The organism is Noviherbaspirillum aerium, assembly GCF_008929045.1.
GTDB lineage: Bacteria > Pseudomonadota > Gammaproteobacteria > Burkholderiales > Burkholderiaceae_D > Noviherbaspirillum > Noviherbaspirillum aerium.
The window spans coordinates 112878-169147 of sequence record NZ_VFAH01000005.1 but is presented as its reverse complement, the minus strand read 5'-3'; the positions used below and the strand labels follow the sequence as shown (position 1 = coordinate 169147).

Below are 56270 nucleotides of genomic sequence, written 5' to 3'. Positions count from 1 at the left end.
CAGTTCGATGGCATCCGAACGCGGCATCATCAGGAAAAATCCGGAGGTCGGGTTCGGCGTGGTGGGCACATAGACGCTGATATAGTCGCCTACCAGATGGTTCCGCACATCGCCGCCGGGCGTGCCGGTGAGGAAGGCGATGGTCCAGGAGCCCTGGCGCGGATACTGCACCAGCATCGCCTTGCGGAAGGCATTGCCGGACGACGAGAACAGCGTGTCCGACACCTGCTTGACGCTCGAATAAATCGAATTGACGACGGGAATGCGGGTCAGCAGCAGTTCCCATGCATACACCAGCTTCTTGCCGATGAAATTACGGGTCAGCAAGCCGGTCAGGAAAATCACCACCAGCGTCAGTATGGTGCCCATGCCGGGAATATGGAAGCCGATCAGCTGCCTTGGCTGCCAGCGTTCCGGCAGCAACAGCAGCGACTGGTCCATCGTGCTGATGATCAGGTTCAGCACCCACAAGGTAATTGCAAGTGGAACAAGGATCAGCAGGCCGGTGACAAAATATTTACGCATGGTTGTTGTTATCCGTGGACGTCGCAGGCGCGTTCTTTCGTCAGGTGGCGGAGGTGGTCGAGGTGGTCGAGCCCGAACCGGTGGAGCTTGATGCAGAGCCGGAATCGGAGCCGGAATTCGAACTCGCAGCAGGCTTGTCCGCTCCGGCGGCAGGTGCGGCGGGAGCGGTCGGCGAGGCCGACGTGCCGCCGCTGCCGTTGCGGAAATCGGTCACGTACCATCCGGTCCCCTTGAGCTGGAAACCGGCCGCGGTCAACTGTTTCTTAAATGTGCTTTTGGCGCAGGACGGGCAATCCGTCAGCGGCGCATCGGACACTTTTTGCAATACGTCTTTAGCGAAACCGCAAGATTCGCAGCGATAAGCATAAATTGGCATGGAACAACCCCGCAAAAATCATCCAAAACCCTGAATTATAAAGGCTTTCGTCCGGACATAGCAGACTGATTTACGCCCGGCATCAGTCTTGCCAGACCGGCCATGAAACGGCAAAGCCGCGGGATATCCCGCGGCTTTGCCGTTTCATGGCGATAGCTGGAGCAAAAAGGCCCCGCGGCGCCAGACCCGCGCCTTCGCTTACCGGGAGACCGCCACCGGCTGCGGCTCGGGCCGTGTCATCAGCGAGCCGACCAGCATGCCGCCGAGGCTGAACAGGAAACCGACCAGCTGCGGCGGCCAGTAACCGTCTTCCCCGCCGACAATCTCCATCAGCACCCAGGAGCCCAGGCCGAGGACGATCGCGGTCAGCGCTCCCTTGCGCGTGGCGCGCTTCCAGTACAGGCCGAAGGCGAGCGGCACGAAGGCGGCAACCAGGGTGACCTTGTAGGCATTCTCGACCATATGGAAGATGCTCGATTCGGTATTCATCGCAAAGGTGGTGACGATGATGGTGAAGATCACCACCACGATGCGCATCGTCAGCAGGAACTGCTTGTCGGTCTGGTTGGGCCGGAACCCCTTCAGGATGTTTTCGGTGAAGGTGACCGAAGGCGCGAGCAGCGTGGCGCTGGCGCAGCTCTTGATGGCCGACAGCAGCGCGCCGAAGAACATCACCTGGGCGAATACCGGCACCTGGGTCATGATCAGCGTCGGCAGGATCAGCTGCGGATCGACATCGATCAGCTCGGCCACCATCTTGGGGTCGATCAGGGTGGCGGAATAGGCGAGGAACATCGGGATGAAGGCGAAGCAGAAATACAGCACGCCGCCCAGCACCGATGCATTGCCGGCGATCTTTTCATTCTTCGACGAAGCAACCCGCTGGAACACGTCCTGCTGCGGAATGGAGCCCAGCATCATGGTGATCCAGGCGGCGATGAACCAGAGGATTTCCCTGCCCGTCGGCTCCGGCCAGAGATCCAGCTTGCCGGCCTCGGCCGCATGCGCGATCACCACGCCGGCGCCGCCGGCCATGCCGGACACTTCCCAGCCGATGTAGAGCATGCCGATCACGATGATGATCATCTGCAGGAAATCGGTGATGGCGACCGACCACATGCCGCCCATGAGCGTATAGAGCAGCACGCTGCCGGCGCCGATGATCATGCCGGCCTCCATCGAGATATAGCCGCCCGACACCACGCTGAAGACCAGGCCAAGGGCCTTGATCTGGGCCGCTACCCAGCCGAGATAGGAAACCACGATGCACAGCGTGATCAGGACTTCCACGGTGCGTCCGTACTTGTTGCGGAAGAAGTCGCCGATGGTCAGGAGGTTCATTCGGTACAGCGGACGGGCGAAGAACAGGCCGACCAGGATCAGGCAGAGCGAGGAGCCGAACGGGTCCGAAATCACGCCGCGCAGCCCTTCCTTGACGAACGTGGAGGAAATGCCAAGTACCGTTTCGGAACCGAACCAGGTGGCAAACACCGTCGCGGTGACGACATACATCGGCAGCGCCCTGCCCGCGACCGCGACCGCGAAATCCTTGGAATTCTTGACGCGGCGGGCAGCATAGATGCCGATGCCGACGGAAATTACCCAGTAGAGGACAACAAACCAGAGCAGAGTGTTCATCGGCGATCCTTGATCAAGAACGGTCGGCAGAAATTGTTTGGCGGCATTATAGCGGCGCGCTCTCCTTGTTGAGCAAAATCCCGACGTTGGCGTCGCCTACTTCCGACGCCAGACCTGCCAGCGCTCCTTCTGCGCGAACACCGGCACGGAGTCCGCGACGGCGGCATCCTCGATCCGCTTGAAATACGGAGCGAGAAGACGATGCAATTCGTCTTCGGCTGCGCCGAAAGGCGGCCCCTTGGGGGTCTTGTCGTAATAGAAAAAACCTGCAAGAAGCGCGCCCGGCGCCAGCAATTCCGACCATCGCTGCACGATCGCAGGCCAGCGTTCCGGCGGCAGCGCGCAGAGGAAGGCCCGCTCGTAGATCAATTGCGGCGGATGCTCGGGCATGAAGGTGAAGAAATCGGCGGTCAGGATGCGGTCCGCCCATTTGCCGGTGGCGGCACGGGCCGCGGCTACCGCCGCCTCGGAAAAATCGATGGCCGTGACATCCCATCCGGCTTCCGCCAGAAAAGCGACTTCATAACCGGTGCCGCAGCCCGGTATCAGCGTCGCAAGCGGCTGCGGCGAGCGCGCCACGAAGTCCTGCAGGGCTTGCGGCACGCCGCCGCGGTCCCAGGGAGTGAACTGCTTCTCGAAGCGTTCCGACCAGAATGCTGCCGCCTGCGGATCGCGGCTGTCGAATTTCATGCTCATTACCAGTGCAGGAAGTGATACCAGCGCATGGCCAGCTGCGCCACCAGGATGCCGCCGGCCAGGCCGCCGCCGAAATACACCGCGAAGCCGAGCAGCAGATTGGTGCGCCTCTGTTCGGCAATCAGCTGCCGCAGCAGTTCGGCATTCTCGCGCGGCTCATCGACCTTGGCGGTCATCAATTGATGCGCCAGGCGCGGCAATTGCGGAATGACCTTGTTGTAATGCGGCGCCTCTTCCTTGAAGCGGGCCAGCATGCCGCGCCAGCCGATCTGCTCCTCCATCCAGCGTTCCAGGTAGGGCTTGGCGGTCTTCCACAAATCGAGGTCGGGATCGAGCTGGCGGCCGAGGCCTTCGATGTTGAGCAGGGTCTTTTGCAGCAGTACCAGCTGCGGCTGCACTTCGACGTTGAAGCGGCGCGAGGTCTGGAACAGGCGCAGCAGCACCTGGCCGAAGGAGATGTCGCGCAGCGGCCGGTCGAAGATGGGTTCGCAGCAGGCCCGCACCGCCGACTCCAGTTCATCGACCCGGGTTTCCTTCGGCGCCCAGCCGGATTCGATGTGGGCTTCGGCCACCCGCTTGTAATCGCGGCGGAAGAAGGCGAGGAAATTCTGCGACAGGTAATCCTTGTCGAAGTCGGTCAGCGTGCCGACGATGCCAAAGTCCAGCGCGATGTAGCGGCCGAAGGTTTCAGGCTCGATCGACACCAGGATGTTCCCCGGATGCATGTCGGCATGGAAGAAGCCGTCGCGGAACACCTGGGTGAAGAAAATTTCCACGCCGTCGCGCGACAGCTTCGTCATGTCGACGCCTTCGGCCACCAGCCTGTCGATCTGCGAGATCGGGATGCCGCGCATGCGCTCCATCACGATCACCGACGTCGAGCAGTAATCCCAGAACATCTCCGGGACCATCAGCAGGTCGGAGCCGATGAAGTTGCGGCGCAGCTGGCTGGCATTGGCGGCCTCGCGCATCAGGTCCAGTTCGTCGTGCAGATACTTGTCGAACTCGGCGACCACCTCGCGCGGCTTGAGGCGGCGGCCGTCGGCCCACAGCTTTTCGACCAGGCCGGCGGCAACCTGCATCAGCGCGATGTCTTCGTCGATGGAGCGCTTCATGCCCGGGCGCAGCACCTTGACCGCGACCTGGGTGCCGTCCTTCAAGGTGGCGAAATGCACCTGGGCGATCGACGCGGATGCCACCGGCACCGGGTCGAAGCTGGCGAACAGGTGGTCGGGATGCGCGCCCAGCGCCTTGCGGATCTGGGCAATCGCCAGCTGGGAATCGAAGGGCGGCACCCGGTCCTGCAGCTTGGCGAGTTCGTCGACGATATCCGGCGGCATCAGGTCGCGCCGTGTCGACAGCACCTGGCCGAACTTGACGAAGATCGGTCCGAGTTCTTCCAGAGCCTGGCGCAGTCTGACGCCGCGCGGAGTGGAGATGTCGCGCCAGAACACCAGTGAATCGAGCAGCCTGGCGATGCGCGGGCTGGTCAGTCCGGACATGGCGATGTTGTCCAGCCCATACTTGAGGGCCACGCGGGTGATTTTTGCAAGCCGCAATACCTTGAAGAACATCAGCGGCTTCCCTTCATGCGCTCAATGCGCTTGGCCAGCCGCTCCACGTCGTCGCGCAGGCGGTTCACCTCGGCGGAAAAGTCGGCAACCGTCCGCGGCCTGACCAGCATGGGATTTTCCTCAAGAAAGTACTCGGCAAGGTTTTCGGCCAGCTTCTGCTGCGTGGCTCTGGCGGCACCGATGGCGGCTTTCACGCCGCCCACTACCCGTACCGCCGGCACATCGCCGATCAGCTTGGCCAGGTCTTCCTCCGCTTCCCACCGCAGCGACTGGGTGAGCTGGGAAATGGTGTTGGCGAAGTCGGCGTCGCCCTCGATCTGCACGTAGGAAAAGGCTTGCTCCCGGTTCTGGGCGATCAGCGGCAGGTCGGACAGGCGGGCGCGAATGGTGACGCTTGGCCCTTCGTCCTGCGCGGCAGCCTGCACCATGCCGTCGGCGGCAATTTTGAGACGCACGGCAATGGCGCCGGCATCGAAGACGGCAACCTTGCCGGCATGCCGTGCCAGCTTGTCGCGCGCCCAGGGCTCGCGGGCGAGCAGATGATTGATTGCCGCAGGAAATGGGGAACGCATTGGTGAAGGAATCATGGTCGCAAAAGAAAACCGCCCGTGACAATTCACGGGCGGTCGAAGTTTACCAGTTTGCGGGTATGCGCTTCGGCAACGTCTTGCAATATGCTTCAGGCAACGTCCGACAGCTGCTGGATGCCGGCCAACACCCAGCCGCCCTGCCCGGACGCCGGCTTGCTCAGGTTCCAGGCCTCGACGAAGGATTCCGCCGGTGCATTCTGGGCTTCGCGGATCATGCCGGAGAAGCGTACCGTTGCGAGATAGTCATCGCCAACCTGTTCCACCTTCAGCAGTTCCGCATCGAGCGATACGACGTCGGTATGGTTGGCCGACGCGCCGCGCTCCTGCAGTTGCAGGCGCAGTTCGGCAAACATTTCCGGCGTGGTGAATTCGCGGATGTCGTCGATGTCGGCGCGGTCCCAGGCCGCCTGCAGGCGGATGAAGTAGGTCTTGGCATGGCGCAGGAAGCCGTCGACGTCGAAGTCTGCCGGAACGCTGGAGACAGCGGCTGCGGCACCGGTGGCCGCCGCCATCGGCTCAGCCTGGAAAGATGCCGGCCGTGCGTGCGGCTCAAGGCGCGATCCGATTTCCGGAGTCCGCATCATCGGTCCGGAAGAACTGCCGGGATTGCTGGCGGACGCGTATGCCGGCTGACGCTGGCCGCCGCCGTTCCTGTTGCGGATCATGCGGATGATGAACATGACGGCAAAGGCCAGCAGGGCGATCATCAGCATGGTGGCGATGGCGCTGGCGAACGCGCCGCCGATGCCGAAATGCGACAGCAGAGCGCCAAGGCCGAGGCCGAGCAATGCGCCGCCGAGAATATTGCGCCACGGGCTGGCCGGCTTGGCCGGAACGCCTTGCGGAGCCGCTGCCGGAGAGGCGGGACGGGCCTGATTGGTAGCCTGGTTCGACTGGTTTGGCGTGGCCGCCGGCGTCTGGCGGCTGATGCCCTGCGACTGGCGGCCGACGGAACTGCCTCCGCCGAGGCGCTTGGCCTCCGCGTCTGCAACCACCATGGTGGTCGAGCTCAGTGCAATCATCAATGCAAGCAGAAACTTCTTCATGGCACTCTCCTACAGTTTGATGCCGGTATGCAATGCAGCGACGCCGGCAGTCAGGTTGAAGTACTCGACACGTTCCAGTCCAGCCGTCTCCATCATGGTCTTCAGTGTTTCCTGATCAGGATGCATGCGGATCGATTCGGCCAGATAGCGATAGCTCTCGGCATCGTTGGCGATCCGCTGGCCCAGCCATGGCAGTACGGAAAACGAATAAAGATCGTACGGCTTTTGCAGGGCGTCATTCACCTTCGAGAATTCCAGAACCAGCAGCTTGCCGCCCGGCTTGAGCACACGGCGCATTTCCGCCAGCGCGGCATCCTTGTGCGTCATGTTGCGCAGGCCGAAGGCCACGCTGACGCGATCGAAATAATTACTCGGGAACGGCAGTTTTTCAGCATCACACAGCAAGGTGGGGGTCATCAACCCCTTGTTCAATAGCCGGTCGCGCCCGACGCGCAGCATCGATTCATTGATGTCGGTCAGCCAGACTTCGCCGGTCGGGCCTGCCTGCCTGGCGAAGGCCTTCGACAGGTCGCCGGTGCCGCCGGCAATGTCGAGCACCTTGAATCCCGGCCGCACGCCGGCCTGGGCGATGGTGAATGCCTTCCATATCCGGTGCAGGCCGCCAGACATCAGGTCGTTCATCACGTCGTATTTTGCTGCGACGGAATGAAAGACTTCGGCGACTTTGTGTACCTTCTCGTCTTCAGAAACGGTCTGATAACCGAAATGGGTGGTATTGGTCATGGCGTCAGGCTGATTGGTCCAGCGCGCATTATACAAGTGCAGACACCTGCCGCCGCCAAGCGTTCCGTGAAGCCCGCAGATGGCGACGGGCCATCAACCGCCGCAGCGCTTAATGATGATGTCCGCAGGCGTGGCCGCCGGCTTCCGGCATCGGCGCATCGCGGCCGCTTTCCCGGGTATGGCCGGCCGCTTCCAGCCGCTGCAGGTAGTCTTCCCAGAGTTCAGGCTGGTTGCTGCCGAGCCAGTACAGGTAATCCCAGGAAAAAATGCCGGAATTGTGGCCGTCCGAGAATTGCGGCTGGACCGCATAGTTGCCGACCGGCTCCATTTCGGTGATGGCGACATTGCGCTTGCCGGTCTGCAGCACTTCCTGGCCGGCTCCGTGTCCGCGCACTTCGGCGGAAGGCGAGTAGACCCGCAGGAATTCGAAAGGCAGGGAAAACTCCTCGCCCGAATCGAAGGCGATTTCCAGCACCCTGGATTGGCTGCGGACGGTCAGTGATGTGGGTGCGGGTGTGGCGGTCTTGGGATTGGCCATGTCTGGATTGATGAACCTGTGAATCGAACTGAAAATCGGATCTTGCCGTTGGGGACGGGCCTGGTTGCGGCGCCGGGCTTACAGCAGCGACTCTTCGAAGCGGTCCTGCAGTGCTTCGCGCAGACGCGCCACCAGCGCCTTGCGCTTGGCGAGTTCGCTGGAAATCGGGGTGCGCTTGACCTCGCCCCAGATCGGATTGGGAAAATGCGCGTCATTCTCGTAGCGCGGAATGACATGCCAGTGCAGGTGCGGAACGACGTTGCCGAGGCTGGCCACATTGATCTTGTGCGGCTGCATGGTTTCGCGGATGGCCTCCTCCACCTGCCAGACGGCGGCGATCAGGATGGCGCGCTCTGCCGTCGCCAAGTCGGTCATCTCGGCAACATGCGCATTCCAGATCACGCGGCAAAAGCCGGGATAGCGCTCGTCATCGACCAGCACGATTCGATAATTGTCATCCCGGTAGATGACTTCGCCACCGGGATGCATGCACAGTTCACACGCTTCTTTAGCCATCATTTTCCTGTCGAGATGTTGAACAAGCCAGGCCAGGCCGGAGGGCGTTCAATTATCGTGAACGCCCTCCGGTCGCAACGCAAACGACTCAAACAAGGACGCGTTCGATACCGCCGCTGTTCGCCCTCGCCACATAGTCGGGCAACCAGTTTTCGCCGAGCAGGTGCCTTGCCATTTCCACCACGATATAGTCCGCGGTGGTGCCCGAATCTTCATTGTAGCGGTTCAGGCCCTGCAGGCACGACGGGCAGGAAGTGAGAATCTTCACATCGCCGCCGAAACCGTCGCCGCGCACCTTGTCCACGCCTTTCTTCATCTCGACTTCCTTGCGGAAGCGAACCTGGGTCGAGATGTCCGGGCGGCTCACGGCAAAGGTGCCGGACTCGCCGCAGCAGCGGTCGTTCTTCTCGACCTTGGCGCCGTCATCGGTGGTGATCAGCGCATTCACCGTCTTCAGCGGATCCTGCTGCTTCATCGGCGTGTGGCAGGGGTCGTGGTACATGTAGCGGGTGCCGGTGACGCCTTCGAGCTTCACATTCTTTTCGAGCAGGTATTCGTGGATGTCGATGATCCGGCAGCCGGGGAATATCTTCTCGAATTCATAGCTCTGCAGCTGGTCGTAGCAGGTGCCGCACGACACTACGACTGTCTTGATGTCGAGGTAGTTCAGCGTGTTGGCCATGCGGTGGAACAGCACGCGGTTGTCGGTGATCATCTTCTCGGCCTTGTCGTACTGGCCGGAGCCGCGCTGCGGATAGCCGCAGCAGAGATAGCCCGGCGGCAGCACGGTCTGCACCCCGACATGCCAGAGCATCGCCTGCGTGGCGAGGCCGACCTGCGAGAACAGGCGCTCCGAGCCGCAGCCCGGGAAGTAGAACACCGCTTCGGTGTCGGCGGTGGTCTTCTTCGGATCGCGGATGATCGGCACGATCTTGTCGTCTTCGATGTCGAGCAGCGCGCGCGCCGTCTTCTTCGGCAGGTTGCCCGGCATCTTCTTGTTGACGAAGTGAATCACCTGCTCCTTGATCGGCGGCTTGCCGTGGGTAGCGGGCGGCGCCTTGGTCTGCTTCTTCGCGAACTTCTTCAGCAGGTCATTGGCGATGCGCTGGGCCTTGTAGCCGAGGCCGGTCATCGCCGCGCGGGTGGCGTTGATGGTGGCCGGATCGGTGGCGTTCAGGAAGAACATCGCGGCCGCGGTGCCGGGGTTGAACGACTTCTTGTCCATCTTGCGCAGCAGGTTGCGCATGTTCATGGAGACGTCGCCGAAGTCGATGTCGACCGGGCAAGGCGTGACGCACTTGTGGCAGACGGTGCAATGGTCGGCCACGTCCTCGAATTCTTCCCAGTGCTTGATCGACACGCCGCGGCGGGTCTGCTCTTCATACAGGAAGGCCTCGACCAGCAGCGAGGTCGCCAGGATCTTGTTGCGCGGCGAGTACAGCAGGTTGGCGCGCGGCACATGCGTCGAGCAGACCGGCTTGCACTTGCCGCAGCGCAGGCAGTCCTTGACGCTGTTGGCGATGGCGCCGATGTCGCTCTGCTGCATGATCAGCGATTCATGGCCCATCAGGCCGAAGGACGGCGTGTAGGCATTGCGCAGGTCGGCCGGCATGGCCGGATCGTTGAGCAGCTTGCCCTTGTTGAAGCGGCCTTCCGGATCGACGCGCAGCTTGTAATCGCGGAAATCCTGGATTTCCTCTTCGGTCAGGAATTCCAGCTTGGTGATGCCAATGCCGTGCTCGCCCGAGATCACGCCGTTGAGCGAACGGGCCAGCACCATGATGCGCTCGACCGCGGCATGGGCGTCCTGCAGCATCTCGTAATGGTCGGAGTTGACCGGGAGGTTGGTGTGGACGTTGCCGTCGCCCGCGTGCATGTGCAGGGCCACGAAGACGCGGCCGCGCAGCACGCGCTTGTGGATCGCGCTGCATTCATCGAGGATGAGCTTGAACGCGCCGCCGTTGAAGATCTGGCGCAGCTGGGCCCGCACTTCGCCCTTCCATGACACGCGGATGGTGCGGTCCTGGACCACATGGAAGACTTTCGCTTGCGGCTGGCGCTGCAGGCGCTCGTCGACCCAGGTCATCGGCACGCCGCGCGCGGCCAGATCGTCGCGCGCTTCCATCAGCGGCTTGTCGAGGTTGGCCAGCAGGTAGCCCCAGCGCGCATCGGTATCGTCGATCAGCTGGCGCGCCTGCGCGACGCGGTCGCCGAGCAGCTCTTCCGGCGGAATGTCGTTGGCTTCCGCATCCTCGCTCTTGCCCAGCGGCAGGTGGCCGGAGGCAAAGAACCTGCCGAGCTGGTCAATCAGCTGCAGCTTGTTGCGGATGGACAGTTCGATGTTGATGCGCTCGATGCCGTCGGTGTACTCGCCCATGCGGTCGAGCGGGATGACGACGTCTTCATTGATCTTGAAGGCATTGGTGTGCTTGGCGATGGCCGCGGTACGGGCACGGTCCAGCCAGAATTTCTTGCGCGCTTCCGGACTGACCGCGACGAAGCCTTCACCGACGCGGGTATTGGCCATGCGGATCACTTCCGAGGCGGCGCGGGCGACGGCTTCCTCGTCGTCGCCGACGATGTCGCCGAACAGCGCCATCTTCGGCAGCACGCCGCGCTTGGACTTGGTGGCGTAGCCGACCGCGCGCAGGTAGCGCTCGTCGAGGTGTTCGAGTCCGGCGAGAATGGCGCCGCCCTTTTTCGCTTCCGCATCGAGGAAGTCCTTGATCTCGACGATGGACGGAATCGCGTCGCGCGCCTGGCCGAAGAATTCGAGACAGACGGTGCGGGCGTGCCTGGGCATCTTGTGCAGGATCCAGCGCGCCGACGTGATCAGGCCGTCGCAGCCCTCCTTTTGCACGCCGGGCAGGCCGGCGAGAAACTTGTCGGTGACGTCCTTGCCCAGTCCTTCCTTGCGGAAGCGGCGGCCTTCGATTTCCAGGTATTCGGTCTTGAACGGGGCGCCGGCCTTGGCGCCGCGCTCGGACGGCTTGGTCCACTCCAGCTTGAACCTGGCCACCGGCGCATCATGGATCTTGCCGAGGTTGTGCCCGATGCGGGTGACTTCCAGCCAGTCGCCGTTGGGATCGACCATGCGCCAGCTGGCGAGGTTGTCGAGCGCGGTGCCCCACAGCACGGCTTTCTTGCCGCCGGCATTCATCGCCACGTTGCCGCCAATGCAGGAGGCTTCGGCGGAAGTCGGATCGACCGCGAACACGAAGCCGGCCTTTTCGGCGGCATCGGAAACGCGCTTGGTGACCACGCCGGCGCCGGAATAGATGGTCGCGTACGGACGGTCGACCTCGGGCAGCATGGTCATTTCGACTTCGCCCAGCTGCTCCAGCTTTTCGGTGTTGATCACGGCCGACATCGGCGTCAGCGGAATGGCGCCGCCGGTATAGCCGGTGCCGCCGCCGCGCGGGATGATGGTCAGGCCGAGTTCGATGCAGGCCTTCACCAGGCCGGCCATCTCGTCCTCGCCGTCCGGCGTCAGCACGACGAACGGATATTCGACCCGCCAGTCGGTCGCATCGGTCACGTGCGAGACGCGCGACAGGCCGTCGAACTTGATGTTGTCCTTGGCGGTGTAGCGGCCCAGCACCCGCGTGGCGCGCTTGCGCAGGTCGTACATGTTGCGGAATTCTTCGCCGAAGTCGGCCACCGCCTTGCGGGCGGCCTTGACCAGCAGTTCGACGTTGGCGCTGCGGTGCCGCGCATGCGGGTCGCCGGCATCGGCCAGGTCGGTGGTCAGGCGGCGCTTCTCGACTTCGCTGAGGCGATGGTTGAGCGCATCGATCAGGTCCTGGCGGCGCTTCGGGTTGGACAGCAGGTCGTCCTGCAGATACGGATTGCGGCGCACCACCCAGATATCGCCGAGCACCTCGTAGAGCATGCGCGCGGAACGGCCGGTCTGGCGTTCGCCGCGCAGCTGGTCGAGCAGCAGCCAGGCTTCGTCGCCGAGCAGGCGCTTGACGATCTCGCGGTCGGAAAACGAGGTGTAGTTGTAGGGAATCTCGCGCAGGCGGTCGGGAATGGCGTCGCCGGGCGTTTCGGAAAGCAGTGCTTGGATTTGAGCTGGGGCGTTCATCAAGAATAGGTAGGACTGAACCCTTAAAGGTGCATTTTAGCTTAATGCAATGCAGCAGTCGGCAACACCCTTACGATCCGTGCGCCTAAAAAGCCGGAAGCCGTGGCCGATTTGTCATCAGTTGGAGGAAACTTGCACCGGGAGCAATGCTTTTCAGAACAAATTGATAAGTCCGCGCCAGAATCCGTCGGGAACGTACAACAGTGCGGCAGTCATGGTGACATAGCGGAGGAATTTGCCGATCGCCATGTAGAACACCGACGGCCAGAACGGCAGTTTTAGCCAGCCCGCCAGCGCGCACAGCGGATCGCCGATCGCAGGCAGCCAGGCCAGCAGCAGGGTCTTGGCGCCGTAGCGCTGCAGCCAGCCGAACCAGCGGCTCTCCCGCTCCTTGGCCAGGGCCATCTTGGCGCCGTAGCCCATCCAGTAGTCGATGATGCCGCCTATCGTATTGCCGGCCGTGGCGACCAGGATCGCCGGCCAGAACAGCCCATGATTCGCCTTGGCCACGGCAAAGACCGCCGGCTCGGACCCGAGCGGCAGCAGCGTCGCCGACAGGACGCTGATCAGGAACACGGAGGTAAGCCCGACATCGGGCACGGAGAGAACGTCTAACAGCCAGCGGACAGCGGATTCGATCATCAAGTCGTCAATAGAGGTCGGCCGATACCCGGTATGCGGCGCAATCCGGGTCCGGCAAGGGGTGTCCATTATAATTGCGGGTTCGCATGCCGCATTGGGGAAGGCATGCCGACGAGCCGAGCCTATGACTACCGACTATCTACAGAAAATCCTGACCGCCCGCGTCTACGATGTTGCCGTTGAATCGCCGCTGGAATTTGCGCCTACGCTGTCCGAGCGCATGGACAACCAGATTTATCTCAAGCGCGAGGATATTCAGAGCGTTTTCAGCTTCAAGCTGCGCGGTGCCTACAACAAGATGGCGCACCTGACACCGGCGCAGCTCAAGCGCGGCGTCATCTGCGCCTCGGCCGGCAATCATGCCCAGGGCGTGGCCCTGTCGGCGGCCAGGCTCGGCTGCCGCGCGGTGATCGTGATGCCGACCACGACGCCGCCGGTCAAGATCGAAGCCGTCAAGGCGCGCGGCGGCGAAGTCGTCCTGTTCGGCGACTCCTATACCGATGCCTACAACCACGCGATCACGCTCGAAAAGAAGGAAAAGCTGACTTTCGTTCACCCCTTCGACGATCCCTATGTCATTGCCGGCCAGGGCACCATCGCCATGGAAATCCTGCGCCAGCATACCGGCCCGATCGATGCGATCTTCGTTGCCATCGGCGGCGGCGGACTGATTTCGGGCGTGGCCTCGTACATCAAGGCGGTGCGGCCGGAGATCAAGATCATCGGCGTGCAGACCGTCGATTCCGACGCCATGGCGCGCAGCATCAAGGCCGGACGCCGGGTCGCATTGCCGGATGTCGGCCTGTTCTCCGACGGCACCGCGGTCAAGCTGGTGGGCGAGGAAACCTTCCGCATCGCCAAGAAGCTGGTCGATGACATCATCATCGTCGATACCGATGCGGTCTGCGCGGCGATCAAGGACGTGTTCCAGGACACCCGCAGCATTCTCGAACCCGCCGGCGCGCTGGCGATCGCCGGTGCCAAGGAGTACATCGAACGGGCGAAGACTTCCAAGAAGCCGGTGCGCGGCCAGACCCTGGTTACCATCGCCTGCGGCGCCAACATGAACTTTGACCGCCTGCGCTTCGTTGCCGAGCGCGCCGAAGTCGGCGAGGCGCGCGAAGCGGTATTCGCCGTGACCATTCCCGAGGAACGCGGCAGCTTCAAGCGCTTCTGCGAGCAGGTCGGCCCGCGCAACGTGACCGAGTTCATCTACCGCATCAGCGATGCCAAAGAGGCGCATGTCTTTGTCGGCATGACGATTTCCAGCCGCGACGAACCCGGCCGCCTCACCAAGAACTTCGAGAAACATGGTTTCAGGACTCTGGATCTTACGCACGACGAACTGGCCAAGCTGCATGTGCGCCACCTGGTCGGCGGCAAGAGCCCGCTCGCGCATGACGAGTTGCTGTACCGCTTCGAATTTCCCGAGCGGCCGGGCGCGCTGATGCGCTTCCTCGACAGCATGGCGCCGAACTGGAACATCAGCCTATTCCATTACCGGAACCAGGGCGGCGACGTGGGCCGCATCCTGGTCGGCATCCAGGTGCCGAAGAAGGAAATGAAAGCGTTCCGCCAGTTCCTTGCCGGGCTCGGTTACCGCTACTGGGACGAAAGCGAGAATCCGGCTTACAAGCTCTTCCTGTGATCTGCTGCATGGCGCTCCGGCCCGCCGCCGGCTTGAACCGGCGGCGGGCCGGATGGTCGAACCGGCTTTTGCCGCGTTCATTTTGCGGCGTCACCCTGCAACCTTTCATTTATCCGGCCGTAGTTGGTAAACACCTGCACCAGCAATTTCGGCGGCCGCCTTATCACCAGCCTTGTTGATCATGACCAGCCCGAACCAGCCCGAAGCATCGCCGCTCGGCAAACCCACCGCCTACCAGACCCAGTACGACCCCTCCCTGCTGTTTCCGATTGCGCGCCAGCAGAAGCGCGATGAAATCGGCGTCACGGGCACCCTGCCCTTTTTCGGCGTCGACATCTGGAACGCCTATGAATTGTCCTGGCTGAACATGCGCGGCAAGCCGCAGGTCGCCCTCGCCACCTTTACGGTGCCGGCGGAGTCGCCCAACATCATCGAGTCGAAGTCGCTGAAGCTTTATCTCAACTCCCTGAATCAGACGCGCATCGCCGGTCCGGAAGCACTGGCCGACATGCTGCGCGCCGACCTGTCCGACGGTTTCGGCGCATCGGTGTCGGTGAAGCTGACCTTGCCGGACGGCTTTTCGAAACTCGAGATGGGAGAACTGGACGGCCTGCTGCTCGACCGGCTCGATATCGAAGTCAGCGATTACCAGCCGGATGCCTCCCTGCTCAAGGCCAACGCCGAGGAAGCGAGCGTGGAGGAAACCCTGGTGTCGCATCTGCTCAAGTCCAACTGCCTGGTGACAGGCCAGCCGGATTGGGGCAGCGTGCAGATACGCTATGTGGGACCGCAGATCGACCAGGAAGGTCTGCTGCAATATCTGATCGGCTTTCGCGAGCACAATGAATTCCACGAACAGTGCGTCGAGCGCATCTTCATGGATATCCTGCGCCAGTGTCATCCGCAGAAACTTGCCGTATACGCGCGCTACACGCGCCGGGGCGGACTGGACATCAACCCGTGGCGCAGCAACTTCACCACTTCGCAGCGTCCGTCGAATCTGCGCAACGCACGCCAGTAATGCCGCCATCTGTAAGAGTGGCGCAAGCCGGCCTGGATAGGATGCATGAACGAGACATGCCGGCATCGCGAATGTCGTGCAAAACCCACGTTTTTCCCCGAAAGAAACTATTGCCGTGTTTTGGGGTCAATTACCGGAGTTCTTCATCGGACAGCCTGGATACTGATGAAAATTGAAAAATTTGCATCGGCATTCTGCTTACAGTCAAGAAGCTTTCCGCCTTCCATCCTATGCTTTGAATTACGTATATCGGAAACAGGCCTATAATGCGTCTCGACAGCTCATTTTGTGCATCGCACCATAAGTTCGCGTAACATGACCAATCTTGCAAAAATCCTGGCATTGAACAATGTCGTTCTTGATCTTGAGGTGTCAAGCAAGAAACGCGCATTCGAACAAGCAGGATTGATATTCGAGAACAACTGCGGCATTGCCCGCTCGATGGTCTCGGACAACCTCTTCGCGCGCGAGCGTCTCGGGTCCACCGGCCTGGGTCATAGCGTTGCCGTTCCCCATGGCAGGATCAAGGGTTTGAAAGCGCCGCTGGCGGCCTTTGTCAGGCTGAAGGAAGCGATTCCCTTCGAATCTCCGGACGGCCAGCCCGTCAAGCTGCTGGTTTTCCTGCTGATTCCGGATCACGTTACCCAGCAGCACCTGGAAATCCTGTCGGAAGTCGCCGAAATGTTTTCAGACGAAAATTTCCGCAATCAGCTGGCGGCTGACCCCGACGCGGCCTCGGTACATGCCCGCATCCTTGCCTGGCAGCCCAGCATTCACGCCTGATTCCCGATTGCCATCCGAATGCCCTCTTCCACGCACCTGACCATCCAGCAGCTGTTTGACGATACCAGGGAGGCGCTGCAACTGGGCTGGTTTGCCGGCTTTCCCGGCGGCGAGCGGCGCATCTCCGGCGATGCCACCTCCGCAGCCGACCAGGTCGGCCACCTGAACCTGATCCACCCCGGACGCCTGCAAGTCTTCGGGCACCAGGAAATCCAGTACTACAACAAGCTATCACCGGCTTCGCGCAAGTACCAGACGGAAGAACTGGTGGCTGGCGAGCCGCCCGCCTTCATCATTGCGCAAGGGCTGGAAACCCCGCCCTATATTCTTGCCATCTGCGACGAGAAAAACATTCCGCTGTTTTCAACGCCGCTTCCCGCCGCGCAAGTCATCGATTACCTGCGCGTCTACCTCTCCAAGGAGCTCGCCCAGCGCATCACCATGCATGGCGTGTTCATGGATGTGCTTGGCGTCGGCGTGCTCATCACCGGGGAATCCGGCCTTGGCAAGAGCGAACTGGGACTGGAACTGGTGTCGCGCAATCATGGCCTGGTGGCGGACGATGCGGTCGAATTCGCCCGCATCGCGCCCAATATGATCGAAGGCCGCTGTCCGCCCCTGCTGCAGAATCTGCTGGAAGTGCGCGGCCTCGGCCTGCTGGATATCAAGACCATCTTCGGCGAGACCGCGGTGCGCCGCAAGATGCGGCTCAAGCTGATCGTGCATCTGGTCCGGCGCAGCACGCTCGAGGAAAACTATGAGCGTCTGCCTCTTCATTCCCAGACCGAGGAAGTGCTCGGACTGCCTATCCGCAAAGTCATCATTCCGGTGGAAGCCGGCCGCAACCTTGCGGTTCTGCTGGAAGCCGCGGTACGCAACACCATCCTTCAATTGCGCGGGATCGATACCCTGAAGGAATTCATGGAACGCCAGCAAAAAGCGATGGGCAACGATTAAGCAATGGCGGTGGTTCGGACGGCTTTGCCGGAACCCCCAACATGCAACAGCCTGTTTTGGCTACAAGGTTTCAATTAAGCACATAAAATCCCGAACGCGCGCTTGCGGTATGATTACCGCCTATGCGCCTAATCCTTATTACGGGCATTTCCGGCTCAGGGAAATCGGTCGGACTCAATGCTCTCGAAGATGCAGGTTACTTCTGCGTCGACAATCTGCCTCCCAAACTGCTGCGCCACCTGGTCGAGACCCGCCAGGAAGAAGGCGGCGACAATCTTGCCGTCGCAGTCGACGCTCGCAGTGCCGCCTCCCTGGCCGGCCTGCCGGCGGACATCCGGGCGCTCAAGGACGAGGGGCACGATGTCAAGGTCCTGTTCCTCACCGCCAAGACGGAATCGCTGATCACCCGCTTCTCGGAAACGCGCCGCAGCCATCCCCTGTCGCACCGCGCGCAGCCGGATACCGGTGTCGGCGAACAGCCGACCCTGACCGAATGCATCTTCCGCGAACGCGAAATGATGTCGACCATCGAGGGCATCGGTCATGTCATCGATACCTCCGGACTGTCGGCCAACAAGCTGCGGGCCTGGATCAAGGATCTGGTCGAAACCGACCGCACGCCGCTGACGCTGCTCTTCGAATCCTTCGCATTCAAGTTCGGCGTGCCGCTGGATGCGGACCTGGTGTTTGATGTCCGGGTACTGCCCAACCCCTATTACGATACGACGCTGCGCCCATTCACCGGCCGCGACGAACCTGTCATCGCCTTTCTCGATACCCAGGCCCATGTCGCCGAGCTGCTCGCCGATATCCGCAACTTCGTCGAAAAGTGGCTGCCGGCTTTCAAGAATGACAACCGCAGCTATCTGACCGTGGCCATCGGCTGCACCGGCGGGCAGCATCGTTCGGTGTACATGGTTGAACAGCTGGCCAAGCATTTCCGCGCGTCGGAGCGCGTGCTGCTGCGCCACCGCGAATTGAATTGAAAGCTTTTGTCCACCATGCCGCCTACTGACGACTGGATTCCGCTGTTTCCGCTAAAGACAGTGCTCTTCCCTGGCGGCGTGCTGCCGCTGAAGGTGTTCGAGACCCGCTACATCGACATGGTGCGCGATTGCATGAAGCGCAATGCGCCGTTCGGCGTGGTCCTGATCAAGTCAGGGCAGGAAGTCGGACAAGCGGCCGAGCCCGAGGCGATCGGCTGCCTGGCGAGCATTACCGACTGGGACATGGAAAACCTCGGGGTGATGATGCTGCGTACCGAGGGCGGGGAACGCTTCCAGATCCTGGAAACGCGGGTGCTCCCGGACCAGCGGCTCGAAGCCCGCATTGCAATGCTGCCGGCCGAAGCCTCTGTCCCTGTCAGCGACATGCATGTCGAATGCGCCAGAGCGCTGAAGTCGATCATCGAGGATGTCGATCAGAAGGGCCGCCAGGAAGACGGTGAAAAATTCATCAGTCCGTTCGCACAGCCCATCCGCCTGGACAGCGTCGGCTGGGTCGCCAACCGCTGGTGCGAAATCCTTCCCATCCCCCTGAAGGCAAAACAGAAACTGCTTGAGATTGACGATGCCCAGATGCGCTTGTCAATCATTCATCAGTATCTGAAGCAGCACCAAATTCTCCAGGCCTGAACCCCAAGGCCTGCCGCGCGGTTTCTCCCCAAGGCACGATTGCGTGGCCCCGAACACGCAATGCGCGGAGTTGAATGCGCGGCCTTGTCCGGTGATGTGCCATTTGCGAAAAGGGCATTTCATGCTGACGCACCAACCTTTCTTTTCTTCCACTCGTTTGTTACTGCGCAAAATCGCGAACTTGCATTCATAGGATAAATGCAGGGTCGCCTCGCCCTTTCGCAATTTTTTCGCAATCTTTTTTAGCAATCCCTTTCGCAACGCCTGCAGCCTGGTCCTGAACTACCTTGAGCGCTAACCCTATGCTTCTGGATGACGCACGCGAACCCATGCGGACAGATTCCATTAATCGCCGCAAGAATATGCCGTCAGTGCGTATTCCACAGATCTCGCCCATCGGCCTGATCTCGCTGCTGTACGCGCTCAGCCTTTACATCTTCTATCGACAGGGATTCATCAGCGGCGCGACATTCATCGGCGTGGCAGGCACGGTGCTGGGATTCGTGGTGCTGTTCTACGGGGTGTTCCGCTTCGGCCTGAATCAGCGCTTCCGCGAACCGAGCCTGATGCTGCCGCAGCTGATGACTTCTCTGCTGATCATGCTGGGAGTGGCCTATGTCGAGCGCGCCACCCAGATGGCGCTGGTGCCCTTCATGCTTATCGCATTCTCTTTCGGGATTTTCCGCCTGTCGACGGCATCGCTGATCGGACTGTCGGTCTCCTGCCTTGCCGCCTATCTGGCCATCATCATCCTGCGCGGCCAGGCGGAAGGCTTTGTTCAGGCATTCCGCGCCGACATCGTGCAATGGTGCGTGCTGGCCTTGACCCTGCCGGGGATGATCCTGGTCGGCAAACAGATCCAGAACATGCGGCAGCTGCTGCGCGCGACCCGCTATCAGCTCCAACACTATGAAGAAAAATCCGCGCGCGACGAACTGACCGGCCTGTATAACCGCCGCCAGCTGCAGACCGAAATGGAACAGGCCAAGCTGCATGCCGACACTTCAGGCACACCATTTGCCATATGCCTGATCGATATCGACCATTTCAAGGAAATCAACGACAGGAACGGCCACCTGACCGGCGACGCCATCCTGAAGGAGTTTTCACGGACAGCGCGGGAAAGCATCCGCGATACCGATATCCTGGGTCGCTACGGTGGCGACGAATTCCTGCAGATCCTGCCCGACACCGGCATCAAGGGCGCGGTGATGCATGCAGAACGCCTGCGGGTGTACGCGCACTTCCTGGATTTTCAGAAGATTCTCGCCCAGAAGAACATCTCCCTGTCGATCGGCGTGGCCGAGTACCGCAGCGGAGAAAAAATCACCGATCTCATCTCCCGCGCCGATTCGGCGCTGTATCAAGCCAAGCAGATGGGGCGCAACCGGGTGGAATGGATCGATAGCGAATAGACCGGATTCCCGGGCTCGGTTCCCGCTTTCATCCCGCTCCGGCACCCGACTTAGGACAGCAGGTCCGGCTCGCCGAATATCGCCAGCAGCAGTTTTTTCACCGGAGCAGGCAATGCCGCATCGGCCAGGCGGTCGACCGGATACCAGACACGGCTGTCCTCTCCCGCAAATTCTCGACGGCTGTCCAACCGTACATGATATGGCCATACATGCAGCTTGTAATGCGTGAACACATGGGTGAAAGGCTGCAGTCTGTCGAAGGACCGGGGCGATCCGTAATGCGCTGCCGCCGGCGCAAGACGCTCTTCCCTCTCTGTCGCGCCCACGTCGTCCGGGTTGAGAACATCGGTTTCGGGAAGCGACAGCAGGCCTCCCCATATGCCGCTGTCAGGACGCCGCTCGAGCAGGACATGAGTGCGGTCGGCGATGACCAGCATCGTGATGCTTTTTTCAGGCACCGCCTTCTTCGGCTTCCGTGTCGGCAGCAGGTGGGTACGCCCGGTCGCTCTCGCCACGCACTGGCCGGCCAGGGGGCAGCGTTCGCAAGCCGGCTTGCCGCGTGTGCAAAGCGTGGCACCGAGATCCATCAATCCCTGCGTATAGGCGCCAATATCCTGCTCCGGCAGCAGGGCCACGGCGCGCAGCCATAGCTGATCCTCCACGGGTTTCGCCCCGGGAAAGCCGTCGATGCCGAACACCCGGCAGAACACCCGCTTGACGTTGCCGTCCAGAATAGCTGCGCGCGTGCCGTAGGCAAACGCGGTGATCGCTGCCGCGGTGGAACGGCCGATTCCCGGCAGTTCGGCGAGCAGTCCAGGATCGCTCGGAAAGACGCCGCCATGGTCGGCAACCACACGCTGGGCGCAGCGGTGCAGATTGCGCGCGCGGGTGTAGTAGCCAAGGCCGCTCCAATGCGCCATCACGTCTTCGGACGGCGCCTCTGCCAGGGCCTGGACATTCGGAAAGCGCTCAAGGAAGCGCCGGTAATAGGGAATGACCGCCGCGACCTGCGTCTGCTGAAGCATGATTTCGGACAGCCAGATACGGTAGGCGTCATGAGTATTTTGCCAGGGCAGAGCATGCCGTCCATGCTGCTTCTGCCAGCGAATGACCGCCTCGGAAAATGCCGGATCGGAGTAATCGACGGCATGGCCCGGGTTCTGGGCCGTGGTTCGGGACCGGGCCCGCTTCGCGCCGGACGCAGACCGGTCCGGCGCTGTGACAACTTGCTTCATTCTGTCCTAAGCCGCAGCTTTCAATACCGCCAGTTCCGCGACGATGGCGCCTCTAAGTTCGGATTCAAGCAGCGAAAGCGTCTTTTTGCGGGTGTCCAGATCGGCCTGCATCTGTTCCAGGGCTTCCACCTTTTCTTCCAGGCTTTCGGTTGCCATGTGAATCCGCTCGATCGATTGCCGACGCTTCTTGAGCTGCGCCTTGTGCTCCCAGATCTGCGCTTCGAGCGGAGCCATCACCACTTTCAGCCAGGCTTCGACATCGCGGTTCGCCTGCAGGAAGCTTTGCCTGACGCGTGACGCGATCGAATCGAAGAACTTGGTCATCAGCACGACCTGCGGGGTCGTCAGGATGGCGGCCGTTCCGAACTGCTTGTGATACACGCCTTCGATCAGCTCGATTTCCTTGAGATACTTGTCGAGCGAAAACGGCATCGGCGCGGACAAGGCCAGACCATGTTCCGTCGAAAACTTGCGGTACATGATCGTCATCATTTCGCTGATTTCCTCGGTCTTGCGGCCCGACGCGAAGATATTGTTGCGAATGCGGGCGAAAAATTCCCGCACCGCCGCACGCAGGCCGGTGGAAAATCTGCTCTTTTCCATGGCTTCGCGGGTGAGCGCAATGTCTTCCTTCAGGATGTCCATGCCGAGGCTGGTGAAGACTTCGGTGGACAGCCGGGTGAAGACGGCGCGCGTGCCCTGCAATTTGAGCAGGCTGCTGTCGAAATCCTTCTTTTCCAGATCGACGCGCTTCATCATGTGTTCGATGATGTTCTGGTTCTTGCCGCGCAGGCTCTTGAGCTCGACCAGCTGTTCGACCACGTTGCGGGAACGCGAGGCCAGCAGCGCCTGCTTGGCGGCGGCCATTTCGTTGAGGTCCGTCAGCAGCTGCTCCCGCACGATCTCCTGCTTGCTGGGAATGAGCTCCGCGGACAAGGCCGACTCCAGCTGGGGCAGGCGGCTTTTCGCCAGCAGCGCCGGATCATGGTTGACCTTGCCGACCAATCCCTTTTGCGCAGAAATCGGAAATACCTGATCGCCGGCGAGTCCCAGGGTCTGCGCCACGGTGTCGACCTGGCGCGCAATCTGCTGCTCGATTTCGCCGGCACTGCGCAGCTCGTCCCACATGCTGTCGATCTTGTTCAGCACGACCATGCGCGCCGGCCCGGAACCGATATGATCGCGCCAGACATCGATATCGCTCTTGGTCACGCCGGTATCGGCAGCAAGGATGAACAGCACCGCATGCGCATTCGGAATCAGGTTCAGCGTCAGCTCGGGCTCGGTACCGATGGCATTGAGCCCTGGGGTATCGATGATTACCAGGCCCTGCTTGAGCAGCGGATGCGGGAAATTGACGATGGCATGGCGCCATTGGGAAATCTCGACCATGCCGTTCTGGTCCAGGGAAAGCGATGCGTCGGGATCGTCCTCCTGGTACAAGCCATAGCGCTTGGCTTCCTCGACGCTGACACGCTTGGTCAGGCTGACCTGCTTGAAGGCTTCCAGCATGCCTTCACCTGATGAAATATCGAGCGGAAGCACGGTCCAGACGTGGCTCTGATCTTTGAAATCACTGGTGGAAGCGGCTTCCGCTCGGGTTTCGATCGGCAGCAGGCGGATCGATGGCGGAAAGGTTTCGTCATACAGAAGCTCGGTCGGACACATCGTGGTGCGTCCGGCCGACGATGGCAGAATGCGCTGGCCATAATCGGCGAAGAAGATGGCGTTGATCAGTTCCGACTTGCCGCGGGAAAATTCGGCGACGAAGGCAATCGACAGCTTGTCGTCGATCAGCCGCGTCTGCAGCCGCGCAAAGCGTTGGTCGCTGGCGGCATCCGCCAGATCCGATGCGCCGACGCATGCGCGATAGCGTTCCAAGGAAGCGAGCACACCGTTGCGCCAGCTGCTGTACTCTTGGAAGCGTTGTACCAGTTCACTCACAGTTTCCCCAATTCATCTGAGTTGTAGCCAAGAATCTAGCACCCGCGACTACTTTTGACAATTTGGGCAATAAAAAGTCGAGCGCTGACCTTGTTTCAGTTGGCGAATTTCGACACCGCAATTCCGGCACGGCTGCCCCGTCCGGTCATAAACGAAATAGGTTTGCTGAAAATAACCGGGCTGGCCGTCGGCCGCCATGAAGTCGCGCAGCGTGCTCCCGCCCTTCTCTATTGCGGCCGCGAGCGTTTCGCGTATGGCGATGGTCAGTTTTTCATAACGCGCCATGCCGATCCGGTGCGCTGGCGTCTTCGGATTGATCCCCGCCTTGAACAAACTTTCCGATGCATAAATATTGCCGACGCCAACCACGATGTCTCCCGAGAGCAACACTTGCTTGATCGGCGCACTGCGCTTGCGGGTCTGGCGATAAAGAAGCAGCGCGGAAAACGCATCTTCCAACGGCTCCACTCCCAGTCCGCGCAGCAGAATATGCTCGTCCACCGCACCTTCATCATGCGCATGCCAGAGCACGGCGCCGAAACGCCGCGGATCGGTCATGCGCATCACCTGATCGCCGACAAGCAGGTCGAAATGGTCATGCTTTTGCGGCGGCTCGCCGACTTGCAAGATGCGCAAGTGCCCCGACATGCCAAGATGGACGATCAGCGTTCCATGATCGAACATGATCAGCAGGTATTTTCCGCGACGGCCGGTTTTGAGGATGCGCCGGCCGTGCAGCATCTGCGCGAGGCCTTCGGGAAAGGGCCAGCGCAGCCCGGTATGGCGCAGCGTTACGCCCGTGACCGTGCGGCCTTCCAGATGCGGAGCGACGCCGCGCCGCGTGACCTCGACTTCGGGTAATTCAGGCATGGTTGGAAAGACTCTTTGTAGAAAGACAAATTTGTTGGGGAACAAGCATGTTATGACTAGACTCAGTCACTGGTATTTGGGGACGTCGCCGCCAAATGAAAGCTTGCCGCACACCTGGGTTTTTTCTGGATTCATGTATCGGGCAAATAATGCAAGCTTGGGCGTAGAATTGGAATCTGCTTGATTAGCCGGGAATATCCCTTGAAAAACACTCTTCTTATTGTAACTCTGTCGATTGCGCTGTCGGCCTGCGCTACCGGCGGAATGAATGCGCCCGCGGCATCGGCGCCTGCGGGAGCTCCCGCCTCCGTTCCGACGGCGGATGCTGCCGGGGTGAGAAAGCCTGCCGTTGCGGCACGCCGGACAGCCAGCAGCTCCGCCGAGCAGAACGAGGAAGAAGGCTTGCCGTCGGTTTCGCTTACCGACGATCTGCTCTACAAACTGCTTGCATCGGAATTCGCCTTCCAGCGCGGCGAATGGCAGACCGCCTATGTCACCACTCTTGGCGCAGCGCAGCAGACCCGCGACCCGCGCCTGGCCAAGCGTGCTGCCGAAATCGCCTTGAGTGCCAAGCAGACGGACGAAGCCATGAATGCCGTTAGGTTGTGGCGCAGCCTTGCGCCCAATTCCGACGAGGCGACGCAGTATTACCTGAGTTTCATCATCCTCGGCGACAATCTCGCCGAGGCCAAGCCGATTCTTGAACAGCGATTGAAGGAAGCCCGTCCGCAAACGCGCGGACTGCTGGCTTTCCAGATGCAGCGCCTGCTGGCCCGCGCCAAGGACAAGGCAGCCGCACTGGCCTTGCTGGATGAAGTGCTGGCTCCCTACCTCGACATGCCCGAGGCGCATCTCGCGCTGGCCCAGGGCGCATTCGCGGCCGGCGACAACCCGCGCGCGCGCAGAGAGGCGCAACTTGCTCTCAAGGCCAAGCCGGACTCGGAAATCGCAGTGCTTGCCCTGGCGCAGGTAACGCCGGACAAGAACGAAGCGGGAAAGATTCTCCAGGACTTTATCGCCAAGAACCCGAAAACCCGGGAAGTGCGTCTGGCTTATGCCCGCATGCTGGTCGAGCAGAAGGAGTATGCCAAGGCGCGCGGGCAGTTCGAAGCCTTGCTCAAGGAGCAGCCACAGGATCTGACCTCGCTGTATGCGCTTGGCGTACTGGAAGTTCAGGCTAATGAACTGAAAGCCGCAGAGCAGCACCTGACCACTTATCTGAAGGTATTGGCGGCCAATCCGGATGAAGAACGCGACTCATCCCAGGCCCTGCTTCTGCTTGCGCAAATCGCCGAGGAACGCAAGGACACCGAGGGCGTGCTCAAATGGCTGTCCCAGATCGAACCCGGCGAGGCTTATCTCAATGCGCAGATGAAACGCGCCCAGGTCATTGCAAAGCGCGACCTTCCGGCGGCGCGCAAGCTGCTGCGTGAACTCAGTGTCAGCGGGGAACGCGAGCAGGGCCAAGTATTGCTGGCCGAGGCGCAATTGTTGCGTGATGCAAATCAGTCTCAGGAGGCAATGAAAGTATTGCAGGAAGGGATCAAGCAATTCCCCGACAATACCGACCTGCTCTACGACTACGCCATGCTTGCCGAGAAAAACAGCCAGTGGGACACGATGGAAGCATCGCTGCGCAAGATCATCCAGTTGGCGCCGGCCAATCACCATGCGTATAACGCCCTGGGCTATTCGCTGGCCGAACGCAATATCCGTCTTGAAGAGGCTTATACGCTGATCGACAAGGCATTCAAGCTTGCGCCGGACGATCCTTTCATCATGGACAGCATGGGATGGGTGCAATTCAGGCTCGGAAAACTGAAGGAAGCCGAAGCCCTGCTGCGCCGCGCCTACGAGATACGCCCGGATGTCGAAATTGCCGCCCACCTCGGTGAGGTTCTCTGGGTCAAGGGGCAGCGCGCCGACGCCGAAAAACTCTGGCGCGATGCCCGCAGCAAGGATCCGCAGAACGATACGCTCAAGAGCACGCTGGCGCGGCTTAACGTAAGTCTATGACATTGCTCCCTCACTGGCAGCGCACACTGACGGTGGCGCTGCTGCCGCTGCTTGCCGCTTGCAGCAGTCTTGCCCCGCTTCCGTCCGCAGCACCGGTGGCTTCCCAAGCCGCCGAGCGCCGCCTTGCCGAGAATATTGAACTGGGAGGACGCCTGTCCGTTCGCTACCAGGGGCCGCAGAAGGAAGAGGCGGTGCATGGCAGCTTTACCTGGACGCAGGCGCCTTCGCAAACCAGGATTACCCTGCTCTCGCCGCTGGGGCAGACCATTGCGATCATCGATGTGTCGCCGCAGGGCGCCAGCCTCAGCCAGGCCGGACAGCCTGTGCGGCGTGCAGCCGACGTGGATGCACTCACTGCCCAGACGCTCGGCTGGCCTTTGCCGGTTGCCGGGCTGCGCGAATGGCTCCAGGGCATTGCGCACTCCGCCTCCGGACAGCGTTTTGTTGCCACGCCGGAGGCAAGCGAGGTCACCACCCGGGACGGCTGGCGGATACGCTATGCAAACTGGCAGCCGGACACCTCCTCGCCGCAGGCAAGGCCAAAACGTATCGACCTGGTTCGCAACACCCAGCAGGCCGGCGAGGTTTCCATCCGCATCGCAATCGACTCATGGCAAGAACACTGAACAACTGCCCGGCCCCCGCAAAACTCAATCTTTTTCTGCATGTGATCGGGCGCCGGGCCGACGGCTACCATTTGCTGCAGACCGCATTCCAGCTGCTGGATCGTGGCGACATGCTGCATTTCACGGTGCGCACCGACGGCGAGATACGTCGCACGACAGAGGTGCCGGGAATTCCGGAGCACGAAGATCTGATCACGCGCGCCGCGCGCCTGCTGCAATCAGCGACAGGCACATCCCTTGGCGCAGACATCGGCATCGACAAACTCTTGCCCATGGGCGGAGGCCTCGGAGGCGGCTCCTCCGATGCGGCAACGACGCTGATTGCGTTGAATCACCTGTGGCAAACCGGACTGGACCGCCGTGCATTGATGAAGCTCGGCGTGCGCCTGGGCGCCGACGTGCCCTTCTTCATCTTCGGCACCAATGCGTTTGCCGAAGGTATCGGAGAGGAACTGACGCCTCTTCATACCCCCAAACTTTGGTACATTGTCATCGAACCTGGTATCGTCTCTCCGACCGCAGCGATATTTTCCGATCCGGAATTGACAAGAGATACGAAAGCCGTCAGAATAACGGACTTTCCTGAAGCGACAAATCAATTCGGGAAAAACGACCTGCAAGTCGTGGCGACCAAGCTGTTTCCGCCGATTGACGAAGCACTGCAATGGCTACGACAATATGGCGATGCAAGAATGACTGGTTCGGGTGCATGTGTGTTTTGCGCCTTTTCGCAAGAGCATGAAGCTGATGAAGTTCTTCAGGCTGTTCGAAAAACCGGACTTTCGAGCTGGAAAGCATGGAAGGCGCAAGCGATCGAGCATCACCCGCTCTCGCATTTGCTGGGTCAGGAGTAGGTCAGAATTCGTTCAATGTTGCCAAGGCATCGGCAGCACTGAGCAGCAGGTTGCGTAGGGGAGTCGCCAAGTTGGTCAAGGCACCGGATTTTGATTCCGGCATTCGAAGGTTCGAATCCTTCCTCCTCTGCCATTAAATACAGAAGAAACCATAAGCCGCCAACGCAAGACGACACGTCAAAGCCTTGGCGGCTTTTCAAATTTTTAACCCTATCTTTCACCTAGGTGTTCCATGGCGCTTGAAAACCTGATGGTCTTTACCGGCAACGCAAACCCGGAGCTGGCCGCGGGAGTGGCCAAGCAGCTTGGCATCCCGCTGGGCAAGGCTGTCGTCTCCAAGTTCTCCGACGGTGAAGTGATGGTGGAAATCAACGAAAACGTCCGCGGCAAGGATGTGTTCGTTCTGCAGTCGACCTGCGCTCCCACGAATGACAGCCTGATGGAAATCATGCTGATGGTCGACGCTCTCAAGCGCGCATCGGCAGGCCGTATCACCGCAGCGATCCCCTACTTCGGCTATGCGCGCCAGGACCGCCGCCCGCGTTCCGCCCGTGTCGCGATCTCCGCCAAGGTGGTTGCCAACATGCTGCAGCAGGCCGGAGTCGAGCGCGTCCTGATCATGGATCTGCATGCCGACCAGATTCAAGGCTTCTTCGATATCCCCGTCGACAATATTTACGCATCCCCCATCCTGCTGTCCGACCTGGTGGCAAAAAGCTATGACGACCTGCTGGTCGTGTCGCCTGACGTCGGCGGCGTGGTACGCGCCCGTGCGCTGGCAAAGCGCCTGAACTGCGACCTCGCCATCATCGACAAGCGCCGTCCGAAGGCGAATGTCTCCGAAGTGATGCACATCATCGGTGAAGTCGAAGGCCGCAACTGCGTCATCATGGATGACATGGTCGATACCGCCGGCACCCTGACCAAGGCGGCCGAAGTGCTGAAGGAGCGCGGCGCGAAGAAGGTGGTTGCCTACTGTACCCATCCGGTACTGTCGGGCCCGGCCATCGAGCGCATTGCCACCTCCCCGCTTGATGAACTGGTCGTCACCGACACCATTCCGCTGACCGCCGCTGCCAGGGCTTGCCCGAAGATCCGCCAGCTGACCGCCGCGGAACTGCTGGCCGAAACATTCAAGCGCATCACCAAGGGCGACTCCGTCAGTTCGCTCTTCATCGACTAAGCGCCAGGCAAGAGCACGCAAGAGCAAGTACCAATCAAGCGCTAAGCGCTCGGAATTTCCCTGCACCCGAACGGGTTGCAGGTTTTTACGTTCCCTGGTCGCGGGGAACGTCAACGCAAGGCATTGCCTTGCTATTACTGGAGTATAAAAATGAAAGTTGTTGCATTCCCACGCAAAGAGCAGGGGTCCGGAGCGAGCCGCCGCCTGCGCAATGCTGGCCAGACACCGGGCATCATCTATGGTGGCACGGCTGCACCGGTCGCTATCGCTCTCGATCACAACGCGCTGTTCCACGCCCTGAAGAAAGAGGCATTCCATTCCTCGATCCTCGACATGGAAATCGATGGCAAGGTCGAGAAAGTCCTGCTGCGCGACTTCCAGGTGCACGCATTCAAACAGCTCGTGCTGCACGCTGACTTCCAGCGCGTTGACCAGAACCAGAAGATCCACGTCAAGGTGCCGCTGCACTTCGTGAACGCTGAAATCTCGCCGGCCGTCAAGCTGTCCAGCGCAGTGATCAGCCACGTGATGAACGAACTCGACGTAAGCTGCCTGCCCGGCGACCTTCCCGAGTTCGTCGAAGTCGACCTGTCCAATGTCGAAGCAGGCGCATCGGTTCACCTGTCCGATATCAAGCTGCCGAACGGCGTTACTGCAGTGCTGCATGGCCAGGACAATCCGACCATCGCAACCGCAAGCATCCCCGCCGGCCAGGTTTCGGCTGACGACGCTGCCGCAGGCGAAGCGAAGTAATCGGCTATTGCCGTATCAAGAAAACCCTGCCCTTGCGGCAGGGTTTTTTGTTTCTCCCGATATTTCCACCGCTTGAATCCGCAGTGTATTTATCCGGATGCCTGTCCTTCATCCTCGGCTGATTGCATTGGACGATCGCAGCCGACTTCCCCGATAATCGCACTTTTCATTCCGCGCCGACGTGCCGTCAGAACCCGATCGACGACATGAGCGCCCCGAAGCATGCCTATCCGCCTGATTGTTGGTCTCGGAAACCCGGGCCCCGAATATGAACAGACACGCCACAACGCCGGCTTCTGGCTGGTTGACCAGCTGGCCGGAAGCCGGTTGACGCGAGAGTCGCGTTACAACGCCCTCGCCGCGAAAACCAGCATTGCGGGCCAGGAAGTCTGGCTGCTCGAACCCCAGACATTCATGAACCGTTCCGGCCAGTCCGTCGGCGCGTTGGCGCGCTTCTACAAGATCGCGGCCGATGACATTCTCGTCGTCCACGACGAGCTTGACCTGCCACCGGGAGCGGCAAAAATCAAGAAGGGCGGTTCTTCCGGGGGGCACAACGGATTGAAGGACATTACCGCGGCACTCGGCACCCAGGATTATTGGCGCCTGCGTATCGGCATCGGCCATCCGCGCACGTTGAACCTGCAGCAACCGGTGGTCGACTTCGTGCTGCATCGTCCGCGCAAGGACGAGCAGCCGCTGATCGATGAAGCCATCAGCAAGAGCATCGATGTCATTCCCATGCTTTGCGAAGGCAAGTTCGAAGCGGCGATGATGAAGCTGCATTCCGCGAAATGAACCCGCTGGTCATCCATGCGGGCACAAAGGCATTGTCGCATCTGCGTACGCATGGATTGCGCGCCCAGGATGTGGCCATCGTTCCCGGCGCCGCAGGCGGCCCCAAGGGACTGATCCTGCAAAAGCTTGACCAATGGCTGTTCGGCAGCTGGCTGCCATCCGCGCCGCGCGAACGCACCCTGATCGGCGCATCCATCGGCGCCTGGCGCATGGCCGCAGCCTGCCATCCCGAGCCGGTGGCGGCATTTGAGCGCCTGGCGGATCTGTATTGCGAACAAAGCTATCCGCGCCGTCCGTCGGCGGCGTATGTGACAGAGACTTGCAACAAGGTTCTTGCCGGTCTGCTCGACGGCCAGGAGGAAGCAGTGGCTTCCCACCCGTTGCACCGGCTGCAGATCCTGGTTTCCCGGGGGCGCGGCCTGCTGAAGACGCCCAGCCGCCGGTTTGGCATCGGCGCCGGTTTCGGCCTTGCGGTCCTTGGCAACCTGACCTCGCGCTCGGAACTTGCCCGCCATCTTGCCCGCGTGATCGTCGGCGACCAGCGCGATCCCGCCTTCTGGCTCAAGGCGAAATTCGACGCCTTCGACACCCGGTTCGCCCCTCTCTCGCCGGAAAACCTGCATTCCGCGTTGCTGGCGTCCGGCACGCTGCCCTTTACCATGGAGCCGGTGCGCGACATACCCGGGGCGCCCGCCGGCACTTATTGGGACGGCGGCCTGATCGATTACCACCTCGCGCTGCCGTATTCCCGGATCGCGCACAATCCGGAGGGAGGCCTGGTCCTCTATCCGCATTTCACCGACCATATCGTGCCCGGCTGGCTGGACAAGTCCTTGCCGTGGCGGCGCGTGCATCGGGGGCCGAATCGCGACTGGCTGGAAAATGTCATCCTGCTCTCGCCATCGCAGTCGTTCCTGCAGACCCTGCCTCTGGGAAAGCTGCCTGACCGCAATGACTTTCATTACTACGGCCTGAATCATGCCGCCCGCATTCGCAACTGGAAGCTGGCCATCAGCGAAGGCGAACGCCTGCGTGACGCTCTGGCAAGCTTCATCGAAAAACCGGACCCCGCCCTGGTCCGGCCGCTATGACACACGCTTGGCAAGCAACAGGCTACGGTAAAATACCGGGTTAATTCATATACTTAGCGAAGTACACATCATGAGTCTCAAATGCGGCATCGTCGGCCTGCCTAACGTCGGCAAATCCACCCTGTTCAACGCGCTGACCAAAGCGGGCATCGCTGCGGAAAATTATCCCTTCTGCACCATCGAACCCAACGTCGGCATCGTCGAAGTGCCGGATCCCCGCCTCAAGCAGCTTGCGGAAATCGTCAAGCCGGAGCGCATCGTGCCGGCCGTGGTCGAATTCGTCGACATCGCGGGCCTTGTTGCCGGCGCTTCCAAGGGGGAAGGCCTGGGCAACCAGTTCCTCGCCCACATCCGCGAGACCGACGCCATTGTCAACGTGGTGCGCTGCTTCGAGGACCCGAACGTCGTGCACGTGGCAGGCAAGGTCAGCCCGCTTGACGATATCGCCGTGATCCAGACCGAGCTGGCGCTGGCCGACATGGGCACCGTCGAGAAGGCCGTACACCGCGAAAACAAGAAAGCCAAGTCGGGTGACAAGGATGCGGTCAAGCTGGTGACGTTGCTTGAACGCATCCTGCCGGAACTCAACGATGCCAAGCCGGTACGGGCAATGGGTCTGGACGCCGAGGAAATGGAACTGATCAAGCCGCTCTGCCTGATCACCGCCAAGCCGGCCATGTACGTCGCCAACGTCTCGGACACGGGTTTCACCAACAACCCGCTGCTCGACCAGCTGAGCGCCTATGCGAAGGAACAGAACGCGCCCATCGTTGCCATCTGCGCTGCCATCGAAGCTGAAATCGCCGACCTGGAAGATGAAGACAAGGGCGCCTTCCTCGCCGACATGGGCATGGAAGAACCCGGCCTGGACCGCCTCATCCGCGCCGGATTCAAGCTGCTCGGCCTGCAGACCTACTTTACCGCCGGCGTCAAGGAAGTCCGCGCCTGGACGGTTCCCGTGGGCGCCACCGCACCGCAGGCGGCCGGCGTGATCCATACCGACTTCGAACGCGGCTTCATCCGCGCGCAGACCATTTCCTTTGAAGACTTCATCGCGTTCAAGGGAGAACAAGGCGCGAAGGAAGCGGGCAAGATGCGCGCCGAAGGCAAGGAGTATGTCGTCAAGGATGGCGACGTGCTGAACTTCCTGTTCAACGTCTGACCAACGCCTGATATTTCGGCGAACCGCCCGGCGGGCTGAGATACAGCCTGTCCGGTGCGGTCGCCGCAGCAGGCCCTATCCGTTCCATCAGCCCTAGCACTACTCGCCCCCATGCCGATCCTTACCGAACTGAACCTGTACCCGATCAAGTCCTGCGCCGGCATCTCGCTGCGCGAGGCCACCGTGACCGCAGCCGGCCTGATGAGCGAGCACATCTACGATCGCGAATGGATGGTGGTCGATGCGCAGGGAAACTTCATGACGCAGCGCGACTTTCCTAAAATGGCGCTGATCACGCCGCGGATCAAGGCCGATACGCTGGAACTGCGCGCGCCGGGCATGCTGCGCCTGGAAGTGCCTCTCGGCCTGCCCGACCCGGAAGAAGAAGAGACCTTGACCGTCAAGGTCTGGGATGACGCCGTGCAGGCCTATGACTGCGACGAAGTGACGGCTACCTGGTTCTCGAAATTCCTCGGCGTGCCCTGCCGTCTGGTACGTTTCCATGCCGAAGCCAAGCGCCTCGCGAACGCGAAATGGACCAATGGCGTCGAGGCGCCCACCCTGTTTTCAGACGGCTATCCGCTGCTGGTGATTTCGCAGGCCTCGCTCGACGACCTGAACGGCAAGCTGCAGGCCCAGGGGCGCGCCGCATTGCCGATGAATCGCTTCAGGCCGAACATCGTCATCGCCGGTATCGAGGCCTTCGAAGAAGATTATGCCGAATCGTTCAATATCGGCAACGCGGTGCTCAAGCCGGTCAAGCCGTGCCCGCGCTGCCCGATGCCCTCAATTGACCAGTCGACGGGCGAATTCGGACCGGATCCGCTCGATGTCCTCCAGGTTTATCGCGCCAACCCGCGGGTCGACGGCGGGATTACCTTCGGCATGAACAGCATCCTGCTCGAAGGCGAAGGCCAGTTGCTGAAGGTCGGCCAGGAGGTCGGCCTTGCGCTGGCGTTCTAGCCATAGAACGGATTGCGGATGAATATAAGGTCGTTTCGGCCTGGCTTGGCGCAAGGTAGCGTTGATCGTCGCTGGTGTGGCCCGCCACACGGCGCGTCTCCCGCCTTGCCCTGCGTCCCAAGACAAACCGATTCTTCCTTACGCCCGCCCGCAATCGGCTCCAGTCTCCGCCGTGCCGAAGCCTTGTGGCCTCGGGCATAGCGCGATACCATGCGGAAATATTTCGGACGCGGCCTTACCATGCCATAGCCCTGACAGGGAGCTTCGCCAATGATGCAAGATCTGGTGCTTGAAAACCGGAGGCTGCGCGAGCAGCTGGCGCAGCTATTGGCACAGGCGCAGCAGAATCAGGACATCCTGCAGCGGCATCAGGCTTTCGATCTGCAATTCATCTCGGCCGACAGCTTTCGCGAATTGCTCGACACGGTGTTCCATACCTTCGCGACATCTGCCGGGCTCGAAGTCGTTACCCTGTCCCTGCTCGACCCGGATTACGATATCCGCCGCATCCTGGTCGACCTCGATATCCGCCTGACCGAATTGCCGCACCTGTTGTTTCTGCAGGAAGAATCCGAATTCGGCGAACTGGCGGAACGCCTTGCCAGACCGGTACTTGGCACCTATGTCGAGCAGCTGCACGGCTGCATGTTTCCCGAACCGATCACCCCGCCGGCCAGCGTGGCGGTACTGCCCCTGATACGGCATGGCCGGCTGATCGGCAGCATGAACCTTGGCAGTGCAGACGCGGCGCGCTTTGCGCCGAACCTGAGCACGGAGTTCATCGCGCACCTCGCCTCGATCGTCGCCATCTGCGTCGAAAACGTCATCAACACCGAGCGTCTCAAGCACATCGGCCTGACGGATCCACTCACCGGCGTCAACAACCGCCGCTATATCGAGCGCCGGCTGCTGGAAGAGATCGGCCGCTCCCGGCGGCAGGGATACGCACTGACCTGCATGTACATCGACATCGACCACTTCAAGCGGATCAATGACCGCATTGGTCACCAGGCCGGAGATGAAGTGCTGCGCAGCGTGGCGGGGCGGATCAAGGCGGAGCTGCGCCTGAGCGATGCGCTGGGCCGCTTCGGCGGCGAGGAATTCATCGTGCTGCTGATCGATACCGAGCAGGCCGATGCCGTCAATGTGGCCGAGCGCATCCGGCTCGGGATCGCGGAACATCCCGTCATGCTGATCAACGGCGACAAGCTCGATGTGACGGTATCGCTGGGCGTGGCGGCGCTGGAAGCCCAGATGGCCAGAGAAGGTGTGGAAGCCGCCGCGCAAAGGCTGGTCGCGCGCGCGGACCAGGCCCTCTACAAGGCCAAGCAGGCGGGACGCAACCGCGTGATTGGAGCCTAGAGCGTTTTCGCCCTAGCTGGCGTTCGCCTTGGCTTGCGCCTCGGCCTGCAGGCGCTCATATTTCGCCTGCAGCTGCTCCGGCGTCTCCCGCCAGGCCGGATTGAAGGGAATGCATTCAACCGGACAGATCTGCTGGCACTGGGGCTCGTTGAAGTGCCCCACGCACTCGGTGCACTTGTCGGGGTCGATCTCGTAAATTTCCGGACCCATGGAAATTGCATCGTTCGGGCACTCGGGCTCGCACACGTCGCAATTGATGCATTCGTCCGTGATCATTAATGCCATGACAACCTCTTTGGTTGCTGCAGGAGCGCAAGCGCCGGGGCGCTGCCGCTCCCGGCTCCCAAGGCGCTTAGCCTTGCTTGCCGCCTGCAGCCATCTTGTCCTTCAGCCATTTTTCTACCGAAGGGAAAACGAATTTGGAGACGTCGCCGCCCAGCGTGGCAATCTCGCGCACGATGGTGCCGGAGATGAACTGGTACTGGTCGGACGGCGTCAGGAACAAGGTTTCGACGTCCGGCAGCAGGTAGCGGTTCATGCCGGCCATCTGGAATTCATACTCGAAGTCGGAGACCGCCCGCAAGCCGCGCACGATCACGCGCGCATCATTGGCGCGCACGAAATCCTTGAGCAGGCCGGAAAAGCTTTCGACCTGTACGTTGGGATAATGGCCAAGCACTTCGTTGGCGATCGACAGCCGCTCATCGAGCGAAAAGAAGGGCCGCTTGTTCTTGCTGTCGGCAACGCCGACGACCAGCTTGTCGAACAGCCCAGATGCGCGCCGTACCAGATCCTCGTGGCCGCGCGTAAGTGGATCGAACGTGCCCGGATAAACTGCTGTGACCATCTTGGCTCCCTGTCCAGTAACGAAACAAAATTCGAACGCGCATTATGCCTCAATTTCGGGCGCACTATTGCGATGCAGCAAGTGGTAGAACACCATGCCCGCCTTATCCGCCCTGGCGACCGTCCAGCCCTGCAGCCAGTCGGGCGTTTCCTCGCCATCAAGCGGCATTTCAGCTTCAGCATATACCAAGCCGCCATCGGCCAATAGCTGGCTGCACAACGGCAGTATTTTTACGAGCCAGTCCTGGTGATAGGGCGGGTCGAGAAAAATGAGTTGGAAGCGCGCACCGCGCGCCGCCAGTGCCTGAACGGAAGCCAAGGCGTCGCCGCGGCGCACCGTCACCTGACCGGCCTTGAGCCTGTCGGCATTGGCCTCCAGCTGCCGCACCGCCGCCGCATTCCCCTCGATCATGACGACCGATGCCGCCCCGCGGCTGGCCGCCTCGAAGCCGAGCGCCCCCGTTCCGGCGAACAGATCGAGGCATTTGACCGAGTTCCAGGCGCCGTCCAGCAGATGATTCAGCCAGTTGAAGACCGTCTCGCGCACCCGGTCCGGTGTGGGCCGCAGCCCTTCGGCATCGAGCACCGGCAGCGGCGTGCGCTTCCATTGCCCGCCGATGATGCGCACCTGCCGCGCCGGACCGCCCTGCCCGGACCTGGGCGGCGACGACCTGGCGCTTCCCCTGCCGCCGGTTCCCTGAGGCTTACTGGCCATTGCCCACCACCACGGTCGACATCTTGTCCAGCGCCAGCCTGCGATTGAATGCTGCCTTGACGTCGGCTGCAGTCACCTTGGCCACATTGGCGGTCCAGGTGTCGAGATAGTTCAGCGGCAGGTTGTAGAAGCCGATCGAGGCGATGTTATCGAGAATCTTCTTGTTGTTATCGATCCGCAGCGCGAACCCGCCGGTCAGGTTGTCCTTCGCGGCCTTGAGCTCCTGTTCCGTCGGCCCGTCGCGCAGGAAGGCGGAGATTGTATCGCGCACCACATTGAGCGCATTGCCTGCCTGATCCTTCTGCGTCTGCAAGCCGGCCTGGAAGGGACCCGGTTGGGCCATCGGGTTGAAATAGCTGTAGACGCTGTAGGACAGGCCACGCTTTTCCCTGACTTCGCGCGTCAGCCGCGATACGAAACCGCCCCCGCCCAGCGTGTAATTGCCCACCAGAAGCGGAAAATAATCCGGGTCGCCGCGCGCGATTGCCGGCATGCCCAGAAGGATGTGCGCCTGCGAAGCGGGATGCGCGATGTTCTCGTTGCGCGACGGCGGCGGCTCGACCGGCGGCAGCGCCGGCAACGGCGCCCCCTGCGGCAGGCGCACGGTCAGCTGCTGGGCGATCGCATCGGCTTCAGCCCGGCTGATGTCGCCGATGATGGAGACGATCGCCCGGTTCGCGACATAGTGGGTATTGTGAAACGCCACCAGATCGTCACGCGTGATCGACTCCACCGATGGCACCGTCTGCTGCTGGCCGTAGGGATGGCTTGGATACATCAGGCGCCAGAATGCCTTGCTGCCGATCGCCTCCGGCTTGGTGTCCTCCTCCCGGATCGCGGCAATGACACGGGCCTTGTCGCGCGCCAGCAGATTTTCCGGAAAACTCGGATGCGCCAGGATACGCGCCAGCAGGCGCACTGCGGTGTCGCGCTCGGGCTGTGACACCAGTGTGCGCAGCGAGGCGCCCGCGCGGTCCGCGCCCGCGCCGCCGCCGCGCTGCGCGGCGGTATCGGCGAGCGTGTCGGAAATCTGCGCTTCGCTGACCGCCGGTTCCGCGCCCGACGCGGCCGCGGCCGCCGATTCCCGCAAGCCGCGGGCAAGCATCGCATTGGTCAGTTCGGCAACGCCGGCCTTGCCCTGGGGATCGCGCCGGGAACCGGCATCGAATTCGACGCTGAGGTCGAGAACCGGAATGGAATGGCTTTCCACGAACAGGACACGGGCGCCATTGTTCAGGGTCCAGGACTGGATCTGGAGGGCTGCGCGGGCCGGCGCGATGCCGACAAACGCCAGGCTCAATACTAGGAAAAATCGCTTCATCATGTTGGTTTCCGGCATTAGTGACGCAAGCCTTTCGGCGGCGGAGCGGTTTTCTTTTCGGATAGCGGCAGGGGCACCAGGGTGGCAACCGTGAGTGCTTCATCGCCGAAATACTTCTGCGCGACCGCCTGCACCTGTTCGGCGGTGACCGCCCTGAGCTTTTCGATGACGCGGTCGATCTTGGTATGCGACAGGCCGCTCATTTCCATCACGCCGATCTCCATCGCCTGGCCGAAGATGGAATCGCGCTTGTAGATCTGTCCAGCGACGAGCTGGGCCTTCACTCTTTTCAGTTCCTGCTCCGAAATGCCCTCCTTCGCGATCCGCTCGACTTCGGCGCGCAGCAGCTTTTCGAGCTGCTCGGTGGTTGTGCCGTTTGCCGGCGTACCGTCAAGGAGGAAAGTGACGGGCCCGCGCGCCACGTTGGAATAACCGGCCCCTACCGAATTGGCGACCTTGTCGGTGCGCACCAGTTTGGCATTCAGCCGGGCATTGTCATAGCCATCGAGAATCGCAGCCAGCACGTCGAGCGCATGCGATTCATCGTCCTTTTCGACATCGCGCAGGGCCGGCACCTTGAATGCCAGCACGACATACGGGTTTTCCGCCGGCGCCCTGACGACGACGCGGCGCATGCCGCGCTGCTCCGGCTCCTCCTGCGGGCGGGTGGTCGGCACGGCGGCCTTGCGCGCAATCTTGCCGAAGTGCTTTTTCGCAAGCGCCAGCACCTGCTTCGCATCCACATCGCCGGTCACGACCATGACCGCATTGTTCGGGGCATACCAGCGGTCATACCAGTTCTTGGCATCCTGCACGGTCATGCTCTGCAGATCGGCCATCCAGCCGACGATGGGATGATGATAGGGATGCGCCATGAACGCGGTTGCATTGAGAACTTCATACACCTGGGGAATCGGCTGGTCCTCTGTGCGCCAGCGGCGCTCCTCCATGACGACCCGGATTTCCCGGGCGAATTCGTCCTTGTCGAACACCAGGTTGGCCATGCGGTCGGCTTCCAGCGCCATCACGTTTTCCAGCTTGGACTTTTCGATCTGCTGGTAATACGCGGTGTAGTCCTTGCTGGTGAAGGCGTTTTCCCGGCCGCCAAGCGCCGCCACGCGCTGGCTGAACTCGCCCGGCTTGAGCGTTTTCGTTCCCTTGAACATCATGTGCTCGAGCGCGTGCGCCAAGCCGGTGGTGCCGTTCTGCTCATCCATGGATCCGGCCTTGTACCAGATCATATGTGCCACGGTAGGCGCCCGATGGTCCTCCTTGACGATGATTTTCATGCCGTTGTCCAGCATGAACTCCTGCGCGGTACTGGTCTCGGCAGCCACGGAGGAACCGTGAAAGCAACACATGGCCAATGCCGCCAGCATTGAGGCGATCCGAAATTTCATATTCTGTGCTCTGATAAAATACGGAATTGTTTGATGCAGCGACACGCATTCTGTTGCATTTGCGATGTCGCGCATGAGATGTGGTTCCGATTGTATCTTCTTTCGGCGATGCGGCTGTCCGCATGCCGACCGCCCTTCCTTTCCTGTGCCGATGTTTAGTTTCTTCAAGAAAAAATCAAAAGACACCCCTGCTCCCCACGATGCAGCGCCTCAGGACGAAGCAAAGGACTCGGCGACTGCATCCGGCAACGACGGCGCCGATGCCGATGCGTCCTCGCCGGCGACGGCTCCTGCGGAACAGAAGTCCTGGTTCGGCCTGTTCAAGCGCGATGCCGCCCCGGCAGCCGACCAGGCCGATCTGAATGTTCCAGCCGTTGCACCCTCCCCCCCGGCTGTGGAACCGTCAACGGTAGTTGCTGGCGATGAGAACGCTGCGGATGAGGAAGGCGAAATCATTCCGGCGCCGGCCGCAGCGCTCGAGGAAAGACAGTCATGGATGCAGCGCCTGAAGGCCGGCCTGTCGAAAACCTCGACCAGCCTGACGACGCTGTTTGTCGGCGCCAAGATCGATGACGACCTGTATGAGGAACTCGAGTCGGCATTGCTGGTTTCCGATGCCGGAGTGGAAGCAACGCAATTCATCCTTGATGCGTTGAAGAAAAAGGTCAAGAGCGAGAAGCTGACCGATGCGGCACAGGTCAAGGCCGCGCTGCGTACCTTGCTGGTCGACCTGCTGACTCCGCTGCAGAAGCCGCTGGTGCTCGGCCGCCATCAACCGCTGGTCATGATGATCGCCGGCGTCAACGGTGCCGGCAAGACCACCACGATCGGCAAGCTGGCGATGCATCTGCAGTCGCATGGCCAGTCGGTGCTGCTGGCCGCCGGCGATACTTTCAGAGCGGCAGCGCGGGAACAGCTCGCAGTCTGGGGGCAGCGCAACAATGTTTCGGTGATCGCGCAGGAGTCAGGCGACCCGGCCGCGGTCGCTTTCGATGCCGTGCAGTCGGCGCGCGCGCGCGGCACCAATGTCGTGATGATCGATACCGCCGGCCGCCTGCCGACCCAGTTGCACCTGATGGAAGAATTGAAGAAGGTGCGCCGGGTGATCGGCAAGGGCATGGAGTCGGCGCCCCATGAAGTGCTCCTGGTCATCGACGGCAACACTGGCCAGAATGCGCTGGCCCAGGTCAAGGCCTTCGACGACTCGCTTGGCCTGACCGGACTGGTCGTGACCAAGCTCGACGGTACCGCCAAGGGCGGCATCCTGGCGGCCATTGCAAAGACGCGTCCGGTGCCCGTGTATTTCATCGGCGTCGGTGAAAAGATCGAGGATCTGCAGCCGTTCAATGCAGAAGAGTTTGTCGACGCGCTGCTGACATGATCGAGTTTCACCAGGTTTCCAAGCAATACGGCGGGGGTAGCGACGCCCTGTCCGATGTCAATTTGTCCATCGGCGCTGGCGAACTGGTTTATCTTTCCGGCCCGTCAGGCGCCGGCAAGTCCACTTTGCTGAAGATGATCGCTGCCATGGAGCGCCCGAGCACCGGTACGGTTTCCGTCAGCGGACAGGATATCGGCCGGCTCGGCGCGTCCGGCGTTCCCTACCTGCGTCGCAAGCTTGGCCTGATGTTCCAGCCGGCCAACCTGCTCAACGACCGCAGCGTCCTCGCCAATGTCATGCTTCCATTGCTGGTGACCGGCGCAAGCCGGATCGATGCCGACAAGCGGGCGCGTGCCGCGCTTTCACGTGTTGGCCTGGAAGACAAGGCCACGTCGGAACCGCTTGCCCTCTCCGGCGGAGAGCAGCAGCGCGTGGCGATCGCACGTGCGATCGTCAACCGTCCGCAGATCATTCTTGCCGACGAGCCGACAGCCAATTTGGACCGCGGCACCGCCGACAAGGTCATGGATGCGCTGCGGGCATTTCATGAAGCCGGCGTCACCTGTCTGATCGCCACGCACGACGAATCCATCCTGCAGGGAGCCCAACGGGTGATCCGGCTGGAAAAAGGACGGGTCGTCTCCGGTCGGGCGGTGGCAGGCTCCACGGGAGACCTGCCATGAGCTGGCTTGCTCAGCATATTGCCGCGCTCGGCGACGCCATTCGTCATGTCGTCTCGTCGGCGGGCAGTTTCATCCTGAATGTTCTGGTGGTGGCCATTGCCCTTGCCCTTCCCTTTGCCGGATTGACGGTGCTGGAAAACGTGCGGCCGGTGTCCGAACAGCTGGCGGTGGAGCCGGAAATCAGCATTTTCATGTCGATGGATACGCCTCGCGAGCGCTCGACGGCGCTGGCGGCCCAGATTCGCAATGTAGTTCTGGCATCACAAAGCGCTGGCCGGTTGGAATTCATCCCGCGCGAAAAGGCACTGGTATTGCTGAAGGATAAAACCGGCTTGTCGGACACGATCACGGCGCTGGGCGAGAACCCCTTGCCCGATGCGTATGTGCTGAAGTTGTCCGGCGTACAGAATGCGGGGGATGCCGCGCGGGTGGAAATGCTTGCCTCCAAGCTCAAGGCGCTTCCCGGTGTCGAGTATGTGCAGATCGATTCGGCGTGGGTCAAGCGTCTGGCGGCGCTGATGCATGTGTTGCGCCTGGCTCTGCTGTTTCTTGCAATCACGCTCGGCGTTGTGGTCGTTGCCGTGGTGTTCAACACCATTCGTTTGCAAGTCATGACACAACGCGAAGAGATCGCCGTTTCCCGGATGTTCGGCGCGACGAACTCCTTCATTTGCCGTCCTTTCTACTATTCGGGCGGCCTGCTCGGCCTGCTGGCAGGCGCCGTTGCATTGTGCACCGTCGCACTGGCCCTGAATCCACTGAACAACGCCATCACCGAGTTTGCAAGGCTCTATGCATCCGAATTCCGCCTGGTTCCGCTGGATCCTGCAACCCAGCTGGGGCTGCTTGCACTGAGTGCCGGATTAGGACTGATCGGTGCCCTGCTTTGTGTAAGGCGTCATCTCGCGAAGCTGCCGTAACCGGCGGCTTGTTCCCTTTTTTGCGATTCACCGCTTTTTTATTTGATACCTCGCAACTTCCCGCTCCTGCCGTGGCCTAAAGTCTCCTTAGAGAGTTATTCCATATTTGCAATAGAACGGCCCTATGATGGTTGTTGAGAACCACGATTAGCACTCTTGAATAGGGAGTGCTAATATGTCGTTCAAACAGCGGACCGTTCAGCCTTGGGCGGTTGCCGCTCAAAGGAAGGAGAAACGATGAAAGCATCTGCACAGTCTGCACTGGTTCCGGTAAGCAACAACGCGCTTACGCTAGGGTTCTCCGGCAACCTTGGCAACATCGAGGCTTACATCTCCGCAGTCAATCGCATCCCCATGCTCACACATGAGGAAGAAACCCGATACGCGCGCGAATTCCGTGAGAAGAATGATCTCGGCGCGGCACAGAAGCTCGTGCTTTCGCACCTGCGGCTCGTCGTATCGATTGCGCGTGGTTATCTCGGTTATGGATTGCCGCATGCCGACCTGATTCAGGAAGGAAATATCGGCCTGATGAAAGCGGTCAAGCGCTTCGATCCTGATCAGGGAGTAAGGCTTGTATCCTATGCAATGCACTGGATCAAGGCGGAGATGCATGAGTACATTCTGAAGAACTGGCGCCTGGTCAAGGTGGCAACGACCAAGGCACAGCGCAAGCTGTTCTTCAATCTGCGCAGTCACAAGGAAGGCCTCGATGCGATGACGCCGGCCCAGGTGGACGACTTGGCCAAGTCATTGAACGTCAAGCGCGAAGAAGTGATTGAAATGGAAACCCGAATGTCGGGCCATGATATTGCCTTGGATGCGCCGAGCGATGATGAAGACGACAAGTTTGCACCGATCGCCTACCTGTCTTCCGATGCGCAGGAGCCTACCCGGGCGCTGGAAGCGCAGCAGTATGACCGTCTGCAGACGGAAGGTCTTGAGACTGCGCTCGGCAAGCTGGATCCGCGTTCCCGCCGGATCGTGGAAGCTCGCTGGCTTGCAAGCGACGATGGTTCGGGCGCCACGCTGCATGAACTGGCTGACGAATTCGGCGTATCGGCTGAACGCATTCGCCAGATCGAAAGCGCGGCATTGAAGAAGATGAAAGGTACGCTTGCGGCGTACGCCTGAAGCCAAAGCGGCACGGGAAGCCGGGGCGTACCTCGGAACCTGATGCAGGAAACAAAAAGGCGCTCACCCGAGCGCCTTTTCTTTTGCCTTTAACTTTTATTACCCTTTGCGTATTGCCCTTTACTGATCAAGCCACATTCGGGTGACTGGCGCCTGAGCGGCTGTCATGACAACAGCTGTTTCAAGTCATGCACGATGGGTTCCGTCCCTTGGCCATGCCTGACGAACAGCCTGATGCGTCCCTGCGGGTCAAACACATAGCTGCCGGCGGTATGGTCCACCGTGTAGCTGCCCGGCTCCTTGCCCGGCACCTTCTGATAAAACACCTTGAAGTCCTTGGCCACCTTTTCCGTAGCGGCCTTGTCGCCGACGAGTCCGATGAAGCGCTTGTCGAATGCCGGCACATACTTCGAGAGCAGCTCCGGCGTATCACGCTCCGGGTCCACCGTGATGAAAATGACCTGAACCTTGTCGGCCTGCGGTCCGAGCTGCTGCATCACGTTGGCCATTTCCGTCATGGTGGTCGGACAGACATCGGGACACTGGGTATAGCCAAAGAAGACGACCACCGCCTTCCCCTTGAATTCGGCCAGCGTGCGTGTCTTGCCAGTGAAATCGGGAAGCGAGAAATCCTTGGCGTACTCCAGTCCGGTCACGTCCGTATTCTTGAAGCTGGACTGCACCGGAGACAGCAGCATCTGGCCTCCTTCGCTCTGCTTGTCGCAGGCGGAGAGCAGGAGGCCGGCACTGGCGAGGATAAGTGCTGCGACGCGTCGCGGAATTCGATTTGGCATATCAGATTTTCAGGTAGTGATCGACCAGCAGCGCGACAAACAGAAGCGACAGGTAGATGATCGAATAGGCGAAGGTCTTGCGTGCGATCAGGTCGGTGTAGTGACGATAGATCTGCCATGCGTACCAAAGGAAGATCACCCCGAGCACCACGGCGCTGGCGAGATAGATAAGGCCGCTCATCTGCACTGCGAAAGGCAGCATCGTGGTGGCCACCAGGGCAATGGTATACAGCCAGATATGGAACTGGGTGAACTTCAGCCCATGGGTCACCGGCAGCATCGGCAAACCGGATTTTGCATAATCATCCCGGCGGTACAGGGCGAGCGCCCAGAAGTGCGGCGGCGTCCAGACGAAAATGATCAGCACCAGGATCCAGGCCTGCATCGGTACATCATTGGCGACAGCAGCCCATCCGAGCGCCGGCGGCATGGCGCCGGAAAGTCCGCCGATCACGATGTTCTGCGGTGTCGCCGGCTTGAGCAGCATTGTGTAAATCACAGCGTAGCCGACGAAAGTGGCGAAAGTCAGCCACATCGTCAACGGATTGACAAAATTGAAAAGAATCCACATCCCGGCGCCGCCGATCACGCCGGAAAAGACCAGCGTCTGCGCCACGGTGATTTCGCCGCGGGCCATCGGCCGCCTTGCGGTGCGCGCCATGCGCGAATCGATTTCCCGCTCGACCAGGCAATTCACGGCGAAGGCGGCGCCCGCCAGCAACCAGATGCCGATCGTGGCGGCAACGACAATACGCCAGTCAGGCAGGCCCGGGGCGGCAAGGAACATCCCGATCACCGCGCAGAACACGGCGAGCTGGGTGACGCGCGGCTTGGTGAGGGCCCAGTACTGGGCCAGGCGGTTGGTTTGTACGGTCAGGGTAGTCACTTGAGTGTCATGCGGCCGAAAGTTGCGTTGCGCTGCGGCTCGCAGCGGCCTGGTCGGGAATCCGAGCCCGATAGTTTAGCATGGTGAGCAGCAGCACAAGGACGGCCGCGCCGCCGTTGTGCACTACCGCCAACGCCAGCGGCCACTTCAGGAAAATCGTTGACATGCCGGTAAGGAATTGAAATCCGACCGCCAGCAGAAGCCACTTGCCAAGCTTTTGCAAGCCTTCGGTACGCAAGGCCTTGTGCCCGGCCCAGGCAATGACTAGCACGACAACAAAGGCGAAGTTGCGATGCACCCAGTGGATTGCCGTCAGTGCCGCGAAAGGCAGATAGTCGCCTTCCGCCGTCTTGCCCAGGTGGCGCCAGAGGGTGAATCCGTTGTCGAAATCCATGTCGGGCAGGAGCTTGCCATGACATAAGGGAAAGTCGGTGCAGGCCAGTGCCGCATAGTTGGTGCTCACCCAGCCACCCAAGGCGATCTGGATGAACAGCAGGACGAGCGCCAAAGTTGCCGGAAGCCGCAGGCGCGAGGCGCCGGGTGAAATGGCCGGATGCGCATTTTCGCGCTCGCCAAGCCAGGCCAGCATCAGCAGCAGAAAAAGTCCCAGCAGGAGATGGATGGTGACGATGACCGGCTGCAATTTCAGGGTGACCGTCCAGGCGCCGAATGCGCCCTGGAGGCAGACGAAGCCGAACAGAAAAGTGGGCAGCCATGGCGCAAACCGCGGATTGGAGCGGCGCGACTTGATCCATCCGCGCCAGGCAATCGACATGATCGCGATGATCAGTACGCCGACCGCCATGGCGAGATAGCGATGAATCATTTCGATCCAGGCTTTCACGACGGTCACGGGACCGGTGGGCATGGCGGCTTCGGCGGCGCTGATATGCTCGTGCGCCTGCAGCGGATTGGCATGGCCGTAGCAGCCCGGCCAGTCGGGACATCCGAGCCCGGAGTCGGTCAGACGGGTAAAGGCGCCGAACATGATCAAGTCGAACGTCAGGAAGACGGTGACCCACACAAGTTTGCGGTATTTGTTGGCATCGCCCGATACCCAGACGATCGCCAGCGGCAGCAATGCCGCAAGCAGTCCCATCAAGCCAAGTTGAATCAGCATGTGCGCACCTAACCTGTCTAACCTATCCGCGAAGCCTTGAGCAGCTTCGACAGATCCTTCTTGATCTTGTTGGGGTCCGCATCCTTGGGAAAGCGCATCATTAGGTTTCCAAGCGGATCGATCATGTAGATGTGATCGGTATAGGCGGAAGCCTGCTCACTGGGCAGCCAGGCTTTCAGCTGCTGCGGATCGGAGCGCAGCATGTGGGTGCCGTCGTATTCGCGCATCAGCACGGTGTCGAGCGGCTGCCGGTCGGTGATCAGCCAGATCCGCTCGATACGATCCATTTCCTTGCCTTGTGCCAGCCTCAGCTGCCGCATGTCATGCAGGCGCTTGCGGCATGATTCTTCGCACTCGCCACCGTTCGCAAACACCATGAGCCACTTGCCCTTGAACTGCTGAAGGCTGGCGGGCTTGCCATCGAGTTCGGTTGCATTGAGCGACGGCATCGGATGAGCGCGGGGATCGATCAGGGCACCATAGTTCGTACGGCCCTCGGGCTTGATGACGTAGTAGGTCAGGTACGAGGCAATGAGCGGCGATGCGCACACTGCAATCACCGCAAACAGCTTCCAGCGGCCGGAATTTTTACGTTGAGCTTCTTCCACGTCGAAATCCTGTGACGACAAAAAATAAAAGGGCGGTGGCTGCCAGTGCATACCACTGAAAGGCATAGCCGCGGTGCTTGTCCGCGCCGGACGAAGGTCGCGGCCAGTCGCGAACCAGGCCGTCGGCCGCCTCCGATGTCTGTTCGATAACGAAGGGCTGCAATGCAAACCCGGCTGCGCGGCTGATGTCCCCTATTTCAACGTTCTGCACGATGGCATTGGGCTTCAACGGCTCTGCCGTGCCGAGTTGCAGAACATGACCGGTATTGACGCGCGCGATGCCGGATACTTCCACCTGGCCCGCCGGGGTTGCGATGGGCGGCAATCTGGTACGGTCCGAAACATCCCGCCGGGCCCATCCTCGCACTACCAGAATATGCATGTCGGACCCGGCAATTTTCAACGGGGTCAGTACATAAAATCCCGGAGCGCCCTGGTAGGGCCTGTTCTCCAGGTAGATATGCCAGCCGCCGACAAAACTGCCCTTGACGCTGACGCGTCGAAATTCCATTTCGGCAGGAGTTCTCAGCGTGGCATCGAGAATAACTGCCGGAGCTTGAGCACGTTCAAGCAGCCTGGCTTCAATAACTTCCTTCTCATGCGCCCGGCGGGTTTGCCAATTGCCAAGCATGAGGCCGATCGCTGCGACAATCACGGCGGCAATGAACGGAATCGGGCGGAAACGGAAGGTCAATCGCATTACAATGTCTTTTTAACCGCACCGAAGAAACCATTGGGATACTCTGCAGCTTCGGTCATCTTGCCCTGCCTACGTTGATGAAAATTCTTGTCGCCCTCGCCTTTGTCCTCATTTTGCTGAGTCTTGGCTCCGCACTGCTGTTCCTGATGAAAGACAAAGGCAAAAGCAATCGTACTGTGAAGGCACTGGCATTTCGGGTGGGTTTCTCCATCACCCTGTTCATCCTGATTCTGGTTGCGCACAGCCAGGGATGGATACAGCCGACCGGCATACGCTAGGAAAGACCGCCGGGTCACCGGTTATGTGAACATAATCAAACCGTCATATTCAAGCAGTCATGGCCAGCCAGTAAAAAAGCCGCACCGTAGTGCGGCTTTTTCATTGCGGTGCCTGTATTACAGCCAGTACACGACGACGTAGAGACCGAGCCAGACAACGTCGACGAAGTGCCAGTACCATGCGGCGCCTTCAAAACCAAAGTGGTTATCCGGCGTGAAGTGCCCTTTCATGAGTCGATACAGCACGACAGCCAGCATGATCGCGCCCAGGGTCACATGGAACCCGTGGAAACCGGTCAGCATGAAGAAGGTGGAGCCATAGATGCCGGAAGTCAGCTTCAGGTTCAGATCGCTGTAGGCATGCATGTACTCGTACACCTGGAAGCCCATGAAGATGGCGCCGAGAACGATGGTGGCCAGCAGCCAGAACGCAGTCTTGCCGCGCTCGCCCGCACGCAGTGCGTGATGGGAAATGGTGAGTGTCACACCGGACAGCAGCAGCAGCGCGGTATTGATCGTCGGAATCGGGAACGGCCCCATCTTGGTGAACGGGTCGATTGTTCCTGCCGGGGTGTTGCCCCACTGCGCGGAGAAGTCAGGCCAGAGCAGCTTGTGATCGATGTCGGCCAGCCATGGCATGGTCACGCTGCGCGCATAGAACAAGGCGCCGAAGAAGCCTGCGAAGAACATCACTTCGGAGAAAATGAACCAGCTCATGCTCCAGCGGAACGACACGTCGATACGGGGGCTGTAGAGGCCGCTTTCCGATTCCGCAAAGGCTTCGCCAAACCATTTGAACAGCACGATCACGGTAGCGATGACACCGATGATATTGGCAATCGGACCCCAGTTGTAACCGTTCACCCATGCCGATGCGCCTGCCATCGTCAGGAGCAGCGAAGCACCTGCCAGGACCGGCCACTTGGACGGACCGGGCACGAAATAGTACGGCGCCTTGCCAGCGTGCTGAGAACTCATTTCCATCTCCCAATACAAATTTTAAATAATTACTTTGCGACGACGCTCTTCACAATGAGCAAGAGCGTCGCAATGAATATGATTGCGCCAATGATCCCGGCAATGATGACATGCACCGGATTCAGCTGCTCGGCATCCTTCTCGTAATCGCTTCTTTTCCTGACACCGAAGAAGGACCACAGTACCGCCTTGATCGTCGCGCCGAATGATGCCTTCCGCCGCGCCGGCTTGTTCTTGTCATCCATGCTCAGCTGGCTTTTTTGCCTGGTCCGCCAATTTCAAAGAATGTATATGACAAGGTTATCGTCTTTACATCCTTTGGCAAGGCCGGATCGATATAAAAAACGACCGGCATTTGTTTCGCCTCATTGGGCGCCAGCGTCTGCTGCTTGAAGCAGAAACACTCCATTTTCTTGAAATGGCTGGAAGCCTGCTGCGGCGCATAGCTCGGAATAGCCTGCGCGTCCATGCTGCGCGACTGCGTGTTCACGACTTCATAAACGACCTGGGCCATTTCGCCCGGGTGCACCTGCATGCTCGATACCGTCGGCCGGAAACGCCAAGGTCCTTGCACGTTGGCATCAAATTCGATCGTAATCGTGCGCGTCTTGTCGACCTGCGTATTCTTGATGTCGCCGACCATCGAATCTTTTGGCGTCAGCAGATTGATGCCGGTGATCTCGCAGATCTTCTTGTAGATTGGCACCAGCGCATAGCCGAAGCCAAACATCATGACCGCCACCACGAGCAGCTTGCCAAGCATTTGCCTGTTTAGTTTGCTGCCGTGCTGTCCGTTCATGTTTGGCTGCTGTTCCATATCAGGTGAACCAGATGCGCTTGATGAAAATGCCGATGAAAAACGCCGCGGCAAGCGAGGCGATAATCAGCGCGGTTTTCAGGTTGTTTGGTTTTTTTGAATCCGGCATATGCGTGTCGGGGCAGGATTGGATCCTGCCCCTCAACCTCATCTTACTTGACGGTTGGCGGCACTTCAAAGGTGTGGAAAGGCGCCGGGCTAGGCACGGTCCACTCGAGGCCTTCCGCGCCATCCCACGGCTTGGCTTCCGCCGGCTTGCCGCCCTTGATCGACGGGATCACCACGGCGAACAGGAAATACACCTGCATCAGTCCGAAGCCGAATGCCCCGATTGTCGCGATCATGTTGAAGTCGGTGAACTGCGCCGGGTAGTCGGCATAGCGACGCGGCATGCCCGCCAGACCCAGGAAGTGCATCGGGAAGAAGGTGATGTTGAAGGTGATGATCGAACCCCAGAAGTGGAACTTGCCGCGGCCTTCGTTGTACATGAAGCCGGTCCACTTCGGACCCCAGTAGTAGAAGCCGGCGAACAGCGCGAACAGCGAACCGGCAACCAGCACGTAGTGGAAGTGCGCCACCACGTAGTAGGTGTCCTGCATCTGGATGTCGATCGGTGTCACCGCGAGGATCAGGCCGGTGAAGCCGCCCATCGTGAACACGAAGATGAAGCCGACGGCGAACAGCATGGGTGTCTCGAAAGTCATCGAGCCCTTCCACATGGTCGCGATCCAGTTGAACACCTTCACGCCGGTCGGCACCGAGATCAGCATGGTGGCGTACATGAAGAACAGCTGCGCGGTCACGGGCATGCCGGTGGTGAACATGTGGTGCGCCCAGACGATGAACGACAGGATCGCGATCGATGCGGTTGCATAGACCATCGATGCGTAGCCGAACAGCTGCTTGCGGGCGAATGCCGGAATGATCTGCGACACGATCCCGAACGCCGGCAGAATCATGATGTACACCTCGGGATGGCCGAAGAACCAGAAGATGTGCTGGTACATCACCGGGTCACCGCCACCGGCGGCGTTGAAGAACGATGTGCCGAAGTGGCGATCGGTCAGCGTCATGGTGATTGCGCCCGCGAGAACCGGCATCACGGCGATCAGCAGATAGGCAGTGATCAGCCAGGTCCAGCAGAACATCGGCATCTTCATCAGTGTCATGCCGGGAGCGCGCATGTTGAGGATGGTGACGATGATGTTGATGGAACCCATGATCGACGATGCGCCCATGATGTGCATCGCGAAGATACCCATGTCCATGCCGATACCCATCTGGGTCGACAGCGGCGCATACAGCGTCCAGCCGGCAGCCGTCGCGCCACCGGGGGCGAGGAAGGATGCGGCCAGCAGGATTGCCGCAGGCGGCAGCAGCCAGAACGAGAAGTTGTTCATGCGGGCGAACGCCATGTCGGATGCGCCGATCTGCAGGGGGATCATCCAGTTGGCGAAGCCGACGAAGGCCGGCATGATCGCGCCGAATACCATGATCAGGCCGTGCATCGTGGTCAGCTGATTGAAGAATTCCGGCTGGACCAGTTGCAGGCCGGGCTGGAACAGCTCGGCGCGGATGCCCAGGGCGAGCACGCCGCCGGACAACAGCATGATGAATGAGAACCACAGGTACAGCGAGCCGATGTCCTTGTGGTTGGTTGCGTACAACCAGCGCCGCCAGCCGTGAGGATGGTCATGCGCGTGGTCGTGAGAGTGATCGTGGGCGTGATCAACTGCGGTGGTGCTCATCTCAATCTCCTAATTCTCGATTACTTGCGCGCAGCCAGCACTTCAGCCGGTTGAACAATATTTTCCTGTGCCTTGTTGGACCAGGAGTTGCGTGTGTAAGTGATCACGGCGGCGATATCGGTGTCGTTCAAGACGCCTTTCCAAGGCGGCATCGCGCCCTTGCCGTTCAGCAGGATGGCGATCTGCGGACCCTTGGGACCGTTGACGTTCTGCGAACCGTCAAGCGCGGGGAATGCGCCGGGTACGCCCTTGCCATTGGCCTGGTGGCAGGCGACGCAGTTGGAGGCATACACCTTTTCGCCGCGCTGCTTCAACTCGTCCACGGTGTAGGTCTTGTTCGGATCGTCGGCCTGCGCCGCCATTTCCTTCTTCTTGCCGTCGACCCACTTCTTGTACTCGTCTTCGGTAACGACGTTGACGACGATAGGCATGAAGGCGTGTTCCTTGCCGCAGAGCTCGACGCACTGGCCACGGTAAACACCGGTCTTTTCGGCACGGAACCAGGTGTCGCGGACAAAGCCGGGAATCGCATCCTGCTTGACGCCGAATGCCGGAATGGTCCAGCCGTGGATAACGTCGTTGGCGGTGGTGACGATACGGATTTTCCTGTTGACCGGAACGACAACCGGATTGTCGACTTCGATCAGGTAGTTGTCGCTCTTGACCTTGGTGGCATCGACGACCTGCTCGCGCGGCGTCGACAAGGCCGACAGGAAGGAAATGCCCTCGCCGTCGCCCTTCAGGTAGTCATAACCCCATTTCCACTGCATACCGGTCGCCTTGATGGTGATGTCGGCGTTGGAAGTGTCTTTCATGGCCACGACAGTCTTTGTCGCAGGCAATGCCATGCCGATGACGATCAGGAAAGGAACAACCGTCCACGCGATTTCAACTGCGGTGCTTTCATGGAAGGTGGCGGGCTTGTGGCCGAGGGACTTGCGATGCTTGAGGATGGAATAAAACATGACGCCGAAGACGCCGATGAAAATCGCCAGGCAGATAACCAGCATCAGGTTATGCAGCGAATAGATCTCTTCGGCGATTTTGGTGACCGGCTGTTGAAAATTCAACTGACGTACAGCAGGACCGCCCTGGCTGTCCACCACCGCCCATGTTGGCATGCCTGCCATCAGGAGCGACGCACCGAGCATCAGTGATTGGAGGCGCTTCGCAAGTTTCATATTTTCCTCAAAAACCTAAAATTGGATTCCTGTATTTTTTCTGGACGCCAGTTCGCCCCGCAGTTCCCGGGCAAACTCGCGTCTTTTCCATTCCGTCAAAAAGCGGCCGACTTCCACCTTGCAACCCCGCGCCTCCAGGGAGATCAGCGCATGTCGCGATTCAGGCGATGCAACGCGCGTGCTGCGCGGATCCAGCCTGAACTGTCGGATGCGCTCCACCTCGACCAACTCGACGAGGAGGCAGTCATCTGCCAGTTCGATTCGCTCCCGGTCATTGGCATGGCGAGCATACAGGAAAAAGGCGATTCCAACCGCCAACATTTCCAGCATGGCAAAGCCGAGAATGTACCAGGCACCGCGCAATGCAAACATCAACGAGATCAGCAACGAGGTCATGCACAACGCTGCATAAACGGTGATCAGCTGCCGCGGTGAAATCGAACAATTGCGTCTTAAGATCCACTCGCGCGACGCCATAAGACGATCCTGATTTCGGCTACGGACTAAGGGATACAATCACTACGCAAAACCACGGAAGTATAAGGCTAGACTTAGCCGCTTATCAAGCGGAAAAAATGTCGCAAAGCGGCCGCAGCCGCCCTGTTCCTACTCGATCCGGGACATTGTCCATGCCGGCCTGCATTGATGTTTTGATCACGGATCGTATTCCGGCCCAGCCATGACGGATGTGGCCGCCACGCGGCGGGTGTTCGGCATGCAGACGAATCCTGGCCGGCGAATGCCGCCGGCGTCCGGACTGAAGCCGGAGCCGATTGCGGATGAATGTACGGAAGAACCGGTTTGCGTCGAAACGCGGGCAAGCCGGGACGGCCATGCCCCATTCGCAACCCGCTCTACGGTTTCCGGCGCGGATCAAACCGGATGATCGCCTCTCCGCTCGACGTCGTGCGGGGGGCAGGACGGAAGGCATGTCCGTACACCACTTCAAATGTAAGCGGTATTTTTCCTTCTGCATTGCGGCGATCTTCCAGGGTTTGCAGCATCCTGGCATAAGCATGCCGGCCAAGCAGACCGCGGCGCCGCGTCAGCAACGGATTGCCTCCCCAAGCACGGACATCTGCCAGCAGCCTGTCGGCGGAATCATAGGTCACCGTGATCTTTTCCATATCCATGACCGGCGTGGAAAACCCCGCATTGACCAGCATGTCACCGAAATCGTGCATATCGACGAACGAGAATGCATGCGCCGCCTCGTCGATGCCGGCAAAGGCGTCGCGGATTTCACGGAAGGTATCGGGACCGAAACAGGAAAACATGAGCAATCCGTCAACACGCAGCACCCGGCGCCACTCCGAAAAAACCAGGTCGGGTTGGGGATGCCAGTGCAGCGCAAGGTTGGACCAGACCAGGTCGGCGGAGCCGGACTGGAGTGCCAGGCGGGCGAAATCGCCGCATATCAGTTGCGCCGCATAACCGGCGCCGCCCCGGCTCGGCAGCCATTTTGAAAAAAGTCGCTGCATGGATGACATTGCCTGCTCTCGGTGCCGGCGCGCCTCCCGCAGCAAGGCGGAAGAAGCATCGACGCCGATCACGCGCGACTCCGGATACTGCGTCTGCAGCCCGGTCATGTCGGCCCCTTCTCCGCAGCCCAGGTCCAGAACTTCCCTGGGCTGCAGCTTGATGAGGGACAGGCGTTCATGCATGCGGTGTGCGATTTCCCTGCGCAGGAAATCGGACTCCCTTATCCGTGCCGGCTCCGAGAAAAGCCGTCGCACGGTTCGCAGGTCAATCGGTCCGCTGGAGGCCGTGTTGTCAGAAGATTGTGGTGATGCCAAAAGAAAATCCGGTCGGGCAATGAGATAATGCGGCCAGTTTACACGCTTGAAGAAGATTCATCCGCTCCATGCTCTCCAGCCTGCGCCACTGGTCCCGCTCCGCTTTCGCCCGGCTGCCGTCGCTGTTGCCGTCCGCATGTGCGCTGTGCGGCGCGGCGGACGGCAGCGGCAGCAACCTGTGCGGCGCGTGCCACAGGCATTTTTACGCGATGAAAACGCCGCGTTGCCGCTGCTGCGCGACGACAGTGCTCACCCCGGCCGGCATGGATCAGGTCTGCGGGGAATGCCTTCGGCAGCCGCCCTCCTTCGACGCGACTGTCGCAGCCTGCGACTACTCGGCGCCGCATGACCGCGTGGTGCTCGGCCTGAAATTCGGCGGATTGCTGGAATATGCCCCGGTCATGGCCGACGTGGTGCGCAATGCCATGATTGGACATGACGACATGGCATTGCCGGCGCTGCTTGCGCCTGTGCCGCTGGGAAATTCACGGCTTGCCGAGCGCGGCTTCAATCAGGCGCTGGAAATTGCACGGCCGCTGTCGCGCCTGCTTGGCATCCCGTTGCAGGCGCAGCTGCTGCAGCGGCAGCGTGATACCCGCTCCCAGTCGCTGCTGCATCCCGACGAGCGGCAAAAGAACGTACGCAGTGCCTTTACGGTGCCGGCGCCGAATATCGATCTGATTCGCGGTCGCCATGTGGGCATCGTCGATGACGTCATGACAACCGGTGCGACACTCAATGAAGTGGCGGCGACGCTCAAGCGCTTCGGCGCGTCGCGGGTCACCAACTTTGTTTTCGCCCGTACGTCGCAACACTGAAGACCATGCAAGGAGGCCATCTTGTTTCATGTGGTTCTGGTTGAACCTGAAATCCCGCCCAATACGGGCAATGTCATCCGGCTGTGCGCCAATACCGGGGCGCAGCTGCATCTGGTGGAGCCGCTCGGCTTTCCGCTTGATGATGCAAAGATGCGCCGCGCGGGCCTGGACTATCATGATTACGCAACAATGAAAGTGCATGCGAACTGGGAAGCTTTTCTCTCCTCGCAGTCGCCCGACCCGCAGCGCATGTTCGCGATGACGACGCACGGATCGACGCCGTTTGCGAATGTTGCGTTCCGTCCCGGCGATGTATTCGTGTTCGGCTCCGAAACGCGCGGACTTGCGCCCGAGCTGCGCAACGCATTTGCATCCTCGCAGCGCATCCGGTTGCCGATGCGTCCGGATAACCGCAGCCTGAATCTGTCCAACACTGTTGCCGTGGTCGTTTATGAAGCCTGGCGGCAGAACGGCTTTGCAGGCGGTAGCTGATATCCATCATCAATCTCAAGTCGTTTCATTCTTACCAGGATTTGCCATGAAGTTACGTCCCACCCTTCTCGCTCTTGCCCTCATGCTGTTTGGCCAGGCAAACGCTCATGAATACACATTGAAGGACTTGCAGATAGATCATCCCTATGCGCGTCCCACGGTTGCGCATCAGCCCAGCGGAGCGGCTTATCTGAGTATCGAGAACAAGGGAAGCAACAGCGACAAATTGATCGGCGTGGCGTCGCCGATAGCAAAATCAGCGCAGATCCACAGCATGTCGATGGAGGGCAATGTGATGAAAATGCGCGAAGTCGGCGACATCAGCCTGCCGTCCGGCGCGAAGGTCGTGATGAAGCCGGGCAACGGC

Annotated in this window: 58 protein-coding genes and 1 tRNA gene (2 of these 59 cut by a window edge); 26 read left to right on the top strand and 33 right to left on the bottom strand. The window is 60.5% G+C overall.

Annotation, left to right across the window (positions count from 1 at the left end):
* The 12 genes from FH061_RS10120 to FH061_RS10065 all read right to left on the bottom strand — a co-directional run.
* Positions 1–525: the 5' portion of a DUF502 domain-containing protein gene (locus FH061_RS10120; RefSeq protein WP_151635551.1), read on the bottom strand. It extends 111 nt beyond the left edge of the window; the window shows 525 of its 636 coding nt (coding positions 1–525); the start codon lies at positions 523–525; the stop codon falls past the left edge of the window.
* Positions 526–565: 40 nt separating this feature from the next.
* Positions 566–901, bottom strand: coding sequence for an FmdB family zinc ribbon protein (locus FH061_RS10115; RefSeq protein WP_151635549.1), 336 nt, complete (start codon positions 899–901; stop codon positions 566–568).
* A 198-nt stretch (positions 902–1099) separates the two neighbouring features.
* Positions 1100–2539: a sodium:solute symporter family protein gene (locus FH061_RS10110; RefSeq protein WP_151635547.1), complete on the bottom strand. Its 1440-nt coding sequence runs from the start codon at positions 2537–2539 to the stop codon at positions 1100–1102.
* Positions 2540–2635: 96 nt separating this feature from the next.
* Complete coding sequence (locus FH061_RS10105) at positions 2636–3229, bottom strand: methyltransferase domain-containing protein (protein ID WP_225984582.1); 594 nt, start codon at positions 3227–3229, stop codon at positions 2636–2638.
* Between the two features lie 5 nt (positions 3230–3234).
* Complete coding sequence (ubiB, locus tag FH061_RS10100) at positions 3235–4809, bottom strand: ubiquinone biosynthesis regulatory protein kinase UbiB (RefSeq protein WP_151635543.1); 1575 nt, start codon at positions 4807–4809, stop codon at positions 3235–3237.
* A complete protein-coding gene (locus FH061_RS10095; protein WP_225984581.1) occupies positions 4809–5381 on the bottom strand; it encodes a ubiquinone biosynthesis accessory factor UbiJ in 573 nt (190 codons plus the stop codon). Before FH061_RS10095 ends, ubiB begins: the two co-directional genes overlap by 1 nt.
* Before the next feature lie 107 nt (positions 5382–5488).
* On the bottom strand, positions 5489–6445 hold the full coding sequence (locus FH061_RS10090; RefSeq protein ID WP_151635539.1) for a Tim44 domain-containing protein: 957 nt from the start codon (positions 6443–6445) through the stop codon (positions 5489–5491).
* Positions 6446–6454: 9 nt separating this feature from the next.
* A complete protein-coding gene (ubiE, locus tag FH061_RS10085; RefSeq protein WP_151635537.1) occupies positions 6455–7189 on the bottom strand; it encodes a bifunctional demethylmenaquinone methyltransferase/2-methoxy-6-polyprenyl-1,4-benzoquinol methylase UbiE in 735 nt (244 codons plus the stop codon).
* Positions 7190–7298: 109 nt separating this feature from the next.
* Positions 7299–7727 (bottom strand): gamma-butyrobetaine hydroxylase-like domain-containing protein, encoded by a 429-nt coding sequence (locus tag FH061_RS10080; protein WP_151635535.1) that lies wholly within the window; start codon positions 7725–7727, stop codon positions 7299–7301.
* A gap of 78 nt (positions 7728–7805) precedes the next feature.
* Positions 7806–8246, bottom strand: a complete 441-nt coding sequence (locus FH061_RS10075) for an HIT family protein (RefSeq protein WP_151635533.1) — start codon at positions 8244–8246, stop codon at positions 7806–7808.
* A gap of 85 nt (positions 8247–8331) precedes the next feature.
* Positions 8332–12330 (bottom strand): DUF3683 domain-containing protein, encoded by a 3999-nt coding sequence (locus FH061_RS10070; RefSeq protein ID WP_151635531.1) that lies wholly within the window; start codon positions 12328–12330, stop codon positions 8332–8334.
* 153 nt (positions 12331–12483) lie between these two features.
* Complete coding sequence (locus FH061_RS10065; RefSeq protein ID WP_151635829.1) at positions 12484–12972, bottom strand: YqaA family protein; 489 nt, start codon at positions 12970–12972, stop codon at positions 12484–12486.
* 94 nt (positions 12973–13066) lie between these two features.
* Between FH061_RS10065 and ilvA the strand changes: the two genes are divergently transcribed.
* The 7 genes from ilvA to FH061_RS10030 all read left to right on the top strand — a co-directional run bounded on the left by ilvA (position 13067) and on the right by FH061_RS10030 (position 20430).
* Positions 13067–14620, top strand: coding sequence for a threonine ammonia-lyase, biosynthetic (ilvA, locus tag FH061_RS10060; RefSeq protein WP_264158736.1), 1554 nt, complete (start codon positions 13067–13069; stop codon positions 14618–14620).
* Positions 14621–14801: 181 nt separating this feature from the next.
* Complete coding sequence (queF, locus tag FH061_RS10055) at positions 14802–15641, top strand: NADPH-dependent 7-cyano-7-deazaguanine reductase QueF (RefSeq protein ID WP_151635527.1); 840 nt, start codon at positions 14802–14804, stop codon at positions 15639–15641.
* A 315-nt stretch (positions 15642–15956) separates the two neighbouring features.
* On the top strand, positions 15957–16424 hold the full coding sequence (locus FH061_RS10050; RefSeq protein ID WP_151635525.1) for a PTS sugar transporter subunit IIA: 468 nt from the start codon (positions 15957–15959) through the stop codon (positions 16422–16424).
* 18 nt (positions 16425–16442) lie between these two features.
* Positions 16443–17381, top strand: coding sequence for an HPr(Ser) kinase/phosphatase (gene hprK / locus FH061_RS10045; protein ID WP_151635523.1), 939 nt, complete (start codon positions 16443–16445; stop codon positions 17379–17381).
* 122 nt (positions 17382–17503) lie between these two features.
* Positions 17504–18367, top strand: a complete 864-nt coding sequence (gene rapZ / locus FH061_RS10040; protein ID WP_151635521.1) for an RNase adapter RapZ — start codon at positions 17504–17506, stop codon at positions 18365–18367.
* A 15-nt stretch (positions 18368–18382) separates the two neighbouring features.
* Complete coding sequence (locus FH061_RS10035) at positions 18383–19015, top strand: LON peptidase substrate-binding domain-containing protein (RefSeq protein ID WP_151635519.1); 633 nt, start codon at positions 18383–18385, stop codon at positions 19013–19015.
* 362 nt (positions 19016–19377) lie between these two features.
* Complete coding sequence (locus FH061_RS10030; protein WP_225984597.1) at positions 19378–20430, top strand: GGDEF domain-containing protein; 1053 nt, start codon at positions 19378–19380, stop codon at positions 20428–20430.
* A gap of 50 nt (positions 20431–20480) precedes the next feature.
* On the opposite strand, the gene mutY is transcribed toward FH061_RS10030, so the two are convergent.
* From mutY to mutM, 3 genes are read right to left on the bottom strand one after another with little or no spacing between them, the layout of a single operon-like run.
* Positions 20481–21665 (bottom strand): A/G-specific adenine glycosylase, encoded by a 1185-nt coding sequence (mutY, locus tag FH061_RS10025; RefSeq protein WP_151635517.1) that lies wholly within the window; start codon positions 21663–21665, stop codon positions 20481–20483.
* A gap of 6 nt (positions 21666–21671) precedes the next feature.
* Positions 21672–23609 carry a dynamin family protein gene (locus tag FH061_RS10020; protein WP_192804991.1) on the bottom strand — a complete coding sequence of 646 codons (1938 nt, stop codon included), beginning with the start codon at positions 23607–23609 and terminating at the stop codon, positions 21672–21674.
* Between the two features lie 48 nt (positions 23610–23657).
* On the bottom strand, positions 23658–24479 hold the full coding sequence (mutM, locus tag FH061_RS10015) for a bifunctional DNA-formamidopyrimidine glycosylase/DNA-(apurinic or apyrimidinic site) lyase (RefSeq protein WP_151635515.1): 822 nt from the start codon (positions 24477–24479) through the stop codon (positions 23658–23660).
* A gap of 201 nt (positions 24480–24680) precedes the next feature.
* Between mutM and FH061_RS10010 the strand changes: the two genes are divergently transcribed.
* The 11 genes from FH061_RS10010 (at position 24681) to FH061_RS09960 (ending at position 35287) form a co-directional block, all read left to right on the top strand.
* Entirely contained in the window at positions 24681–26495 is a 1815-nt protein-coding gene (locus FH061_RS10010; RefSeq protein ID WP_225984580.1) for a tetratricopeptide repeat protein, read from the top strand.
* Complete coding sequence (lolB, locus tag FH061_RS10005) at positions 26492–27121, top strand: lipoprotein insertase outer membrane protein LolB (protein WP_151635511.1); 630 nt, start codon at positions 26492–26494, stop codon at positions 27119–27121. Before FH061_RS10010 ends, lolB begins: the two co-directional genes overlap by 4 nt.
* Entirely contained in the window at positions 27106–27975 is an 870-nt protein-coding gene (ispE, locus tag FH061_RS10000) for a 4-(cytidine 5'-diphospho)-2-C-methyl-D-erythritol kinase (protein ID WP_151635509.1), read from the top strand. The genes lolB and ispE overlap by 16 nt, the downstream gene beginning before the upstream one ends.
* Positions 27976–28031: 56 nt before the next feature.
* Positions 28032–28108 (top strand) — tRNA-Gln (locus tag FH061_RS09995).
* Between the two features lie 99 nt (positions 28109–28207).
* Positions 28208–29158, top strand: coding sequence for a ribose-phosphate pyrophosphokinase (locus FH061_RS09990; protein WP_151635507.1), 951 nt, complete (start codon positions 28208–28210; stop codon positions 29156–29158).
* A 150-nt stretch (positions 29159–29308) separates the two neighbouring features.
* Complete coding sequence (locus tag FH061_RS09985) at positions 29309–29911, top strand: 50S ribosomal protein L25/general stress protein Ctc (protein ID WP_151635505.1); 603 nt, start codon at positions 29309–29311, stop codon at positions 29909–29911.
* 222 nt (positions 29912–30133) lie between these two features.
* A complete protein-coding gene (gene pth / locus FH061_RS09980; protein ID WP_151635503.1) occupies positions 30134–30709 on the top strand; it encodes an aminoacyl-tRNA hydrolase in 576 nt (191 codons plus the stop codon).
* Positions 30706–31800: a patatin-like phospholipase family protein gene (locus FH061_RS09975; RefSeq protein ID WP_151635501.1), complete on the top strand. Its 1095-nt coding sequence runs from the start codon at positions 30706–30708 to the stop codon at positions 31798–31800. The genes pth and FH061_RS09975 overlap by 4 nt, the downstream gene beginning before the upstream one ends.
* Before the next feature lie 70 nt (positions 31801–31870).
* Positions 31871–32962, top strand: a complete 1092-nt coding sequence (gene ychF / locus FH061_RS09970) for a redox-regulated ATPase YchF (RefSeq protein ID WP_151635499.1) — start codon at positions 31871–31873, stop codon at positions 32960–32962.
* A gap of 111 nt (positions 32963–33073) precedes the next feature.
* Complete coding sequence (locus tag FH061_RS09965) at positions 33074–33925, top strand: MOSC domain-containing protein (RefSeq protein ID WP_151635497.1); 852 nt, start codon at positions 33074–33076, stop codon at positions 33923–33925.
* A gap of 270 nt (positions 33926–34195) precedes the next feature.
* Positions 34196–35287, top strand: a complete 1092-nt coding sequence (locus tag FH061_RS09960) for a GGDEF domain-containing protein (RefSeq protein WP_151635495.1) — start codon at positions 34196–34198, stop codon at positions 35285–35287.
* A gap of 12 nt (positions 35288–35299) precedes the next feature.
* On the opposite strand, the gene FH061_RS09955 is transcribed toward FH061_RS09960, so the two are convergent.
* From FH061_RS09955 to FH061_RS09935, 5 genes are all read right to left on the bottom strand, one after another.
* Positions 35300–35572: a YfhL family 4Fe-4S dicluster ferredoxin gene (locus FH061_RS09955; RefSeq protein ID WP_151635493.1), complete on the bottom strand. Its 273-nt coding sequence runs from the start codon at positions 35570–35572 to the stop codon at positions 35300–35302.
* Positions 35573–35639: 67 nt separating this feature from the next.
* On the bottom strand, positions 35640–36134 hold the full coding sequence (gene coaD / locus FH061_RS09950) for a pantetheine-phosphate adenylyltransferase (protein ID WP_151635491.1): 495 nt from the start codon (positions 36132–36134) through the stop codon (positions 35640–35642).
* 42 nt (positions 36135–36176) lie between these two features.
* Complete coding sequence (rsmD, locus tag FH061_RS09945) at positions 36177–36848, bottom strand: 16S rRNA (guanine(966)-N(2))-methyltransferase RsmD (RefSeq protein WP_151635489.1); 672 nt, start codon at positions 36846–36848, stop codon at positions 36177–36179.
* Positions 36838–38169 (bottom strand): M16 family metallopeptidase, encoded by a 1332-nt coding sequence (locus tag FH061_RS09940; RefSeq protein WP_151635826.1) that lies wholly within the window; start codon positions 38167–38169, stop codon positions 36838–36840. The genes rsmD and FH061_RS09940 overlap by 11 nt, the downstream gene beginning before the upstream one ends.
* Before the next feature lie 17 nt (positions 38170–38186).
* On the bottom strand, positions 38187–39569 hold the full coding sequence (locus FH061_RS09935) for a M16 family metallopeptidase (RefSeq protein ID WP_151635487.1): 1383 nt from the start codon (positions 39567–39569) through the stop codon (positions 38187–38189).
* A gap of 151 nt (positions 39570–39720) precedes the next feature.
* On the opposite strand from FH061_RS09935, the gene ftsY reads away from it, so the two are divergent.
* The 4 genes from ftsY to rpoH all read left to right on the top strand — a co-directional run bounded on the left by ftsY (position 39721) and on the right by rpoH (position 43687).
* Positions 39721–40950 (top strand): signal recognition particle-docking protein FtsY, encoded by a 1230-nt coding sequence (gene ftsY, locus FH061_RS09930; RefSeq protein WP_151635485.1) that lies wholly within the window; start codon positions 39721–39723, stop codon positions 40948–40950.
* Positions 40947–41633, top strand: coding sequence for a cell division ATP-binding protein FtsE (locus FH061_RS09925; protein WP_151635483.1), 687 nt, complete (start codon positions 40947–40949; stop codon positions 41631–41633). Before ftsY ends, FH061_RS09925 begins: the two co-directional genes overlap by 4 nt.
* Positions 41630–42553: a cell division protein FtsX gene (locus FH061_RS09920; RefSeq protein ID WP_151635481.1), complete on the top strand. Its 924-nt coding sequence runs from the start codon at positions 41630–41632 to the stop codon at positions 42551–42553. The genes FH061_RS09925 and FH061_RS09920 overlap by 4 nt, the downstream gene beginning before the upstream one ends.
* A gap of 237 nt (positions 42554–42790) precedes the next feature.
* Positions 42791–43687, top strand: a complete 897-nt coding sequence (rpoH, locus tag FH061_RS09915; RefSeq protein ID WP_151635479.1) for an RNA polymerase sigma factor RpoH — start codon at positions 42791–42793, stop codon at positions 43685–43687.
* Between the two features lie 164 nt (positions 43688–43851).
* Here rpoH and FH061_RS09910 read toward each other — a convergent pair whose 3' ends face one another.
* From FH061_RS09910 to FH061_RS09890, 5 genes are read right to left on the bottom strand one after another with little or no spacing between them, the layout of a single operon-like run.
* The gene (locus FH061_RS09910) at positions 43852–44481 is read right to left on the bottom strand and encodes an SCO family protein (protein ID WP_192804990.1); all 630 of its coding nucleotides are present in this window, start codon (positions 44479–44481) and stop codon (positions 43852–43854) included.
* A gap of 1 nt (position 44482) precedes the next feature.
* The gene (gene cyoE / locus FH061_RS09905) at positions 44483–45367 is read right to left on the bottom strand and encodes a heme o synthase (RefSeq protein WP_151635477.1); all 885 of its coding nucleotides are present in this window, start codon (positions 45365–45367) and stop codon (positions 44483–44485) included.
* Between the two features lie 7 nt (positions 45368–45374).
* Entirely contained in the window at positions 45375–46487 is a 1113-nt protein-coding gene (locus tag FH061_RS09900) for a COX15/CtaA family protein (RefSeq protein WP_151635475.1), read from the bottom strand.
* Positions 46488–46504: 17 nt separating this feature from the next.
* Positions 46505–47146 carry an SCO family protein gene (locus FH061_RS09895; RefSeq protein WP_151635473.1) on the bottom strand — a complete coding sequence of 214 codons (642 nt, stop codon included), beginning with the start codon at positions 47144–47146 and terminating at the stop codon, positions 46505–46507.
* Positions 47076–47795, bottom strand: coding sequence for an SURF1 family protein (locus tag FH061_RS09890; protein WP_151635471.1), 720 nt, complete (start codon positions 47793–47795; stop codon positions 47076–47078). The genes FH061_RS09895 and FH061_RS09890 overlap by 71 nt, the downstream gene beginning before the upstream one ends.
* A gap of 77 nt (positions 47796–47872) precedes the next feature.
* On the opposite strand from FH061_RS09890, the gene FH061_RS09885 reads away from it, so the two are divergent.
* Complete coding sequence (locus FH061_RS09885; protein WP_151635469.1) at positions 47873–48073, top strand: twin transmembrane helix small protein; 201 nt, start codon at positions 47873–47875, stop codon at positions 48071–48073.
* A 117-nt stretch (positions 48074–48190) separates the two neighbouring features.
* Here FH061_RS09885 and FH061_RS09880 read toward each other — a convergent pair whose 3' ends face one another.
* From FH061_RS09880 to FH061_RS09850, 8 genes are all read right to left on the bottom strand, one after another.
* Positions 48191–49051 carry a cytochrome c oxidase subunit 3 gene (locus FH061_RS09880; RefSeq protein WP_151635467.1) on the bottom strand — a complete coding sequence of 287 codons (861 nt, stop codon included), beginning with the start codon at positions 49049–49051 and terminating at the stop codon, positions 48191–48193.
* 29 nt (positions 49052–49080) lie between these two features.
* Positions 49081–49296 (bottom strand): DUF2970 domain-containing protein, encoded by a 216-nt coding sequence (locus tag FH061_RS09875; RefSeq protein ID WP_151635465.1) that lies wholly within the window; start codon positions 49294–49296, stop codon positions 49081–49083.
* Between the two features lie 2 nt (positions 49297–49298).
* The gene (locus tag FH061_RS09870; protein WP_404822442.1) at positions 49299–49868 is read right to left on the bottom strand and encodes a cytochrome c oxidase assembly protein; all 570 of its coding nucleotides are present in this window, start codon (positions 49866–49868) and stop codon (positions 49299–49301) included.
* Between the two features lies 1 nt (position 49869).
* Positions 49870–49977: a cytochrome oxidase small assembly protein gene (locus tag FH061_RS30935; RefSeq protein ID WP_225984578.1), complete on the bottom strand. Its 108-nt coding sequence runs from the start codon at positions 49975–49977 to the stop codon at positions 49870–49872.
* Between the two features lie 43 nt (positions 49978–50020).
* On the bottom strand, positions 50021–51616 hold the full coding sequence (ctaD, locus tag FH061_RS09865; RefSeq protein ID WP_151635463.1) for a cytochrome c oxidase subunit I: 1596 nt from the start codon (positions 51614–51616) through the stop codon (positions 50021–50023).
* A 20-nt stretch (positions 51617–51636) separates the two neighbouring features.
* A complete protein-coding gene (gene coxB / locus FH061_RS09860; RefSeq protein ID WP_151635461.1) occupies positions 51637–52797 on the bottom strand; it encodes a cytochrome c oxidase subunit II in 1161 nt (386 codons plus the stop codon).
* A gap of 15 nt (positions 52798–52812) precedes the next feature.
* Positions 52813–53274, bottom strand: a complete 462-nt coding sequence (locus FH061_RS09855; RefSeq protein WP_151635459.1) for a DUF2244 domain-containing protein — start codon at positions 53272–53274, stop codon at positions 52813–52815.
* Between the two features lie 377 nt (positions 53275–53651).
* Complete coding sequence (locus FH061_RS09850) at positions 53652–54593, bottom strand: methyltransferase domain-containing protein (protein WP_404822438.1); 942 nt, start codon at positions 54591–54593, stop codon at positions 53652–53654.
* 68 nt (positions 54594–54661) lie between these two features.
* Between FH061_RS09850 and FH061_RS09845 the strand changes: the two genes are divergently transcribed.
* The 3 genes in view from FH061_RS09845 to FH061_RS09835 are tightly spaced (at most 46 nt apart) and all read left to right on the top strand, a layout consistent with a single transcriptional unit that may run on beyond the window.
* Positions 54662–55411, top strand: a complete 750-nt coding sequence (locus FH061_RS09845; RefSeq protein ID WP_151635457.1) for a ComF family protein — start codon at positions 54662–54664, stop codon at positions 55409–55411.
* A 21-nt stretch (positions 55412–55432) separates the two neighbouring features.
* On the top strand, positions 55433–55903 hold the full coding sequence (gene trmL, locus FH061_RS09840; protein ID WP_151635456.1) for a tRNA (uridine(34)/cytosine(34)/5-carboxymethylaminomethyluridine(34)-2'-O)-methyltransferase TrmL: 471 nt from the start codon (positions 55433–55435) through the stop codon (positions 55901–55903).
* 46 nt (positions 55904–55949) lie between these two features.
* Positions 55950–56270, top strand: the 5' portion of a protein-coding gene (locus FH061_RS09835) for a copper chaperone PCu(A)C (RefSeq protein ID WP_151635455.1). It continues 162 nt past the right edge of the window; the window shows 321 of its 483 coding nt (coding positions 1–321); it begins with the start codon at positions 55950–55952; its stop codon lies beyond the right edge, outside the window.

Excerpts from the sequence above, each read along its gene's own strand:
- FH061_RS10035 (WP_151635519.1), top strand. The coding sequence starts at position 18,383 with ATGCCGCCTACTGACGACTGGATTCCGCTGTTTCCGCTAAAGACAGTG.
- mutY (WP_151635517.1), bottom strand. The coding sequence starts at position 21,665 with ATGAAGCAAGTTGTCACAGCGCCGGACCGGTCTGCGTCCGGCGCGAAG.
- FH061_RS09965 (WP_151635497.1), top strand. The coding sequence starts at position 33,074 with ATGCCGATCCTTACCGAACTGAACCTGTACCCGATCAAGTCCTGCGCC.
- FH061_RS09845 (WP_151635457.1), top strand. The coding sequence starts at position 54,662 with ATGCTCTCCAGCCTGCGCCACTGGTCCCGCTCCGCTTTCGCCCGGCTG.
- ychF (WP_151635499.1), top strand. The coding sequence starts at position 31,871 with ATGAGTCTCAAATGCGGCATCGTCGGCCTGCCTAACGTCGGCAAATCC.
- FH061_RS10090 (WP_151635539.1), bottom strand. The coding sequence starts at position 6,445 with ATGAAGAAGTTTCTGCTTGCATTGATGATTGCACTGAGCTCGACCACC.
- FH061_RS09955 (WP_151635493.1), bottom strand. The coding sequence starts at position 35,572 with ATGGCATTAATGATCACGGACGAATGCATCAATTGCGACGTGTGCGAG.
- FH061_RS09935 (WP_151635487.1), bottom strand. The coding sequence starts at position 39,569 with ATGAAATTTCGGATCGCCTCAATGCTGGCGGCATTGGCCATGTGTTGC.
- FH061_RS09960 (WP_151635495.1), top strand. The coding sequence starts at position 34,196 with ATGATGCAAGATCTGGTGCTTGAAAACCGGAGGCTGCGCGAGCAGCTG.
- FH061_RS09880 (WP_151635467.1), bottom strand. The coding sequence starts at position 49,051 with ATGAGTTCTCAGCACGCTGGCAAGGCGCCGTACTATTTCGTGCCCGGT.
- FH061_RS10070 (WP_151635531.1), bottom strand. The coding sequence starts at position 12,330 with ATGAACGCCCCAGCTCAAATCCAAGCACTGCTTTCCGAAACGCCCGGC.
- FH061_RS09900 (WP_151635475.1), bottom strand. The coding sequence starts at position 46,487 with ATGCTGATTCAACTTGGCTTGATGGGACTGCTTGCGGCATTGCTGCCG.
- FH061_RS10050 (WP_151635525.1), top strand. The coding sequence starts at position 15,957 with ATGACCAATCTTGCAAAAATCCTGGCATTGAACAATGTCGTTCTTGAT.
- FH061_RS09990 (WP_151635507.1), top strand. The coding sequence starts at position 28,208 with ATGGCGCTTGAAAACCTGATGGTCTTTACCGGCAACGCAAACCCGGAG.
- FH061_RS09890 (WP_151635471.1), bottom strand. The coding sequence starts at position 47,795 with ATGCGATTGACCTTCCGTTTCCGCCCGATTCCGTTCATTGCCGCCGTG.
- queF (WP_151635527.1), top strand. The coding sequence starts at position 14,802 with ATGACCAGCCCGAACCAGCCCGAAGCATCGCCGCTCGGCAAACCCACC.
- coxB (WP_151635461.1), bottom strand. The coding sequence starts at position 52,797 with ATGAAACTTGCGAAGCGCCTCCAATCACTGATGCTCGGTGCGTCGCTC.
- pth (WP_151635503.1), top strand. The coding sequence starts at position 30,134 with ATGCCTATCCGCCTGATTGTTGGTCTCGGAAACCCGGGCCCCGAATAT.
- FH061_RS09855 (WP_151635459.1), bottom strand. The coding sequence starts at position 53,274 with ATGGCGTCGCGCGAGTGGATCTTAAGACGCAATTGTTCGATTTCACCG.
- rsmD (WP_151635489.1), bottom strand. The coding sequence starts at position 36,848 with ATGGCCAGTAAGCCTCAGGGAACCGGCGGCAGGGGAAGCGCCAGGTCG.
- FH061_RS10065 (WP_151635829.1), bottom strand. The coding sequence starts at position 12,972 with ATGATCGAATCCGCTGTCCGCTGGCTGTTAGACGTTCTCTCCGTGCCC.
- ispE (WP_151635509.1), top strand. The coding sequence starts at position 27,106 with ATGGCAAGAACACTGAACAACTGCCCGGCCCCCGCAAAACTCAATCTT.
- FH061_RS10110 (WP_151635547.1), bottom strand. The coding sequence starts at position 2,539 with ATGAACACTCTGCTCTGGTTTGTTGTCCTCTACTGGGTAATTTCCGTC.
- rpoH (WP_151635479.1), top strand. The coding sequence starts at position 42,791 with ATGAAAGCATCTGCACAGTCTGCACTGGTTCCGGTAAGCAACAACGCG.
- FH061_RS10105 (WP_225984582.1), bottom strand. The coding sequence starts at position 3,229 with ATGAAATTCGACAGCCGCGATCCGCAGGCGGCAGCATTCTGGTCGGAA.
- FH061_RS10030 (WP_225984597.1), top strand. The coding sequence starts at position 19,378 with ATGCCGTCAGTGCGTATTCCACAGATCTCGCCCATCGGCCTGATCTCG.
- FH061_RS09985 (WP_151635505.1), top strand. The coding sequence starts at position 29,309 with ATGAAAGTTGTTGCATTCCCACGCAAAGAGCAGGGGTCCGGAGCGAGC.
- ubiE (WP_151635537.1), bottom strand. The coding sequence starts at position 7,189 with ATGACCAATACCACCCATTTCGGTTATCAGACCGTTTCTGAAGACGAG.
- FH061_RS09925 (WP_151635483.1), top strand. The coding sequence starts at position 40,947 with ATGATCGAGTTTCACCAGGTTTCCAAGCAATACGGCGGGGGTAGCGAC.
- FH061_RS09875 (WP_151635465.1), bottom strand. The coding sequence starts at position 49,296 with ATGGATGACAAGAACAAGCCGGCGCGGCGGAAGGCATCATTCGGCGCG.
- mutM (WP_151635515.1), bottom strand. The coding sequence starts at position 24,479 with ATGCCTGAATTACCCGAAGTCGAGGTCACGCGGCGCGGCGTCGCTCCG.
- FH061_RS09940 (WP_151635826.1), bottom strand. The coding sequence starts at position 38,169 with ATGAAGCGATTTTTCCTAGTATTGAGCCTGGCGTTTGTCGGCATCGCG.
- FH061_RS09910 (WP_192804990.1), bottom strand. The coding sequence starts at position 44,481 with ATGCCAAATCGAATTCCGCGACGCGTCGCAGCACTTATCCTCGCCAGT.
- FH061_RS30935 (WP_225984578.1), bottom strand. The coding sequence starts at position 49,977 with ATGCCGGATTCAAAAAAACCAAACAACCTGAAAACCGCGCTGATTATC.
- FH061_RS10075 (WP_151635533.1), bottom strand. The coding sequence starts at position 8,246 with ATGATGGCTAAAGAAGCGTGTGAACTGTGCATGCATCCCGGTGGCGAA.
- FH061_RS10115 (WP_151635549.1), bottom strand. The coding sequence starts at position 901 with ATGCCAATTTATGCTTATCGCTGCGAATCTTGCGGTTTCGCTAAAGAC.
- FH061_RS10095 (WP_225984581.1), bottom strand. The coding sequence starts at position 5,381 with ATGCGTTCCCCATTTCCTGCGGCAATCAATCATCTGCTCGCCCGCGAG.
- FH061_RS09870 (WP_404822442.1), bottom strand. The coding sequence starts at position 49,868 with ATGGAACAGCAGCCAAACATGAACGGACAGCACGGCAGCAAACTAAAC.
- FH061_RS09895 (WP_151635473.1), bottom strand. The coding sequence starts at position 47,146 with ATGCACTGGCAGCCACCGCCCTTTTATTTTTTGTCGTCACAGGATTTC.
- FH061_RS09920 (WP_151635481.1), top strand. The coding sequence starts at position 41,630 with ATGAGCTGGCTTGCTCAGCATATTGCCGCGCTCGGCGACGCCATTCGT.
- ubiB (WP_151635543.1), bottom strand. The coding sequence starts at position 4,809 with ATGTTCTTCAAGGTATTGCGGCTTGCAAAAATCACCCGCGTGGCCCTC.
- coaD (WP_151635491.1), bottom strand. The coding sequence starts at position 36,134 with ATGGTCACAGCAGTTTATCCGGGCACGTTCGATCCACTTACGCGCGGC.
- rapZ (WP_151635521.1), top strand. The coding sequence starts at position 17,504 with ATGCGCCTAATCCTTATTACGGGCATTTCCGGCTCAGGGAAATCGGTC.
- FH061_RS09975 (WP_151635501.1), top strand. The coding sequence starts at position 30,706 with ATGAACCCGCTGGTCATCCATGCGGGCACAAAGGCATTGTCGCATCTG.
- FH061_RS10080 (WP_151635535.1), bottom strand. The coding sequence starts at position 7,727 with ATGGCCAATCCCAAGACCGCCACACCCGCACCCACATCACTGACCGTC.
- FH061_RS09885 (WP_151635469.1), top strand. The coding sequence starts at position 47,873 with ATGAAAATTCTTGTCGCCCTCGCCTTTGTCCTCATTTTGCTGAGTCTT.
- ftsY (WP_151635485.1), top strand. The coding sequence starts at position 39,721 with ATGTTTAGTTTCTTCAAGAAAAAATCAAAAGACACCCCTGCTCCCCAC.
- ctaD (WP_151635463.1), bottom strand. The coding sequence starts at position 51,616 with ATGAGCACCACCGCAGTTGATCACGCCCACGATCACTCTCACGACCAC.
- hprK (WP_151635523.1), top strand. The coding sequence starts at position 16,443 with ATGCCCTCTTCCACGCACCTGACCATCCAGCAGCTGTTTGACGATACC.
- lolB (WP_151635511.1), top strand. The coding sequence starts at position 26,492 with ATGACATTGCTCCCTCACTGGCAGCGCACACTGACGGTGGCGCTGCTG.